The organism is Gemmatimonadaceae bacterium (genome assembly GCA_036273715.1).
Classification (GTDB): Bacteria; Gemmatimonadota; Gemmatimonadetes; order Gemmatimonadales; family Gemmatimonadaceae; genus JADGGM01.
Genome location: DASUHB010000064.1, coordinates 57,672 through 115,342 on the forward strand (window position 1 = coordinate 57,672; position 57,671 = coordinate 115,342).

Annotated in this window: 47 protein-coding genes (2 of these 47 cut by a window edge); 32 read left to right on the forward strand and 15 right to left on the reverse strand. The window is 67.9% G+C overall.

All coding sequences use genetic code 11. The features are described from left to right. Positions 1 to 1,315, reverse strand: partial view of a beta-L-arabinofuranosidase domain-containing protein gene (locus VFW04_13975; protein ID HEX5180439.1) — the 5' portion only. 623 nt of this gene lie to the left of the window's left edge; the window shows 1,315 of its 1,938 coding nt (coding positions 1–1,315); its start codon is at positions 1,313 to 1,315; its stop codon lies off the left edge, out of view. A 516-nt stretch (positions 1,316 to 1,831) separates the two neighbouring features. Between VFW04_13975 and bioF the strand changes: the two genes are divergently transcribed. Genes bioF through bioB form a run of 4 tightly spaced genes read left to right on the forward strand, consistent with a single transcriptional unit; the run spans position 1,832 to position 6,079 of the window. Continuing rightward, the gene (gene bioF, locus VFW04_13980; protein ID HEX5180440.1) at positions 1,832 to 3,040 is read left to right on the forward strand and encodes an 8-amino-7-oxononanoate synthase; all 1,209 of its coding nucleotides are present in this window, start codon (positions 1,832 to 1,834) and stop codon (positions 3,038 to 3,040) included. Further along, entirely contained in the window at positions 3,037 to 4,305 is a 1,269-nt protein-coding gene (locus VFW04_13985; protein ID HEX5180441.1) for an adenosylmethionine--8-amino-7-oxononanoate transaminase, read from the forward strand. The genes bioF and VFW04_13985 overlap by 4 nt, the downstream gene beginning before the upstream one ends. Next, positions 4,302 to 5,033 carry a dethiobiotin synthase gene (gene bioD, locus VFW04_13990; GenBank protein HEX5180442.1) on the forward strand — a complete coding sequence of 244 codons (732 nt, stop codon included), beginning with the start codon at positions 4,302 to 4,304 and terminating at the stop codon, positions 5,031 to 5,033. Before VFW04_13985 ends, bioD begins: the two co-directional genes overlap by 4 nt. Continuing rightward, entirely contained in the window at positions 5,030 to 6,079 is a 1,050-nt protein-coding gene (bioB, locus tag VFW04_13995) for a biotin synthase BioB (protein ID HEX5180443.1), read from the forward strand. The genes bioD and bioB overlap by 4 nt, the downstream gene beginning before the upstream one ends. On the opposite strand, the gene VFW04_14000 is transcribed toward bioB, so the two are convergent. Beyond that, a complete protein-coding gene (locus VFW04_14000) occupies positions 6,057 to 6,503 on the reverse strand; it encodes a copper resistance CopC family protein (protein HEX5180444.1) in 447 nt (148 codons plus the stop codon). The two genes, bioB and VFW04_14000, sit on opposite strands and share 23 nt — an antisense overlap. A gap of 126 nt (positions 6,504 to 6,629) precedes the next feature. On the opposite strand from VFW04_14000, the gene VFW04_14005 reads away from it, so the two are divergent. The 5 genes from VFW04_14005 to VFW04_14025 all read left to right on the forward strand — a co-directional run bounded on the left by VFW04_14005 (position 6,630) and on the right by VFW04_14025 (position 11,656). Then, on the forward strand, positions 6,630 to 7,118 hold the full coding sequence (locus VFW04_14005; protein ID HEX5180445.1) for a hypothetical protein: 489 nt from the start codon (positions 6,630 to 6,632) through the stop codon (positions 7,116 to 7,118). Positions 7,119 to 7,172: 54 nt separating this feature from the next. Further along, positions 7,173 to 7,562 (forward strand): hypothetical protein, encoded by a 390-nt coding sequence (locus VFW04_14010; GenBank protein ID HEX5180446.1) that lies wholly within the window; start codon positions 7,173 to 7,175, stop codon positions 7,560 to 7,562. Positions 7,563 to 7,798: 236 nt separating this feature from the next. Next, the gene (locus VFW04_14015) at positions 7,799 to 9,865 is read left to right on the forward strand and encodes a TonB-dependent receptor (GenBank protein ID HEX5180447.1); all 2,067 of its coding nucleotides are present in this window, start codon (positions 7,799 to 7,801) and stop codon (positions 9,863 to 9,865) included. Between the two features lie 130 nt (positions 9,866 to 9,995). After that, positions 9,996 to 10,133 (forward strand): hypothetical protein, encoded by a 138-nt coding sequence (locus VFW04_14020; protein ID HEX5180448.1) that lies wholly within the window; start codon positions 9,996 to 9,998, stop codon positions 10,131 to 10,133. A gap of 41 nt (positions 10,134 to 10,174) precedes the next feature. Beyond that, positions 10,175 to 11,656, forward strand: a complete 1,482-nt coding sequence (locus VFW04_14025) for a CHAD domain-containing protein (GenBank protein HEX5180449.1) — start codon at positions 10,175 to 10,177, stop codon at positions 11,654 to 11,656. Between the two features lie 6 nt (positions 11,657 to 11,662). Here the strand turns inward: VFW04_14025 and VFW04_14030 are convergent, their stop codons facing one another. From VFW04_14030 to egtB, 3 genes are read right to left on the reverse strand one after another with little or no spacing between them, the layout of a single operon-like run. Continuing rightward, entirely contained in the window at positions 11,663 to 12,925 is a 1,263-nt protein-coding gene (locus VFW04_14030) for a glutamate-cysteine ligase family protein (GenBank protein HEX5180450.1), read from the reverse strand. Further along, entirely contained in the window at positions 12,922 to 13,881 is a 960-nt protein-coding gene (gene egtD, locus VFW04_14035; protein ID HEX5180451.1) for an L-histidine N(alpha)-methyltransferase, read from the reverse strand. The genes VFW04_14030 and egtD overlap by 4 nt, the downstream gene beginning before the upstream one ends. Next, complete coding sequence (egtB, locus tag VFW04_14040; protein ID HEX5180452.1) at positions 13,878 to 15,206, reverse strand: ergothioneine biosynthesis protein EgtB; 1,329 nt, start codon at positions 15,204 to 15,206, stop codon at positions 13,878 to 13,880. Before egtB ends, egtD begins: the two co-directional genes overlap by 4 nt. 261 nt (positions 15,207 to 15,467) lie before the next feature. On the opposite strand from egtB, the gene VFW04_14045 reads away from it, so the two are divergent. From VFW04_14045 to VFW04_14060, 4 genes are all read left to right on the forward strand, one after another. Further along, complete coding sequence (locus VFW04_14045) at positions 15,468 to 16,856, forward strand: mercuric reductase (GenBank protein ID HEX5180453.1); 1,389 nt, start codon at positions 15,468 to 15,470, stop codon at positions 16,854 to 16,856. Positions 16,857 to 16,962: 106 nt separating this feature from the next. Then, a complete protein-coding gene (locus VFW04_14050) occupies positions 16,963 to 18,585 on the forward strand; it encodes an ATP-binding protein (GenBank protein ID HEX5180454.1) in 1,623 nt (540 codons plus the stop codon). A gap of 378 nt (positions 18,586 to 18,963) precedes the next feature. Continuing rightward, positions 18,964 to 19,494, forward strand: coding sequence for a hypothetical protein (locus VFW04_14055; GenBank protein HEX5180455.1), 531 nt, complete (start codon positions 18,964 to 18,966; stop codon positions 19,492 to 19,494). Between the two features lie 8 nt (positions 19,495 to 19,502). Next, a complete protein-coding gene (locus VFW04_14060) occupies positions 19,503 to 21,143 on the forward strand; it encodes an HD domain-containing phosphohydrolase (protein ID HEX5180456.1) in 1,641 nt (546 codons plus the stop codon). 120 nt (positions 21,144 to 21,263) lie between these two features. Here the strand turns inward: VFW04_14060 and VFW04_14065 are convergent, their stop codons facing one another. The 4 genes from VFW04_14065 to VFW04_14080 form a co-directional block, all read right to left on the reverse strand. After that, positions 21,264 to 21,695, reverse strand: a complete 432-nt coding sequence (locus VFW04_14065) for a peptidoglycan-binding domain-containing protein (protein HEX5180457.1) — start codon at positions 21,693 to 21,695, stop codon at positions 21,264 to 21,266. Between the two features lie 233 nt (positions 21,696 to 21,928). Next, complete coding sequence (locus VFW04_14070; protein HEX5180458.1) at positions 21,929 to 22,504, reverse strand: hypothetical protein; 576 nt, start codon at positions 22,502 to 22,504, stop codon at positions 21,929 to 21,931. Continuing rightward, positions 22,501 to 24,492 carry a S9 family peptidase gene (locus VFW04_14075; protein ID HEX5180459.1) on the reverse strand — a complete coding sequence of 664 codons (1,992 nt, stop codon included), beginning with the start codon at positions 24,490 to 24,492 and terminating at the stop codon, positions 22,501 to 22,503. The genes VFW04_14070 and VFW04_14075 overlap by 4 nt, the downstream gene beginning before the upstream one ends. 15 nt (positions 24,493 to 24,507) lie before the next feature. Beyond that, positions 24,508 to 25,071 (reverse strand): MarR family winged helix-turn-helix transcriptional regulator, encoded by a 564-nt coding sequence (locus VFW04_14080; protein ID HEX5180460.1) that lies wholly within the window; start codon positions 25,069 to 25,071, stop codon positions 24,508 to 24,510. A 212-nt stretch (positions 25,072 to 25,283) separates the two neighbouring features. Here VFW04_14080 and VFW04_14085 point away from each other — a divergent pair, with 212 nt between their 5' ends. The 7 genes from VFW04_14085 to VFW04_14115 all read left to right on the forward strand — a co-directional run bounded on the left by VFW04_14085 (position 25,284) and on the right by VFW04_14115 (position 35,437). Next, positions 25,284 to 25,562, forward strand: coding sequence for a hypothetical protein (locus VFW04_14085; GenBank protein ID HEX5180461.1), 279 nt, complete (start codon positions 25,284 to 25,286; stop codon positions 25,560 to 25,562). Between the two features lie 154 nt (positions 25,563 to 25,716). Then, the gene (locus VFW04_14090; GenBank protein ID HEX5180462.1) at positions 25,717 to 26,316 is read left to right on the forward strand and encodes a helix-turn-helix domain-containing protein; all 600 of its coding nucleotides are present in this window, start codon (positions 25,717 to 25,719) and stop codon (positions 26,314 to 26,316) included. Then, positions 26,313 to 27,941 (forward strand): TolC family protein, encoded by a 1,629-nt coding sequence (locus VFW04_14095; protein ID HEX5180463.1) that lies wholly within the window; start codon positions 26,313 to 26,315, stop codon positions 27,939 to 27,941. Before VFW04_14090 ends, VFW04_14095 begins: the two co-directional genes overlap by 4 nt. Next, entirely contained in the window at positions 27,938 to 29,074 is a 1,137-nt protein-coding gene (locus tag VFW04_14100; protein ID HEX5180464.1) for an efflux RND transporter periplasmic adaptor subunit, read from the forward strand. Before VFW04_14095 ends, VFW04_14100 begins: the two co-directional genes overlap by 4 nt. A gap of 15 nt (positions 29,075 to 29,089) precedes the next feature. Further along, a complete protein-coding gene (locus VFW04_14105) occupies positions 29,090 to 32,254 on the forward strand; it encodes an efflux RND transporter permease subunit (GenBank protein HEX5180465.1) in 3,165 nt (1,054 codons plus the stop codon). Positions 32,255 to 32,273: 19 nt separating this feature from the next. Then, positions 32,274 to 32,981 carry an SDR family oxidoreductase gene (locus tag VFW04_14110; protein ID HEX5180466.1) on the forward strand — a complete coding sequence of 236 codons (708 nt, stop codon included), beginning with the start codon at positions 32,274 to 32,276 and terminating at the stop codon, positions 32,979 to 32,981. After that, the gene (locus VFW04_14115) at positions 32,981 to 35,437 is read left to right on the forward strand and encodes an ABC transporter permease (protein HEX5180467.1); all 2,457 of its coding nucleotides are present in this window, start codon (positions 32,981 to 32,983) and stop codon (positions 35,435 to 35,437) included. The genes VFW04_14110 and VFW04_14115 overlap by 1 nt, the downstream gene beginning before the upstream one ends. A gap of 22 nt (positions 35,438 to 35,459) precedes the next feature. Here VFW04_14115 and VFW04_14120 read toward each other — a convergent pair whose 3' ends face one another. After that, positions 35,460 to 36,569: an ABC transporter permease gene (locus tag VFW04_14120; GenBank protein HEX5180468.1), complete on the reverse strand. Its 1,110-nt coding sequence runs from the start codon at positions 36,567 to 36,569 to the stop codon at positions 35,460 to 35,462. After that, entirely contained in the window at positions 36,562 to 37,482 is a 921-nt protein-coding gene (locus VFW04_14125; GenBank protein ID HEX5180469.1) for an ABC transporter ATP-binding protein, read from the reverse strand. The genes VFW04_14120 and VFW04_14125 overlap by 8 nt, the downstream gene beginning before the upstream one ends. 238 nt (positions 37,483 to 37,720) lie before the next feature. Here VFW04_14125 and VFW04_14130 point away from each other — a divergent pair, with 238 nt between their 5' ends. From VFW04_14130 to VFW04_14155, 6 genes are read left to right on the forward strand one after another with little or no spacing between them, the layout of a single operon-like run. After that, positions 37,721 to 38,464, forward strand: coding sequence for a GntR family transcriptional regulator (locus VFW04_14130; GenBank protein HEX5180470.1), 744 nt, complete (start codon positions 37,721 to 37,723; stop codon positions 38,462 to 38,464). Further along, entirely contained in the window at positions 38,464 to 39,909 is a 1,446-nt protein-coding gene (locus VFW04_14135; protein ID HEX5180471.1) for an aldehyde dehydrogenase family protein, read from the forward strand. The genes VFW04_14130 and VFW04_14135 overlap by 1 nt, the downstream gene beginning before the upstream one ends. Continuing rightward, positions 39,906 to 40,820, forward strand: a complete 915-nt coding sequence (locus VFW04_14140; protein ID HEX5180472.1) for a dihydrodipicolinate synthase family protein — start codon at positions 39,906 to 39,908, stop codon at positions 40,818 to 40,820. Before VFW04_14135 ends, VFW04_14140 begins: the two co-directional genes overlap by 4 nt. Further along, positions 40,817 to 41,785 (forward strand): proline racemase family protein, encoded by a 969-nt coding sequence (locus VFW04_14145; GenBank protein HEX5180473.1) that lies wholly within the window; start codon positions 40,817 to 40,819, stop codon positions 41,783 to 41,785. The genes VFW04_14140 and VFW04_14145 overlap by 4 nt, the downstream gene beginning before the upstream one ends. Then, positions 41,782 to 42,981: an FAD-dependent oxidoreductase gene (locus VFW04_14150; protein ID HEX5180474.1), complete on the forward strand. Its 1,200-nt coding sequence runs from the start codon at positions 41,782 to 41,784 to the stop codon at positions 42,979 to 42,981. The genes VFW04_14145 and VFW04_14150 overlap by 4 nt, the downstream gene beginning before the upstream one ends. Next, entirely contained in the window at positions 42,966 to 44,528 is a 1,563-nt protein-coding gene (locus VFW04_14155) for an FAD-dependent oxidoreductase (GenBank protein HEX5180475.1), read from the forward strand. The genes VFW04_14150 and VFW04_14155 overlap by 16 nt, the downstream gene beginning before the upstream one ends. A gap of 19 nt (positions 44,529 to 44,547) precedes the next feature. On the opposite strand, the gene VFW04_14160 is transcribed toward VFW04_14155, so the two are convergent. Then, the gene (locus VFW04_14160) at positions 44,548 to 45,960 is read right to left on the reverse strand and encodes a M20/M25/M40 family metallo-hydrolase (GenBank protein HEX5180476.1); all 1,413 of its coding nucleotides are present in this window, start codon (positions 45,958 to 45,960) and stop codon (positions 44,548 to 44,550) included. Here VFW04_14160 and VFW04_14165 point away from each other — a divergent pair. From VFW04_14165 to VFW04_14185, 5 genes are all read left to right on the forward strand, one after another. Beyond that, positions 45,959 to 48,358, forward strand: coding sequence for a hypothetical protein (locus VFW04_14165; protein HEX5180477.1), 2,400 nt, complete (start codon positions 45,959 to 45,961; stop codon positions 48,356 to 48,358). The genes VFW04_14160 and VFW04_14165 overlap by 2 nt on opposite strands. Positions 48,359 to 48,528: 170 nt before the next feature. Next, a complete protein-coding gene (gene panD, locus VFW04_14170; GenBank protein HEX5180478.1) occupies positions 48,529 to 48,900 on the forward strand; it encodes an aspartate 1-decarboxylase in 372 nt (123 codons plus the stop codon). A 204-nt stretch (positions 48,901 to 49,104) separates the two neighbouring features. Then, positions 49,105 to 50,361: a GGDEF domain-containing protein gene (locus VFW04_14175; protein ID HEX5180479.1), complete on the forward strand. Its 1,257-nt coding sequence runs from the start codon at positions 49,105 to 49,107 to the stop codon at positions 50,359 to 50,361. 78 nt (positions 50,362 to 50,439) lie between these two features. Further along, positions 50,440 to 50,790: a PadR family transcriptional regulator gene (locus tag VFW04_14180; protein HEX5180480.1), complete on the forward strand. Its 351-nt coding sequence runs from the start codon at positions 50,440 to 50,442 to the stop codon at positions 50,788 to 50,790. 19 nt (positions 50,791 to 50,809) lie between these two features. Beyond that, complete coding sequence (locus VFW04_14185; protein ID HEX5180481.1) at positions 50,810 to 53,494, forward strand: ABC transporter permease; 2,685 nt, start codon at positions 50,810 to 50,812, stop codon at positions 53,492 to 53,494. 113 nt (positions 53,495 to 53,607) lie between these two features. Here VFW04_14185 and VFW04_14190 read toward each other — a convergent pair whose 3' ends face one another. The 3 genes from VFW04_14190 to pruA are packed head-to-tail and all read right to left on the reverse strand — an operon-like array spanning position 53,608 to position 56,767. Next, positions 53,608 to 54,093: a hypothetical protein gene (locus tag VFW04_14190; GenBank protein HEX5180482.1), complete on the reverse strand. Its 486-nt coding sequence runs from the start codon at positions 54,091 to 54,093 to the stop codon at positions 53,608 to 53,610. A gap of 11 nt (positions 54,094 to 54,104) precedes the next feature. Further along, positions 54,105 to 55,019 (reverse strand): PhzF family phenazine biosynthesis protein, encoded by a 915-nt coding sequence (locus VFW04_14195; protein ID HEX5180483.1) that lies wholly within the window; start codon positions 55,017 to 55,019, stop codon positions 54,105 to 54,107. Continuing rightward, positions 55,019 to 56,767 carry an L-glutamate gamma-semialdehyde dehydrogenase gene (gene pruA / locus VFW04_14200; GenBank protein HEX5180484.1) on the reverse strand — a complete coding sequence of 583 codons (1,749 nt, stop codon included), beginning with the start codon at positions 56,765 to 56,767 and terminating at the stop codon, positions 55,019 to 55,021. Before pruA ends, VFW04_14195 begins: the two co-directional genes overlap by 1 nt. A 196-nt stretch (positions 56,768 to 56,963) precedes the next feature. Between pruA and VFW04_14205 the strand changes: the two genes are divergently transcribed. Then, positions 56,964 to 57,671 carry the 5' portion of an APC family permease gene (locus VFW04_14205; protein ID HEX5180485.1) on the forward strand. The gene runs 645 nt beyond the window's last position, so the window shows 708 of its 1,353 coding nt (coding positions 1–708); it begins with the start codon at positions 56,964 to 56,966; its stop codon lies off the right edge, out of view.

A 57,671-nucleotide genomic window follows, 5' to 3' on the forward strand; every position in this document is an offset into this window, starting at 1 on the left:
GATTCACGTACACGCCCGCGTCGTCGTGAAAATAGATGCTGTCGCCGAACTTCGAGTACGACTCGAGTCCCGTCCCGTTGCAGCACCAGAACGACTCGTTCGGATGACCGAACAACTTCCAGTAGCCCGATGCGAGCGGCACATAGTACAGCGTCATCCCGTCGGCCGGATGCTGCGTCCCCAGGATGCCGTTGAACAGCGCGCGTTCGTAAAAGTCCGCGCACCGCGGATCGGCAGTCCAACCGAATACATGGCGCGTCAGCTTGAGCATGTTGTACGTCGTGCAACATTCCTGCGTGTATCCGCTCAATTGCGTCGACAGCACATCGGGCTCCGCCTGCCATCCTTCGCCGTTGCTCGTCCCGCCGGTGCAGTACGCGCGATGCCCCGTGACCTCTCGCCAGAAGTAATCGGCGACTGCGTGGTACCGCGCATCGCCGACGACCTCGTACCGGCGCGCCGCGCCGATGATCTTGGGAATGGTCGTGTTGACGTGCAGTCCCTTGAGCTCGTCGCGCCCCATGGCCAGCGGCGCGAACACCCGCTCGTGGTCGAACCGGTGCGCCAGCTGCGCCCACTGCGCATCGCCGGTCACCGCCGAGAGATTGTACAGCACTTCGTTCATTCCGCCGTACTCGCGCTCGAGCACGCGCGCCATCGCCTCGTCGCCTAACGGAGAGACCCAGCCGCGCGTCCACGCGGCCAGACCCGTGAGCACCGTCATCGCCTGCGCGTTGCCGGTGTACGCGTACGTGTCCAACAGCCCGGCGATGATCTTGTGGATCGTGTAGAACGGCGCCCACACGTTCTTCCCTTCGCGCAATCGGTCGAAGAACTCTTCGGGAAACGCGCTGACGTACCCGTTGCCATGTGCTTGCTGGCACTGCGCCAGGACGCTCACCACGTACGCGCCGCGCTTCCGCAGTTCCGGATCGCGCATGCTCGTGCTCATGAGCGCGCACCCCGACATGAAGTGCCCGGTATAATGCCCGCGCAGCTCGTTCACCGGCGCTTCCCAACCGCCGAGAGGTTGGGCCGATGATGCAAGACCGGCTGTGATGCGGAACATGTGCAGCAGCCGGTCGGGATCGATGCTCAGCAGATGACGGCGCGCAATTTCAGTTTGATCGAGAAACGGACCGGGGCGCAGTTGGACGCGCGCGAGATCGAATGGTTGCACAATGCTGGGGTCGCTCGCAGCGCCCGAGAACCATCGCCGCCGTGCAGCCAGCGCGCGTCGCGGCCAGATGGTCGCGGCCGCCGCTGCGGCCGCCGTGCCAATCACGAACTCTCGGCGCGTCACGTCGCTACTCATTCGATCTCACTCCGCGCTCGTCGGCCAGATCGGGTCGCATCGCGAGCCCGCCGCGCGCGCCCCTCCATTTTGCGATGCTACGCCGAGGCACTCGCGGCGTCAATACAACGTCCCGCAAGGATAGAGGTACAGTTTGGATCGCTCGGCTGCTCCGCGCTGGATCCAGCTCGGCTCGTGAACATCATTCGTTGTTTGTTGGGCTCTTCGGGAATTCCCGGGAACGTGGTCGGGAAAAAAATCGAACGAATGGTAGAACATGGATCGTGAGGCGTGCCGGACGGTCAGAGTGCTACGCTCATGAAGACGCGGACAAAGCACGACACAACGGACACGACACGAGCAACACCAAGGCTTTGATTTTTGTCGGTGCTTTGTCCGTTGTGTCCTGCTGTGTCCGCGTCTTCATGAACGTAGATGCAAGCCATGAGGGAACAGCATCCCGGCCACTCGCTCAGGAGAAGAACCGGTACCGCAAGCGCTTGACCGCGCGTCATCAGCGCGCGTAGTCTCCGCACCATGCCAACTCGTGCGATCGCACAATCTTCCTCGGCGCTCGATACTCTGCTTCGCCGCGACCTCGCCGTGCTCGACCATGCGGACTTGCGCCGCGAGACGCATGCGGTGCGCGGCCGCCGGGGCGCCGCTGTGTCCGCCGACGGGCGCGCGGCCGTCGACTTCTCGTCTAACGACTACCTGGGCCTGGCCGGCGATCCGCGTATCGCCAGTGCGATAGCGGCCGCGCTCGCGCGTGAAGGCACGGGGGCGGCCGCCGCCCGACTCATTTCCGGAACGAACGAGCTCCACGAGCAGCTCGAGCGAGCGCTCGCCGTGTTCAAGGGGACCGAAGCCGCGCTGCTCTTTTCCAGCGGCTACGCCGCCAACACGGGTGCGATACCGGCGCTCGCCTCCCGGGGCGACATCATTTACGCCGACGCCCTCAACCATGCGTCACTCATCGATGGATGCCGGCTGTCGCGCGCCGAGGTCAGGATCTTTCCGCATCTCGACGTCGATCGGCTCGACGATCTGCTGCGCGATGACGCCGGCCACACGGGTCGTCGATGGATCGTCGTCGACGCCGTGTTTTCGATGGACGGCGACGTCTTCCCCCTCGACGCGCTGGTGGCGCTGGCGCGCGAGCACGGCGCGTACACCTACGTCGACGACGCCCACGGCACCGGTGTGTTAGGCGCAACCGGCCGCGGGTCGGCCGAGCACTACGATGTCGAGCGCGACGTCGACGTCGCCATGGGCACCCTTGGCAAGGCTATGGGAACCACCGGCGCGTTCATCGCCGGCTCGCACCCGCTGCGCGACTGGTTGCTCAATCGCGCCCGCGCGTTCGTGTTCACAACCGCCGCGCCGCCCGCGCTCGCGGCGGGCACGCTCGAAGCCCTGCGCATCGTCGAGACGGAACCCTGGCGCCGCGATGCCCTGCGCGCCAACGCGCGCTCGATCCGCGACGGCCTGCGCGCCCTCGGCTACGATGCCGCCGGCAGCGCCGACGGGCACATCATTCCCGTGATCATCCGCGACGCCGCCGAAACGGCTCGGCTGGGCGCCGCGCTGCGGGCGCGCGGCCTGCTCGTCGGCGCCGTGCGGCCGCCGACCGTCCCGTTAGGCAGCTCGCGGCTGCGCATCACCGCCAGCGCGGCCCACACGCTCGAACAGATCGCGCGCCTGCTCGAAGCCCTCGGCGACCTGCTGCCGCGGCGCGGCTCGTGACCGCCGCCGCGTGGGCCGCGCTCGACGCGCGATACGTCTGGCACCCGTATACCCAACACGGCACCGCACCACTGCCGGTCCCAATCGTCCGCGCCGAGGGCGCACGTCTGCATACCGCCGATGGTCGCGTCCTGCTCGACGCGATTTCCTCGTGGTGGGTCACGCTCCACGGGCACTGCAATCCGGCGATCGCCGCCGCAATCGCCGAGCAGGCGGCCACCCTCGAGCAGGTGATCTTCGCCGGGTGCACCCACGAACCCGCCGCGCGCCTCGCCGCCGAGCTCGTGAACGTGCTGCCGCCCGGCCTAACGCGCGTGTTCTTCTCCGACGACGGCTCGACCGCCGTCGAGGTCGCGGTCAAGACCGCGCTCCAGTTCTGGCGCAACAACGGCGAAAGCCGCCCGCTCATCGCCGCCCTCGAACACGCTTATCACGGCGACACCTTCGGCGCCATGAGCGTGAGCGCCCGCGGCACGTTCACTGATCCCTTTGCCGACCGCCTCTGGTCCGTCGAGCGGCTCCCCGATCCCGTCGATGGGGACACCGTCGCCGCCTTACGCACGCTCATCGACCGGCGCGGCTCCGAGCTCGCCGCCCTCATCGTCGAACCGCTGCTGCTCGGCGCCGGCGGCATGCGCGTCTGGTCCGAGCACACCTTGCGCGCGCTCGCCGAGTGCTGCGCCAAGGCGCACGTGCTCCTGATCGCCGACGAGGTGCTGACGGGGTTCGGACGCACGGGACCCCTCTTCGCCTGCGCGCGCGCCGGCGTCGCGCCCGACATCATGTGCCTGTCCAAGGGCCTAACGGGAGGCGCGCTCCCGCTCGGCGCCACGATCACGACGGAGCGCATCTTCGAGGGATTTCGGAGTCAGGATCGCCGGCGGACGCTGTTTCATGGACACTCGTATACGGCCAATCCCATCGCGTGCGCCGCCGGACGCGCCAGCCTCGCGCTCCTCGACGCCGACTCGGCGCGGAGCCGCGAGGCCATCGAGCGAGCGCATCGCGAGCACATGGCGCGGCTCGCGGCGCACCCGCGCGTGCGTCGAACGCGCGTGCTCGGCACCATTGCCGCATTCGACGTCGATGGCGAGGAGGGGTATCTCAGCTCCGTCGGCAGCGAACTTGGCGCATTCGCGCTCCGCAACGGCGTGCTGCTCCGCCCGCTCGGCAACGTCGTCTACGTGCTGCCGCCGTTCTGCACCACCGCCGACGATCTCGCCGTGATCTATCGCGTCATCGAGCGCTTTCTCGAGTCCAGATGATCCGGTTAGGCGTGACTGGAACCGACACCGGCGTCGGCAAAACCACCGTCAGCCGCGCGCTCCTCGGCCTCATGCGTGCCGACGGACTTCGCGTCGCCGCGATGAAACCGGTCGAGACCGGCGTCGCCGCCGATGACCCGGCATCCGACGCACGCGCGCTCGCGTCGGCTGCCGGCACCGCCGCGCCGATGCGCGATGTGTGTCCCATCGTGCTCGGCGAACCGCTCGCTCCGTGGATGGCCGCACGACGCGCCGGCCGCGCGATCTCGATGGACGTCCTCGACGGCGCGCAGCGCCGCCTTTCGACCGACGCCGATGCGGTGCTCGTCGAGGGCGCCGGCGGCGTCCTCGTTCCGATCACCGAACGCGACACCTATGTCACGCTCTTCCGGCGTTGGGCCCTCGATGCAATCGTCGTCGCGGCCAATCGACTCGGCGCCATCAACCACACGCTGCTCACGGTGTACGCACTACGAGATGCCGCCGTGCCGGTGCTCGGCGTCGTGTTGAATGAAATCGACGGCGCCCCGCCGGATGTTGCACGCGCCACGAACCTCGAATCGCTCCAGGCGTTGCTTCCGGATACGCCGGTGGTGAGCTTCCCTTGGCTCCCCGCGCCGGCCGACCATGCGTCGCTGGCGCGCACCGCCGCGGCAAGCAGACTGCGCGAGCTGATCGCCCGCGCCAGGCTCGGACACTCTGTCGACGAAGGACGTGTGAATCGATGACGTACGAGTACGAATTCCGCGATTGGGATGCGCTCGCCGGACAGTCGCTGGCCGGCGAAATCGTTAGGCGCGAAGATGCGCGCGCAGTGCTCGCGGCGCCGGACGAAGCGCTGCTCGCGCAGCTCGCCGCTGCCTACCGCGTGCGGCGCCACTATTGGCAGAACCGCGTGCGATTGCACTTCCTGCTCAACGCGCAGAGCGGCCTGTGTCCGGAGGACTGCCACTACTGCTCGCAGTCGGCGATCTCGACGGCGGAAATCGCCAAGTATCCGCTGCTCGCGCGCGAAAAGATCCTCGCCGCGGCCGAGCGCGCGGCAAGCGTCAAGGCCGGCACGTTCTGTCTCGTGATCTCCGGTCGCACGCCCGGCGAGCGGGTCTTTCAGAAAGTGTTGGACGCGGTACGCGCCATCCGCAGCACGTACGACCTGCGCGTCTGCGCGTGTCTCGGATTGCTGAGCGAAGAGCAGGCGCGCCGCCTGCGCGACGCGGGCGTCACGCAGGTCAATCACAATCTGAACACCTCGGAACGGTTCCACGCCGAAGTATGCAGCACGCACACCTTCGACGACCGCCGCCTAACGGTAGAGCACGTGCGGGCCGCCGGGCTCAAGACCTGCTCAGGCGGCATCGTCGGCATGGGCGAGTCCGACGATGACATCATCGACCTCGCGCTTTCCTTGCGCGCGCTCGAGGTGCGCAGCGTCCCGCTCAACTTCCTGATTCCGATTGCAGGCACGCCATTCGCCGATCGCGGCGCGCTCGACCCGCGCCGCTGTCTGCGCGTCTTGTGTCTCTTCCGGCTGCTGCTCCCATCGCAGGAGCTCCGTATTGCCGGCGGACGCGAAGTGCACTTGCGATCGATGCAGGTGATGGGACTCTATCCGGCAAACTCCATCTTCATCGGCGACTACCTGACCACGCCCGGCCAGGCGGCGCGCGACGACCTGGAGATGATTCGCGACGCCGGCTTCGTGCTCGAAGCCCCCGATGGATCGCCGCTCACTGGAGATCCACTCGAGGGCATCACCGAGACGGTGACAGCGTGAATGTCAGCTCGCCGCGTGCCGGATGGCCGTCGCGGGCCATCGTGCGCCACCGGATCAGGTAAGGCCCCGGTGCTAACGGACCACGCACGGCGGCCACGACTGCCGCGGTGTCGCTGCCATCGGACAACGAGAGCGGCGCCAATGGAACCGGCGCGCCGGCCGCCGTGCTGAGCGTGACGCTGGTCGCCGCCAGCTCCGGTTTCTCGGTGAACCAGAACTCGAGCGCTTTGGGCGGTACGCCTAACGTGGACCCGTTGCTCGGCGCCGAACGTTTGAGGTGGGTGTGGAACGCGGCGAATCCGCTCGCGCCCACGACGCATAGCGCCACCGATGCACACGCGATCGCTGCGCGTCTCGCGACGGCCGCCCGCGACACGCCGCGCGCGGCCGCGCGCCGCCCTCCTGTATCCTTCGATTGCCGCATCGAGTCTCCTCAGTCCCTTTCAGTGACCGCGGCGCAGCTCCGGTGCGCCGCTTCCTCATGAGCAAGATGACCGCCGTGCACGCCGGGTTGAAGAGGCGCTGCCTCTCGCATCGACTCGTTGGCGGCGTGTCGCTTACACTATTAGTAGTAGCCGTGGCCGCCGCGGCATCGTGCGACCATCCGGGCGCGCCCAACACTGCGCCCGCGGCGCGGCCACTGCCTCTCTTTCATCTCGCACTGCTGCGCCGCACGTCGGACTTTTTCTACGGCCTTACGGTCATGCGCTGCGGCGACGGAACGCCGTACTGGACCTTCGGTGATCGCGGCGCGAAGGGCGCCCCGCCCGACACCGTCACCTACGGCGTGCCTCCGCGCGGATACGAAACCCACATCGGTCCGCTCTCGCTCGACCCGGGCTGCTATCGCGTCGAGATCACCGGCGGCGCCAGCACGCGATTCAGTGTGGAACGCGATGGTCGCATTGTCGCGCTCGATGATTCCGCCATCGTCACAACGACCACGCTCGCGCCGGACTCGACTAAGCATCGATCCGACACCACGACGCATCCCTCCGATACTGCCAAGCATCCCCGGGACACGACCATTCATCTCTGAGCTGCGAGGCCGCACGGCCTAGCGTCAGAGACGTCGGGCGGTGACATTACGTCCATGCGTCGCCGCTGGTACACCCGCATCGGCTCCGCGCTCCTGGCGATCTGGTTCGTGCTGTGTGTGAGCGAACCGGTTGCCGCCATGCATCGGTGCCCGATGCACGACGGCGTTGCCGGCCTCATGGTCATGCCCAACGGGCAGACGATGGCCGGCGCGGCGCAGCTCCCGCACAACCCCGACCAGCAGCCCGGCCCGACGCACCACGACTGCACCTGCGTCGGCGATTGCGCCGGTGCGACGTTCGCCGGTATCCCGGCGGTGTCGGTGACGCTCGCCGGCGCCGGTGTTCGCGTGCTGCGCGTCGACACTCCCGCCGCGCCGGTGACGCATCCGGTGCCGGCGCCGCACGCCCGTCCCTTCGCCAACGGACCTCCCGCCATCGCGTGATGCACGCCCGAGGCGCGACGCGCCTCGCCGCTGTTCACTCACGCGCTCGCTCACGTCGGTGCCACCGCGGCCTAACGGTCCTCCGGTGGCGCGTGTCGCGCGCACTCTGAAGAGATTGACCGCGCCGGTTTCGATGGCCCCAGTGCCGTCCCACGCCGGATCCACGGTCGCGACATACGGGACGACACATGCTCTGCTGCCTAACCGAGAGCCGGAATCGCCGGTCGAGGACAAGCGTGGCCACCGCAGTCTTCGCGCTCGCCTGCGCCGCACCGGCCTTCGCCCAGACCACGCCGCGCGACACGGTCGCCCGCGACACCACGACCCGACGCGATACCACGACTCGACGCGACACCGTCGTGCGACGCGGCACTGTCGTACGACGCGACACCACCGCGAGGCGCCTCGCCACCGTGACCGTCACCGCGGCCCCGGTGCGACGCAACGAGCCGCAGTCCGCCATCACCGTCTCGCCATCGGTCATCGCGCTCACGCCGGCGACGTCTCCATGGGACCTCCTTCGACAGAGCGCCGGCATCGAAGTGCACCTCCAGGGCCAGGGCCCCGGCTTCGCATCGGATGCGTCGATTCGCGGCTTCAGCTCGGACCATTCGACGGATCTGGCCCTCTGGATCGATGGCGTGCCCATCAACGAGCCGATCAACGGACACGCTGAAGGCTACAACGACTGGGGACTCATCTTTCCCTCCGCCGTCCAAGCGATCGACGTGATCAAAGGCCCAACGAGCGCGCTGTTCGGGAACTTCGCGCTCGCCGGCATCGTGAACGTCCACACGCTCGAACGCATGCAGGGCAGCGAAGCGACGGTCGATGCCGGCACGGCAGGACACATCGATGCAACCGTCCTCACCGGCTTCGACCACGGCCCGGAAGGCGGCGGCGTATTCGGCGCCCGCTGGGACCACGAGGACGGCTGGCGGCCTAACAGTCGGTCCGATGTCGAACAGGGACACTTCCGCGTCGTACACGACCTCTCGTCCGCCTGGCGCATCGACGGCGGCATCGAGCTCTACGGCGCCCAATGGAAATCGCCCGGTTTCCTCAGCGAAGACGAGTTTGCCGCGCGCGACTACGACATCGTGTCCAATCCCACCGACGGCGGACGAAAATATCGCGCACAGGAACGTATCAGTCTCAGACTATTGTCTGGCCCCATGCTGTGGCGCACCACGCTGTACTCGACGCAAGGCAACTGGAAATTCTTTCTCACCATTCCGCCGGCGGGCGGACGCTTCGAGGGCAGCGGGAGCCAAACCGAAGAAGTCGATCACCGCACAGGACTCGGCGCCACCAGTGCGCTCACGTGGAGTCTTCCCCACACCGACCTCACGGTCGGCTTGGAGTCGCGCTGGGACGAGTCGCACTACCAGAACTGGTTCTCCACGGACCGCGTGCCGGACTCCGCTGCCACGCTGGTCCACGCGAAGCAGACGTCGGGCGCGATGTTCGTCCAATCGGACATCGACGCGACGTCGAGACTGCGGCTCAGCCTCGGCGCGCGCTATGATCTCGTCGACACGCATTCCACACCGGAGGGCGAATTCACGGCCGGCGACAGCCGCGGCATCGTGTCGCCGAAACTCGGCGCCCTCTTCCGCCTAACGGATGCGCTGGGCGTGTACGCGAACGTATCGCGCGGATTCCGCTCGACCGATGGCATCATCGATGACCCGTCGCTCCCGTTCATCACCGCGTGGGCGTACGAGAGCGGACTCAAGCTCGATCACAACGACGTGCACGGGTCCCTCGCGGTCTTCCGTATGGATGTCAGCAACGAGCAGACATTCAATCCGCTCAGCGGCGCGTCGAGCAACGGCGGCGCGAGCCGCCGCCAGGGCGTCGAGGTCGAGCTCGAGGCGCCGATCGCGCCCATGCTCTCGATGTCGACCGATTGGACGTTCAACGACGCCCGCTACAACCGGCTGATCACGCAGCAAGAAGATGATCCGTCCGTCATCGATACGCTGTCGGGCCTCCGCGTGTACAACACCGCCCAGTACGTGGGCATCGCATCCTTGCAGTTCACGCCGCGCGCGCAGCCCTGGCGGATTCGCGTTAGCACAAATGTCGTCGGCCCGTACTCTCCGTTCGACGAGCCGGGGGTCGTGCTTCCAGCGTACGGCCTGTTGCACGTCGGCGGCCTCATTCAGATCGGCGTTGCCCAGCTCGAGGTCGGCGTGCGAAACGTGCTCGACAAGGCGTACCCGGAGCTTGTGGCAGGGCACGTCGTGTCCCCGGGACAACCGCGCTCATTCTACGGGACGGTGCACTATGCTTTCTGATGGAAACAAATGCCGTCCCCGAAATCCGTTGTAACAGATATGCGGTCATGCTGTTAATATTTCCTGACTTGACGCGCCATCTGGTGCATCACATTGTTGCACTCCCGCGCGCATGCGACCGAGAGCGTTCATGTACGATTATCGCCGCCGTTCACGCTGGCTCCGATCGATCCCCGCACCGTCCAAGGCCGAGGCGGTGCTGCTCGCCTCCGTCGCGGCGTTCATTGTGGGAGAGCTCGCCTTTTTCTGGTTTCGTCAGCACCAGTAACCAACCAGACATAACCGCGGGCGAAAGCCCGTTGGCCCGCCGTGAACATCTCGCTTCCCGCTGACGCGCTGGATCGGCCCGCCGCCGAGACAGCGCGACGCATCGCGCTCGCGCATGTCGCCGCAGCGCGCGCCGCGTACGATGTCCGCGACGACGAACGCGCGCCCGATGCGCTTCACGACCTTCGTGTCGCGCTCCGCCGGCTCCGAAGCTGCGACCGCACCTTCCATGACGAGCTCGACGACAGCCTCTCCAAGAAACGCCGTCGGAAACTGCGGCGGTTGGCAAAGGCCACCGGCGCCGGGCGTGACGCCCAAGTCCACATCGAGTGGATCGAGCGCGAGCTGCCTTCGCTGACTCGCCGCCAGCGCGCTGGCGCTGCATGGCTGCTCGAACGGATGCGCGCTTCCAAGCAAGAGCAGGACGCCCGGATGCACGCGCGGCTCGCCGATCAGCTCGAGCCGCTTTGCGAGGGGCTCGAGCACGCGCTGTCCACCTGGCAGCTCACGGTGCACCTGGACGAGCCCGTGGTTCCACCGAACGCCGCGCACGTGCTCGGACTCCGACTCGCAGCACTCGTCGATGGGTTTGAGCGCAGACTCGCGCGCGTGCACGATGCGGTGGATCAGCGGTGCGCGCACCGCGCGCGGATCGCGTCAAAGCATCTGCGGTACGCGCTCGAGCCGTTCGCGGAGATTGTGCCCGATGCCGCTCCGTTAGTCGACCGGCTGCGCGTGCTGCAGGACACGCTGGGCGACTTGCACGACGCGCACCTCTTTGGAGGCATCGTCGCTGATGCAATGGAAGATGCGGCGCACGAAGCAGCGCAGCGTCTGGCCGCGATGGTGCGCGACGGCAGCTCGCTCGCTGGCGTCCGCTCGACTGCCTCAGGAAGCCGCGACCCGCGTGCGGGCCTGCTCGAATTGGCGCGGCGCCTCCACGCGCGCAAAGAATCGCTCTTCGGCGCGTTCACGGTCGAGTGGTCAGGCTCGGCGTCGCGGCCGTTCGTCGATCGCGTTCGCGAGCTCGCGGGACGGCTCGCGCAGCGCCGCGCCGCGGGAACCGAGATCGAGCGGAAGTACCTGCTCAGCGATCTTCCGTCTGGTCCGTTAGGCGATCCGGCCACCACGGTCCAGGACATCGCGCAGGGCTACCTGCCCGGCGGGCACGTCACTGAACGCGTTCGTGCGGTCGTCGCCGACGGCGTCACGCGGTGGTATCGCACGGTCAAGGGTGGAAATGGCCTGGTGCGCCTGGAGCTGGAGGACCAGATCGATCGGAACCTGTTCGATGCGCTGTGGCCGCTGACCGCCGGCCGGCGCGTGCACAAGCGCCGTTATCTGGTGCGCGAGGGCGACGTCGAATGGACGATCGACGAGTTTCTCGACCGACCATTGACATTGGCCGAGGTCGAGCTGGCCCAACCAGACGATGCGCCGCCGCCGCCGTCGTGGCTCGCGCCGCACGTCGATCGAGAGGTGACGGGAGATCCCACCTACGACAACGCCCGCCTCGCGATGTGACTTACGTTAGGCAGCCGACGAGGCGGCGGCGTCGCGGCAGTCGTCTGCCGGCGAGCGGCGCCGCAGCGTGTATCGATCGAAGAACGACCGCGCGAGCGCCAGATCCGGCTCGGCGATGAATCCCGGGCCGAGGCGCGCGCATCCCTGCAGGCCGATCTCCACCAATTGCACGGACACCGCCGCGATCGCCGGATCGCGCAGCGCCGCGTAGCCCGCGCACTCCAGTAGATCGCCGGGGGCGTGCAACGCGTCCAGCGCGTCGGCGAGCGCGGTTCGATCGTACGCCAGGCCGCCTAACAGGGCCAGCGGCGCGATGCACCATGCCGGGTCGATCGCATCGGCCCCGCGCACCTCGAAGTAGCCGCGCGGCCGCACCTCCGGAAACAGCGTCGAGAGATGGCGATGCCACTCGTCGAGCGTCGCGTCGCCCGCCTCCATCCAGTCACCGAACGAGCGGTACGTCCCATCGCGAGTACGCCGCATCATGTCGGGCGCCCCCAGGGCGAACCCGAGGTACGCTGCCACCGGATCGTCGCCGCCAATCACGCCGGTGCGCGAGGGATCGAGCCGCCGCCAGCACGCCGCACGGACGCTCTGGTGCCCGGTCAGAATACCGTCGTATCGCGGCGAATTCGCGAACATCGCGACGATGTACGGCGTGGCCGCGTTCAACATGCGCCAGCGCCGTCGTCCGGCATCCGAGTCCCCGATGTCGAGACACACCTGGAACGATGCCGTCTGACGCATCATCCGCGCGCCGCTCGGCCCGATGGCGGCGAAATACGTCTCCATGCGCTGATAGCGTTCGGCCTCGAGTTGCCGCGGCGTCGACCACACGTCGCGCTCGGACTCGATGCCGGCGGCCACGAGCTCCAATCCCTCCGCCGACGCGTAACGTCGCAGCGGCTCCAGTGCCGACCTGATGTCGCCGGCGAGGACGGATGCGCCGCTGGCCGGCGGTGCCGCGTATTCGAGCTGCCCGCCCGGTTCGAACGTCAACCGGCCGCCGTTAGGCAAATGGAACGACGGCGTGCCTTTCTCGGTCCGCGTCTCCGACCAGCAGCGCGACGCGCCGAACCGGCGCAGCACCGCGAGCACACCGCGCTCACCCTCGAGCGGCGCGATGCAGCGCGTGCTGCTGTCGATGGGCAGCAGCTCCACCTCGGCGCCGATCCGCCGCGTCGACGCCCGGTTGGGCGCGAAGCTCCGTCGCGCGAGGTCCGCCGCGAGGAGCGCGCGTCCGCGCGCGCCGCGAGGAATGCTCGTCACCGGCGCGGTCCGCGCGATGCGATCGCCAGCGCATAGGCTGGATCCTCGTTGGCAAGCCATGCATCGAGGACCAACTCCGCGTCGTCGAACATGCGCTGTACGCTCGCGCGGTCGTACTTGCAGCTGATCTCCGTTCGAATCGACTCGCCTGCCCTGAACGGCACGCGGCCGATGTGCGGGATGTGCACGTCGAGCGCGCGCCGAGCGACGAGGTGCATCTCGATGCGATGCGCCTCGCGGTTGTACCACGCGCGGTGAAAGAAATCGCGCACATCGAAATCGGCGCCGAGCTCGCGATTCAGTACGCGCAAGACGTTCGCGTTGAACGCGGCCGTCACGCCGCTCGAGTCGTTGTACGCCGCTTCGATCACCCGGCTGTCCTTTTGCAGGTCGACGCCGAGGAGGAAGTGGTCGCCCGGACACATGGCATCGCGCACGCGCCGCAACAGCGCGATCGCGTCCTGCTCCTCGAAATTGCCGATGGTGCTGCCGAGGAACGCGAACAGCACCGGCCGCGGCATCCCGCGCGGCAAGCCGAGGCCGGCGCTGATGTCTGCCACCACCGGCACCACGCGCAGCCCCGGGAGCTCACTGCCTAACTTTACCACCGACTCGCGTAAAAAATCCGCGCTGACGTCGACCGGCACGTACGCCGCGGCCTCGCCGCCGGCGCGCATGGCATCGAGCAGCAGGCGCGTCTTGGCCGCGCTGCCCGCGCCTAACTCCACCAACGTGCGCGGCGCCAGCCGCGCGATCACCGGCGGCATCCGCGTCGCCAGCAGCGCGCGCTCGGTGCGCGTGAGGTAATACTCGGGGAGCTGCGTGATCTCTTCGAACAACTCCGACCCGCGCCGGTCATAGAACAGCGTGGGCCAGAGCTCCTTTTGCGCGCGCGACAATCCGTCACGCACTTCCTCGATCAACGGAGACGGCGGACGCACCGCGGCTGCTGTCATGGCTCACTCCGCGCGCAGCGGAATCCGCTGAAGATCTGGCGCCGAATCGGATAGTCCCAATTGCGGAACGTGTTGCGGATCGCTCCCGGACGCGTGGCCCAGGAGCCGCCGCGCAGCACTTTGTACTCGTCGCCGAAAAACACCTCGGAGTACTCCGGATACGGATAGCTCTCGAATCCCGGGTATCCTGTGAAGTCGCTCGATGTCCACTCCCACACATCGCCGATCATTCCCTGACAGCCGATCGGCGAGATGTTGCGTGGATAGGCGCCTACACGCGCGGTGCCGAACGACAACTGGTCGACATTCGCGTGCTCGATGGTCGCCGGCTCCTCTCCCCAGGGATGTGAACGCGCGCAACCGGCGTCTGGATCCCAGGATGCGGCCGCTTCCCATTCGACTTCCGTCGGCAGGCGTTTTCCGGCCCAGCGCGCAAACGCATCCGCCTCATGGTAGCACACGTGGCAGACCGGCTTCGATGCATCCACGCGCTCGACGAGATCCATGCTGCGCGTGAACCACCCATCGTCGCGGCACTCCCAGTACTTCGGCGCGGACACGCGCGCTTCCTGGAGCCACTGCCACCCGGCGTCCGACCACCAGGCGCGGTTATCGTACCCGCCGGCGTCCATGAACGACAGGTACGCTCCGTTAGTCACCGGATACACGTCGATCCAGAATGGCGGGATGTCGACCTCGTGGCGCGGCCGCTCGTTGTCGTACGCACGGGTCCGGTCGTTGGTTCCCATCGGGACGCGCCCGCCGGGGAAGCACACCATCGGCGCATCGTTAGGCGCGAGCGCCGGCGCCGCCGGCAGACGCACGCGGCGCGGCGCGCGGTACGGTGCGCCCGTCTTGAGCTGCAGCGTCTGCAGTATCGTTTCGTCGTGCTGGTATTCGTGCTGCGCGACCATCGCGTACACGTAGCCATCCCGCAGCAGATCGCCGCCATCCTCGAAGTCCACGGCGCGCAAGCGCTCGAGCACGCGCCCACGAATCTCGTGCATCTCGGCGCGGCACTCGCGCAGGCTCGGCAGCGGGAGCGCGCCACGCACGCGACGAGGATGCTCGAACGGGTTGTACAGGCCCGGCATCTCGACGAACTCCACGGGCCCGTCCAGGTTGCGCGTCAACCACAGCTCCTCGAAGTGCGCGATGTGGCCGAGGTCCCAGATCACGGGACTCATCAGCGAATCGTGCTGCAGGTGCAGATCCTGCTCACTCAATGGCTCGATGAGCAGCAGCGTGCGTGCACGTGCTTCCTCGAGCATGGCAGCGATCCGATCGGCCGCGGGAGGGGCTGCATTCAACTGAGTCTGGGTCATCGGTCGAGCGGCTGGAGTGACTGCCGCTGAGTGCGCGGCAGTTCGGGCGCCGCGCATCGGTGCCCGAATCGAAGTAGATACCACTCATCAGCCCGATGGCAAGCCTCGATTGGCCGACCCAAGGGCGGACCAGCCTCTCAAGCAATTCGCGTTCTCGCCAGCGCGGTTCGAGTCCGGCAGATGGTGCCTTGATTCGCTGCTGCATGCTCGATGAGCGTTACTCGGCGGACCCTCGACTGCCTTCCCAACGGAGCACTGCGCATGACCGATGTACACGTCGATGCACTCGTCATTGGATCGGGCCAAGGTGGAGGTCCGCTCGCGGGCGCGCTCGCGCGAGCCGGTCGCCGCACCGTGTTGGTTGAGCGGCGTCATATCGGTGGCGCTTGTATCAACGAAGGCTGCACGCCCACCAAGACGATGATCGCGAGCGCGCGCGTCGCATATCTCGCGAAGCGCTCGGCGGATTTCGGGGTCCGGTGCGGCAACGTCACAGTCGACTTGCCTGCCGTCGTCGCGCGCAAGCGCGCCATCGTGTCCGAGTTCAGACAGAGCAGCGAACACTCGATCACTCGCGCCGGCGTGGAGATTCTCTTCGGCGATGCCCACTTCGTCGGAGAACGTCGCGTAGAAGTGCGCGCGTCAGACGGTTCGACGCGCAAGATGGCCGCCTCCACGATCATCATCAACGCCGGCGCTCGTCCTGCACGACCCGCCATTCCCGGGCTCGAGCAGGTGTCGACGTTGGATTCGACCTCCGTCATGGACCTGGAGGTGCTGCCGGCACATCTGCTCGTCCTCGGCGGCGGGTACGTAGGCGTCGAGTTCGCGCAGATGTTTCGCCGATTCGGCAGCCGTGTCACGATCGTCGAGCACGGCCCGCGGCTCCTCGGCCACGAAGACGAGGACGTCGCGCAGGCAGTCGCGTCGATTCTGCGCGAGGACGGCATCGACCTCGTCCTCGACGCGCGCGCCACCGGCGTCGAGCAGTCGCCTAACGGAATCAGTCTCGGCGCCGCAACGCGCGACGGCGACCGGCGCATCACGGCGACGCATCTCCTGGTGGCCACCGGGCGTGTGCCTAACACAGACACGCTCGCCGCCGAGCGTGCGGGCGTCGCGCTCGACGAACGAGGTCACATCCGCGTCGATGACCATCTCGCAACCACGGCTCCCGGCGTCTACGCCGTCGGCGACGTGAAAGGCGGCCCGGCTTTCACACACATCTCCTACGATGACTTCCGGATTCTGCGCACGAACCTGCTCGAGGGCGGCTCGGCGTCGATCGCCGGCCGGCTCGTGCCGTACACCGTGTTCATGGATCCCCAGCTGGGCCGGGTCGGGATGACGGAGCGCGAGGCGCGCGATCAACAACGCCGCATTGCCGTCGCGACGATGCCGATGTCGAAAGTGGCTAGGGCGCTCGAGACGGCGGAATCGCGCGGCTTCATGAAAGCCATCGTCGATCGAGACAGCCACCTGATCCTCGGCTGCGCCATCCTCGGCATCGAGGGCGGCGAGATCATGAGCATGCTTCAGCTCGCCATGATGGGCGGCCTGCCATACACCGCGCTGCGCGACGCGGTGCTCGCGCATCCAACGCTTGCCGAGTCCTTGAACAACCTCTTCCTGGAGCTGACTGCGGTGTAGTACCCGAACGCACGCAGCGCGCTCGGCGAACCGGGCTGCACCGTGTACATTCAGAAACGGGAGAGGTTGGCCACATGCTGCGGATCGATACGACGCCGGCCCTTCGATGACGATCGAATTCCAACCGTTCAGCCCGGACGCGCGCGCACGTTTGACGCGCGTGTGGCCCGTCGCACGACCATGGTTCATCTGGAGCGCCATTCTGACGGCCGCTACCGTGGCCATGTATTACGTGCGCACCGACATCAACGAAGGGCACGTCGCGCTCGCGTATCTGCTGATCGTGTTAGGCGGCAGCGTGAGCGGCGGACGCGCGCTCGGGTTGACCCTGGCGTGCTCCGGCTTCCTGCTCATCGATTACTACTTTCAGCCGCCATTCGACCAGTGGAACGTCGACAAACCACTCGACTGGGTCGCGCTGATCTCGTTCCTCGTCGTGGCCGCGGTGGCCACGCAGCTGCTCGTTCGCGCGCAGGAAGCCGCGAGCCGCGCGAGGCAACGCGCCGATGAAGTCGCATGGCTGTCGCGACTGGGCGCGGAAGCACTGAACGCCGGCCGTGCGTCCGATGCGCTGCACGCCATTGCAGAAATCGTCCATCGTACGCTGAACGCGGTCGGCTGCAGCATCTTTGCCTGGGACAATTCGCGGTTAGGCGACGAACCGATCGCCAGCGCCGGGCAGGACGCGGGCGCCCTCGATGCCGGCGACCGCGAGCTCGCCGCCTGGGTCGGTGAACGCGGATTTGCCGCCGCCATCGGGCCCGGCGGCGAGATCCAGCGAGGCGTCTCGGCGGTGGCCGATGATGGGCTGGGGGTCGACGCGGACGATGCGCGCACGCTCGTGCTGCCGCTGCTCGTGAATGCGCGCACCGTCGGCGTGCTGCACGTCGCGTCCTCCGAGCCGATCGCGCGCGGTCGCGCCCGGCGGCGCTTTCTCGGTGCATTGGCGTACTACGCAGCGTTAGGCGTCGAGCGCCTCCGCCTCGAGACGGAAGCCGACCATGCGACCGCCCTGCGCGAAGCCGATCGCATGAAGGACTTCGTGCTCGCATCGGTGTCGCACGATCTGCGCACGCCGCTCACGGCGATCAAGGCGCTCGCCCACGACGCCGCCGGCCGCGGCGAGCCGAGCGCTGCCGTCATCGAGGAGCAAGCCGATCGGCTGAGCCGAATGGTGGGCGACCTGCTCGACCTGTCGCGCATGAAAGCCGGTCCCTTCCCGGTGCGCGTGGAGCTCAACACCGCCGAAGACCTCATCGGCGCGGTGGTGCGTCAGTTAGGCCAATCGCTCGACGGGCGCTTGCAAACGCCGCGGCTAAACCTCGAACAGCCCGCGCTGCTCGGCCGGTTCGACTTCGTCCAATCGATGCGCATCCTCGTGAACCTCATCGAGAACGCGGATCGGTATGCACCGCCGGGTACGACCATCGATCTCGACGTGTGCCGCCGTGGCGACGCGATCTGGTTCGCGGTGTCCGATCGCGGCCCGGGGGTGCCACCCTCGGAAGCAGAGCGGATCTTCCATCCTTTTTATCAGCCCGACACTCGCGCTGGCGGCCGCAAAGGCGGCGCTGGCCTGGGCTTGGCGATCGCTCGAGGGCTCGCACAAGCGCAAGGCGGCGATTTACGCTATGAACCCCGCAAAGGCGGCGGCAGCGTGTTCAGCCTCTCGCTGCCGGCGATGGACGACGCCAACTCGACCAGTCCGACCCCAATAGCCGCCACATAGCAGGCCGCCTTCCGTTTCCCAGCCGCGGCAGGTGCTGTCGCAAAACAACCCCACCCTCGCAGTTAGCCCCGTCTAACGCACCCGTGCCCCCCGGGCGCGTTCTGTAACAACGGTGTCCAGCTCTTAGACACCGCTCCGGCGGACGGCGCGTGCAAACCAGCCAGCAGAACTGCTTTAGCCACTGATAGGTATCGTACCGCGCGCGGCGAATCGGTCATTCTGACTTTCCGGTACGGCGGTTGCCTTAGGTCTGGGCGCGATCCCAGGTGGGGTCACCGCGCCGGCGGCGCCAAGCCGGCGAATGGCCAAGTCACCCAGTGCACGTGCAACGGAGACCCTATGCTGCGAACCAGAATGCGCATGCTTGTCCTGTCGGCGGTGCTCATCGCCACGAGCGCCAGTTGCTTTTCCGACATGGGCCCGACCGGGATCTCCACGCCAGAGGTTCCGAAGACCAATCAGTCGCTGAACCTGCCGATCCTGACGCCGATCCTCAATACGGCGACCAGCCTGGTCGGTACGCTGTTTCAGTGCACGCCGCAGCCGTTCGCGGCAGACACCGAGGTCGTCGGCTCGGCCGGCGGTGTCATCACGATGGGCAAGCACAAGCTGGTGATCCCGGCCGGCGCGTTGTCGAGTCCGGTGCGGATCATTGGTTCGGCCCCGGTCGACAAGGTGGTGTCGGTGCAGTTCCAGCCTGAAGGGCTGCAGTTCAACCCCAATCATCTACCGCAGCTCACGCTGGACTACAGCGCATGTCCGATCGTTCCGGTGCTCCTGCCGAAACGCATCGCGTACACCGACAGCAAGCTGAACATCCTGTCGTACTTGCTGTCGGTCGACAACCTGCTGACACGCCGCGTGAGCGGGCAGGTGCATCACTTCTCGCGGTACGCAATCGCCTGGTGAGGACGTAAGTGTCACACACGATCCCGACGCGCTCCGGCGTCGGTCTCGCACAATCGCCGACGCGGTGGGGGAACGCGCAGTACCCCTACCGCGCCGGCGATCTGCTTGTCCGGGCGCGGGAGTGCGAGCGATCCGGCTGCATTCCCGAAGCAATGGATGCATACGACAGCGCCGTCGCAGCGGCGGAGACGAGTGGCGAGAAGACGGTGCTGGCGGAAGCGCTGCGCCGGTTGGCGGTCCTGCACCATCACCGCAACGACGCCACGCGCGCGCGAGCGCTGTGCGAGCGCAGCCGCGACGTGGCCATGGAGGCGCAGCACCTCCTGCTTGCTGCGGAAGCCCTGAACGTTCTCGCGGGCTTCGAGTTCGAGGCGGGCAAAATCGCGTCCGCCCGGGACACGTTCCACCAGGCGCTCGAGTTAGGCGGCGATGTACTCGAGCTGCGAGCGCGTGTGGAACAGAATCTCGGCGTCCTCGCCAACACGCAGGGCGACGTCGTCGCTGCGCTGGCGCACTATCAGCGCTCGCTCGATGCGTGCCGGACGCTCGGCGACGAGAAAGGCTGCGCCATCGCCTACCATAACCTCGGCATGCTCAGTGCGGACCGCGAGCAATGGGATGACGCGGATCGCTACTATGCGCAGAGCATCGCCATCGCCGAGTCGATCGGCGACGTCCACCTGCGCGGGTTGTGCCTGCTCAACAACGCGGAGGTGCATCTCGCCCGCCAGCGGTACGACACCGCGCGCCGGGGCGCCGAAGCTGCGTTAGGCATCTTCGATCAACTGGGCGCGCGGCTCGACAAGGCCGACGCGTACAAAGTGATCGGCGTCGTGTTCCGCGAGACGGGGCGCTACGCCCTTGCCGAGTCGCGCCTGCGGGCCGCCATCGATCACGCGGTGTCGACGGGCTCGGTCCTCAGCGAGGCGGAAAGCTCAAGGGAGCTCGCGCGTCTGTTCCAAGCGATGGGGCGGAATCAGGAAGCGCTCACCATGCTCAACTCGGCGCACCGGTTGTTCGGCCGCCTGGACGCGCGCCGGGATCTCGTCGATGTCGATGCCAAGCGCGCGAATCTCGAGGATACGTTCCTGGCGATCGTTCGCGACTGGGGTCAATCGATCGAATCGGCCGACAGCTACACGTTCGGCCACTGCGAACGCGTGGCGCAGTATGCGATCGAGGTGGCGCGCGCGCTGGGCCTGGACGAGACGCAGCAGACGACCGTTCGGTTAGGCGCGTATCTCCACGACCTCGGCAAGGTCCGCGTGCCGCACGAGATCCTGAACAAGGCCGGGCCGCTCACGGCGGATGAATTCGCGACCATGCAGATGCACCCGGTGTGGGGGATCGAGTTGCTCGCGACGGTGGAATTCCCGTGGGATCTCAAGCCGATCATCCGATGGCACCACGAGAAGTACGATGGCTCGGGGTATCCCGACCGGCTGCGCGGCGACGAGATTCCGTTGGCGGCGCAGATCATTTGCATCGTCGATGTGTTCGACGCACTCACCACGACCCGCAGCTACCGCGGCGCGTTGCCGTTCGAGGAAGCGCTGCGCCGCATGCGCGAGTCGCGCGGCTGGTGGCGCCCCGACGTGTACAACGCCTTCATGCAAACGGTCGCCCTCGGAAAACAGCCGGCCGCCTGATGCCAGAAACCCCCATGCCCAACGATCGGGCATGGGGGTTCTGACATCAGCGGACGCGCGGGGCGCCCCGGAGCGCCCCCCGGTGCCGCTGGTGCCGGACCGGGAAGGCGAATGGAGGCGTCAGTGGCTGGTCGTGTCGTGCGGCATGCTCGACGAGTCACTCTTCACTGTGAAACTGAGATTCAGGGCTTTCAGCACGTCGTTGATGTCGGTGCTCGTGATGTTCTTCTGCTGACGGATGCACTGGACGCCCTGCTCGGTCTTGGCGCTCCACACGCCATCAGCCGATCCAGCGTCGCATCCGTTCGAGTTGATGGCCTTCTGCAACTGCTTCACCTGGTCGCTCGTTAGGCCAGGATTCTTGGCCGTGGTCATCGGCGAACCGAGTTTCCCGTACGACGTGTCTTGCGTCACCTTGCTCGTCGTGTCCATGCGGGTCGTCGTGTCCATCCGCGTGGTCGTGTCGTGCGTCGGTGGTGTCGTTTGCTGCGCGAACGCCAGTGCGGGGACCAGCGCGAGCGTGCAAGCGAGCGCGGTGATCTTCCGGATCATAGTAAACCTCCTAAGCATCTGCGAAGACGATCGCCTTCCGTGGTGCTCGTCGCTGAAGTGCGCGAGTCCGGGGCGCACCTAGCACATGAGCAAGCAATGGACCGATGGATCGGTGCGACGCATGGACGACCACGTGTGCGGCGATGATTGTGCGACTTTAATTCCGCTCGACGCGACGGCTCGCTCTCAGAGTGAGAATCGTGTAATAAACCGCTCGATTCCCGCTGCGCAGGTCACTCGCGCAGGCCGATGTGTCTCCCCGTATGCGATGTGCTGTCCCGTTTGCCGGACGTCGTGTAATCGCTCGGATAGTAAAAGCGGAACGCGACGCGGTCGCACTGAATCACTGCAAACGGGTCGCCGCGCTCGATCAGCTTTTCGTAATCCTCGCGGCTGGGCTGGCAGCTGTACGCCTCGGGGCCGCCGGCAGTGCAGTACTGCGGATCGTCCGTCAGACAGGTTGCCGGCGTGTGCGTGTGCAGCTCGGGCGTCCCGGCGTGGCACTCGAACGAGACGTGGTTAGGCGACGCAGCCGTCACGTTCGCGGGTCGGACCTCGAGCACGTGGAAGATGCTGTCGACCTTGGTCGGCGAGATCATGCGGGCGACGATCCTCGCGCGGCGCACGCAATACGCGCGCTCCGGCTGCGCCGAGTCGTTTCGCCATGCGGCGCGCAACATGGTGCGCGCGCTGTCCTCCATCACACCGAAGCGCACGACCTGCGCGCGTGCGCTCGCCATGATGAGGCACACTGCGCCAAGTGCCCAACGGAAGGCGCGCGCATCCACAATCAGCGGCGACCGTCTCATCGCGATCGCTCCGGCGCCGCGCGCGCGAGTGCGCGCTCGAGAAACGCCGCGACGCGACGGTAGGCGAGCACCCGATTGGACGCCACCCGAAGGCCCCGCCCTCCGTCGGGAAAGCGCAGATACTCGACCGCTCCGCCATTCGCGCGGACGGCGCGAACGAACCGGTCGGCCGCGGCCACCGGGTCGTGTGGATCCTGCGTGTCGTGGATCACCATGAGCGGGGCGCGAATGCTGTCGACGTGCGAGATCGGTGAGATGTCGAGCAGAAATTGGCGGTTCGTACTGTCATCCACGGTTCCGTATTCGGCGCGATCGATGGCCGCGCGCATCGGCGGCGAAGCGGCCAGCGCGGCGACCCAGTTAGACACCCCCGAAATTGCGACGCCTGCCTTGAACCGGTCGGGGAGCAGGGCGAGCGCGGCCAACGCCATGAATCCGCCATATGACCTGCCGTACACCGCGGCGCGCGAGGTGTCTGCCAGGCGGGAATGTGCGAGCCAGTCCATTGCCGCACCCATGTCACGCACCGCATCGGCGCGATGACGGCCGTCGTCCAGTTGCGTGTATCGTCGGCCGTAGCCGGTCGAACCGCGGTAGTCGAGGTCGAGCACGGCGATGCCGCGGGTGACGAGATACTGAAACAGCGGGTGGAATGTCGCCGTCGCGTGGCTGGACGGCCCGTCATGCAGCGCGAGCAGCACCGGCGGTTTGTGTTTGCCCGCGTCGGACGGCAGGTAGAGCAATCCGTGGATCGTGTCGCCGCCCCAGCCGGCAAACGACACCGCGCGCGGTGCGACGAAGTCATCCGGATCGAGCCCCGCGGTCGTGGACCGCGTCGCTCGCGTTAGGCGGTGCCTGTCCACGTCGTAGAGATATACATCGCCCGGCACCTCGACACCGGCGGCGCGAATCACCAGGACGTCGGCGCGCGGCGCCCAGCCGATGTGGTACGTGCCGTCGGGAAGCGGAGGCTGTTGCTCGGTGCCTGCGCCGCGGAGATCGAGGAGGTGCAGCGCGCTCGTGCCGGCGACGTCCTCCGTCCACGCAAGCCATCGCCCGTCGCCGGACAACGACACGGCGTCGACCGGATGACGACTAACGCCGATCCACGTGAGCGCGCGCGCGGTGGTGTCGTAGTAGGCGAGGCCGGCGATGTCGCGGCCGTCGTCGGTGGACAGGTAGAAGCCGCGGCCGTCCTGGGACCACGCAGCGCTGCGAAAGGAGGCGGCGCTGTCGGGTGCGAACAGCGTATCCACGGCGCCGGTGGTCAGGTCGAGGAGGAAGAGGTCGTTCGTCGTCTCGCCTCGCGCGCGAGACAAGAGGAGGGCGTTGCCATCGGGCCGCCACGCCTCGACGGTCACGGCGCCCGACGCGTCGAACACGCGGCGCGGCGGCTCGGATTTCCCGTTAGGCGGAATGTCCTGGATGTAGACGTCGAAGTCCGCGCCATTGCGCGCCGTGGACGTGAACGCGATGCGCCGTCCGTCGGGCGACCATCCGCCGAAGACGCGAGATGAGGAATCGGGCGGCACGAGCTCGCGCTCCTCGAGCCCGTCGGGAGAAATCAGGTAATAGCCGTCGCGTTCATCGCCGCCGCGGTCGGATGCGTAGAAGATCCAGCCGCCGGCCGGCGACCAGGCTTGCGATGTGACGCCGGTTTCGGCGAACGTCAACTGGTGAGGCGCGGGCACTCCGGGAAAACCGCTCGCCACGCTAACGGCCCAGATCTGCGGCAGACCCGTGGTGCTCGTGATGAACGAAACCTGTTCGCCGTCGGGCGATGGCGATGGATCCGTTGCCGAGCGCACATCGAGATAGCGCGCGATGGCAGGTTTATCCGAGCCTGCGAGACCGATGTCACCGGGAACCGGGCGCGGGAGATCCGCGGTATCGGTTGTGTCGGCGGCCTGCGCCGCGAGCGGTGGCGTGATGGCGAGCAGCAAAAGTGCCGTCGCGCGCCGGGCGACCGTCGACCACGCAGCGCGCATGCCGTTCGCCCGGCGTCAGTGCGTCGGGGCCGTCGAGCGCCGACGCGTGTTCGACGCGCGGATGGGCTGCTGCATCGCGTCCTCGAAGAAGAGGGCGGGCGCATCCGTGACGCCCATTTCGCGCACGATGCGTCCCAGATGTCGCGCGAGCACGCGGCACTCCGAGCCCGAGAGATTGCGCAGCGCACCGATGAGGCGGATCTGGGCGACCTCTGGCGACGAGCGAAGCAGGGACCGTCCGGACGGCGTGAGTGCGAGCACGACGCGGCGGCCATCTTCGGCGGAGCGGGTGCGCGAGACGAGACGGCGCCGCACGAGGCGGTCGACGACGACCGACACCGAGCTCTGGTGCGTGAACGTTCGGGCGGCGAGCTCGTTGAGCGAGTGGGCCGGGGCTTCGGCGAGCGCGTGCAGCACGAACAGTTGGGCACCGCTCACGCCGAGGCGTCGTTCGGCGGCGCGAGCGGAGACGCGGAGCGATTGCACGATCCGGCGAATGGCATCGAGGGCGGCGGTGAGGTCAGCCGAGTCTTTGCGCGTGCGAGCCGGAGCGGGCCGGCGAATCGTATTGGTGGCCATTCGCGACTAATTCGAGAGGTTGCCTCGGGCGTGCCGCCGATGCCGACACAATATACGCCTCCCAACGAAGTCGGCTACGCGAGCGAGCGGACTCGGCGCATCTCGGCGGTGGGATGGACTGGCTAGCGAGGGTGGCGGATTGTTATCTTCACACCCGGCTCGCCGTTGCGAGCCGAGTCGAATGGCTCGGGTCAATCTCGTCGAGGACAAGAATGATCAACCGTCGCCGTCACGGTGTGGCGCTTGTGATCTGCTGGATTCTTTCAGCGGCGCTGTTCGTGTTTTTGTTCATCACGTACGACAACACGAAGCTGTCGTACTCGATGTATTTCCCGGGCATGCCGCTCTATGGCGCGATGACGTGGTGGTTTTTCTTCACCATCCCATTGATTGGCTGGACGTGGGGGTTCTTCAACGACCTCAAGGACTCGATCGAGCCGGAGCCAAGAAGGGGACCGACGCCGCTGCGTCCCAAGGACGAACATCGATAAGCGTGGTCGATGAGATCGAGCCCGGCGAAGGCCGGGCTCTTTTTTTGTGTGTGGCGTCGTTGGGCGGCCGGCGCGAGCAGGTCGGAAAGCCGGCAATAGTGTGTGTAAGTGGTTACTTGCTTTGCTCGTGAGGGCTGGATAGGCTTGGGCCCTTATGGATATACGCGAACGGCTGCTGGGCGCCGCGGCCCAGGTATACGCCGAGGCTGGATATCGAGGCGCGACGACGCGGCGCATCGCGCAGCAGGCGGGCGTGAGTGAAATCACGCTATTCCGCCAGTTCGGGTCGAAAGAAGCGCTGATGCTCGAGGCGTTGACAGCGGCGAGCCGCACGGCGGTGTTGGCGCTGCCGGACGTCCCGACGGATCCGGTGCGGGAGCTCGCCGAGTGGAGTCGCGGGCGATTCGAGACGCTGTTTCGAATTCGGTCGCTGCTGCGGAAGGTGATGTCCGAGGTGGAGGAGCATCCCGAGATCATCAATTGCGCCAAGAGCTATCCGCGTCATCCGGTGAACTTCCTCGAGCAATACGTGCGGCGGTTGCAGGAGCGCGGTTGGGCGGCCGGCGACATCGATCCGAGGGTCGCAGCGGCAATGCTGGTCGGCGCGATTTTCACGGAGGCAATGGTGCGGGACATGATACCGGAGGTTTACTCGTACGGGATCGAGGAGGCGCTCGACGGCTACGTGCGATTGTTCCTGCGCGCGATCGGCTGCGATGCGGGCGCGGCGGCCGTCGCGGTGCGGGAGACGTGAGCGCGCATCGGTGGCACGCGGTTGCGTGGGGTGCGGCGCTGGCGGCTGCCACGGCGGTGCCGTTAGGCGCGCAGGCGGCAGACTCGACGCGGCGCATGTCGCTCGATGACGCGCTCACGCTGGCCGAGTCGCGGAGCGAAGACGTTGCGATCGCGCAGGCTGGGGTAGAGCGCGCGCGCGGCCAGGAGACGAAGGCGCATAGCGGATACTGGCCGCAGATCTCGGGTTCGCTCTCGTACACGCGAACGCTCAAGTCGATCTTCCAGAACTTTGCGATCGATACGACGGGGGCGCCGCCGTCGTGCGACACGTTTCATCCGAATCCCTCGGCGCCGTTGGACCAGCGGGTTGCGTTGCTCGAGCAGGCGTTCGGGTGCGCGCCGTCGTCGGGCAATCTGTTCAGCGAATTCTCGAGCGTGGGGTTCGGATCGGCGAACCAGTACACGCTCGGGTTGTCGGTGACGCAGAACCTGTTCTCGGGCGGGCGCGTCGGCGCGCAGGTGAAGGAGGCGGGTGCGCAGCGGGAGACGGCCGCGATCGGCCTAACGGCGGCGCGGGCGCAGCTGATCCTGCAGGTGACGCAGGCCTACTACGACGCCGCGTTGAGCGACCGGCTGCTCGAGATTGCCGTGGCGACGCTCGCGCAGGCGGACACGACGCTCTCGCAGACGCGTCTGGCGAAGAACGTCGGCAATCAGCCGGAGTTCGATCTCTTGCGTGCGCAGGTGACGCGCGACAACCAGGTGCCGGTGGTGATTCAGCGCCGCTCGAGCCGGGATCTCGCGTACCTGCGGCTCAAGCAAGCGCTCAACCTGCCGCTCGACCAACCGGTGGCACTGACGACCGCGTTAGGCGACACGGGATCGGCCGTGTCGACGCGGTTGGCGTCGCTGCTCGCCGCGACGCCGGACACGACGTCGGCGCGTCGCGCGCCGGTGCGGGAAGCGGACGAGGCGGTGGTCGCGGATCGCGCGGCGCTCAGGGTGGCGAAGGCGCAGCGCATTCCGTCGCTGACGGTGTCGTCGCAGTTCGGGCGCGAGGCCTTTCCGAATTCCGGGTTTCCGGATTGGAGCCAGTTCCGGTCCAACTGGACGGTGACGGGCGGCATCCAGGTTCCGCTGTTCACGGGCGGCTCGATTCACGGCGATGAAATGATCGCCGAGGCGAATCTTCGGGAGTCGGAGGCGCGCGAGCGTCAGACGCGCCAGCTGGCGGCGCTCGACACGCGGGACGCGGTGTCGCAGCTCGAAGCGGCGCAGGCGCAGTTCGCGGCGAGCGAGGGCACGGTGGAGCAGGCGGTGCAGGCGTATCGAATCGCGGAAGTGCGGTATCGGGAGGGTATTTCGCCGCAGACCGAGCTTTCGGATTCGCGGATTTCGCTGCAGCAGGCGCAGGCGAACCGGGCGCAGGCGGCGCGCGACCTTCAGGTGGCGCGGGTGCGGTTTGCGTTGCTGCACGATCTGCCGATTTCGGCGAGCGTGGCGCCTAACGCCGGGACGATGACGGCGCCGCAGCAGCCGGCGCAGTCGCTGACCGTGCCGCCGGTGATGACGGTGATGCCGGCGCAGCCGGCGCCGGGCGTGCTGACCAACACGTCGCCTAACCCATCGGGAGGACCGCTATGACGCCGCTCGGGCGGCGGCGCTACGGATGGGCGGTGCGCGGTGGCGCGGTGGTGGCGTCGGCCGCGATCGTGGTCGCGTGCCGGGGCAACGGCGCCGCGCGCGCGTCGGCGCCGGCGGCCGTCGAGGTGGGGCGCGAGAACGTCGCGGTTGCGGCGGTGGAGCAGCTGCAGAGCGGGCCGGCGGTCTCGGGAACGCTGGAGGCGCGGCAAACTGCGACGCTGCGCGCGGAGGTGGCGGGACCGGTCCTGCAGACGTACGTGGACCGGGGCCAGTCCGTTAGGCGCGGCGCCTTGTTGGCGCGCATCGACGACACCGCGCTCCGCCAGGCGGCGTTGTCCGCGCAGTCTGCGGCGCGCTCGGCCAAGCTGTCGTTGGACAATGCGCAGCGGAACCTGGATCGGTCGGCTGCGTTGGAGAAGGCCGGTGCGATCGCGGAGCGCGATCTGGAATCCGCGCAAAGCGCGCTCGCGGCCGCGGCGGCGGCGAACGAGGACGCGCAGGCTCGGCTCACGCAGGCCCGGCAGACGCTGGACAAGACATTCGTTCGCGCGCCGTTCGACGGGCAGGTGAGCGACCGCCAGGTGAGCGCGGGCGACGTGGTGCAGCCCGGCACGGCGCTGATGACGGTGATCGATCCGGGGAGCATGCGCCTCGAGGCGTCGGTGCCGTCGGAGCAGATTGCCGCGATCAAGCGCGGCGCGCCGGTGCGGTTCACGGTGTCGGGATATCCGGGGCGGACGTTCGTTGGGCACATCGAGTTTGTGAGTCCGGCCGCCGATCCCGTGACGCGGCAGATCAAGATCGATGTGACGATTCCGAACGACCGGAGCGATCTGGTGGCGGGATTGTTCGCGCAGGGGCGCGTGGCGTCGGAGACGCGGACGGCGCTGGTGGCGCCGCTCACCGCCGTGGACCAGCGCGGCGTGACGCCGGCGGTGCTCCGCGTGAAAGGCGGCCGCACGGAGCGGGTGGCTGTACAGTTAGGCATGCGCGACGACGTGCGCGGCGTGTACGAGGTGACGGCGGGGCTGTCGGCGGGCGACACCCTGCTCATCGGGGCGGCCCAGGGCATCACGCCCGGCACGCCGGTCAAGATCCTGCTGTCGTCGGATTCGACGGCGGCCGGTCGTTAGGCACGCGGGGCGGTCATGTTCATTTCCGATTTTGCCATCAAGCGGCCCATCGTCACGATCACGGTGATCCTGGCGCTCGTCGCGTTCGGCGTCGCGTCGTTGTTCCGGCTGCAAACGGACGAGTTCCCCGATATCCAGCAGCCGATGATCGCGGTGAGCATCTCGTATCCCGGCGCGTCGCCCGACGTGGTCGAGCGCGAGGTCGTGGATCCGATCGAAGATGCGTTCTCGTCGATCACGGGCATCGATTGGCAGCGCACGACGTCGACGTCGACCGACGGGCTGGCGCAGTTCCTGGTCGTGTTCGACTACGACAAGGACATCCAGCAGGCGTCGCAGGACATACGCGACGCGATCTCGTCGAAGCGGGAAGATCTGCCCACCGAGATGAAAGAGCCGGTACTGAGCCGGCTCGATCCGAGCGAAATGCCGGTCGTGTCGCTCACGCTCACGTCGTTGACCATTCCGCCGGCGACACTGACGCGCATTGCCGATCCGGGCATCGTGCGCGACTTGCGCGCGGTGCCGGGCGTGGGCGAAGTGACGGTGGCGGGCGGCATCAAGCGCGAGATGACGGTGCAGGTCCACCCGAGCGATTTGCAGGCGAACGGCGTCAGCATCGCGGAGGTGGTGCAGGCGATCGGGCAGCAGAATCTGGCGGCTCCGGTCGGGCGGTTGAACAGCGCGCTGGAGGAGCAGTCGATCCGTCTCAAGGGGCGGCTCGAGGACGCGCAGGATTTCGCCAACCTGGTCGTCGCCGAGCGCAAGGGCGCGGTGATTCGGTTAGGCCAGGTGGCGTCGGTGTTCGACGGCACCGAGGAAGCGCGCACGAGCGCCATGTTCAACGGGCGCGAGGCCGTGGGTATCGACATCAAGAAGTCGAAAGGTTACAGCACGACGGCCGTCAGCAAAGCGGTGCTCGAGCACGTGGCGCGTTTGCAGCGGACGCTGCCGGCGGGCGCAAAGCTGGAGGTCGTGCAGAATGCCGGCGAACGCGTGCAGCACGCGGTGTCCAACGTCGAGGAGGCGCTGGTCGAGGGAGCCCTCCTCACCGTGCTGGTGGTGTTCTTCTTCCTGAATTCGTGGCGATCGACGGTGATCACCGGGCTGGCGTTGCCGGTGAGCGTGCTCGCGTCGTTCATTGCCGTGTGGGTGTTCGGCTTCACGCTGAACACCATGTCTCTGTTAGGCCTGTCGCTTGCGATCGGCATTCTGATCGACGATGCGATCGTGGTGCGGGAGAACATCGTGCGGCACATCGAGATGGGGAAGAACCATTACGAGGCGTCGCACGAGGGGACCAACGAGATCGGGCTGGCGGTGGCGGCCACGACGTTCTCGATCGTCGCGGTGTTCGTGCCGGTGGCGTTCATGTACGGTCTGGCCGGGCAGTGGTTCAAGCCATTCGCGCTCACGATCGCGTGCGCGGTGCTCGTCTCGCTGTTCGTCTCGTTCTCGCTCGACCCGATGCTGTCGGCGTACTGGGCGGATCCGCAGGTGGAAGCGCATCAGCACCGCGGGTTCGTCTCGCGGCACCTGGAGCGATTCAACGCATGGTTCGAGCGGATGGCCGACGGCTACAAGCACGTGATCGGGTGGGCGCTCGACCATCGCGCGGCGATGATCGGATTGGCGTTCGTGAGCTTCGCAGGCGCGATCGCGCTCGTGGCGAGTCAGAAGGTGGGCGCGGAGTTCGTCCCGGTGAGCGACCGGAGCGAGATCGACTTCATCATCCAAACGCCGCCGGGCTCGAACCTCGAGTACACGAAGCTCAAGGCGGAGGAGGCGGCGGGGATCGCGCGCGCGCATCGCGAGGTGGCATACACGTACACGACGGTCGGCACGGAGCTGATGGGCAGGGCGCCGGGCGTGGATCAGGCGCAGGTGTACGTGCGGCTCGTCCCCAAGGCGGGCCGGTCGCTGAGCCAGGATCAGTTAGGCGAGATCCTGCGGCGCGAGCTGCAGCGCATCGGCGGCGCCACGCCGTCGGTGTTCACGAGCGGCTTCGGCGGCTCGATAAAGCAGATTCAGATCCAGATCCGGGGCAGCGACCAGAGCGTGTTGCGGACGTTTGCCGAGCAGGCAGCGCGGGTGTCGGCGCGGGTACCGGGGGCGGTGGACGTCGGATTGTCGGTGCGCGGGCAGAAGCCGGAGCTCGAGGTGCAGGTGAATCGGCCGCTCGCCGGTTCGTTAGGCATAACGGTGGACCAGGTGGCGCAGTCGCTGCGGCCGGCGTTCGCGGGGCTCAAGGCCGGCGACTGGGTGGATCCGTCCGGCGAGACGCGCGACGTGACGGTGCGGCTGTCGCCGGAATCGCGGGAGCGGGCGGCGGACCTGTCGCGGCTGCCGCTGGTCGTGGGCGGTGGACCGGGCGCGGCGCCGGTCACCATTCCGTTAGGCCAAATCGCAACCGTGACCGAGGGCGTCGGGCCGGCCGAGATCCAGCACCTGAACCACGAGAAGGTGGTGAGCGTGGAGGCGAACGTACAGGGGCGGCCGCTCACCGAAGTGTCGAAGGAGATGAACGCGCGCATCGCCAAGCTCGAGCTGCCGGCGGGCGTCGACATCACGCAGGGCGCGCAGGCGCAAGACCAGGCGGAGGTCTATGGCCGCATGGCGATGGCGTTAGGCATCGCGATTCTGCTGATGTACCTCATCCTCGTCGTCCAGTTCGGCTCGTTCCTCGATCCGATCTCGATCCTCGTGTCGCTGCCGCTGTCGCTGATCGGCGTGGTCCTGGCGCTGCTCGTGACCGGCAGCACGATCAACATCATGAGCCTGATCGGCGTGATCCTGCTCATGGGGATTGTGGCGAAAAACGCGATTCTGCTCATCGATTTCGCGAAGTGGGCGCGCGCGCGGGGCCTTCCGCTGCGCGAGGCGTTGATCGAGGCGGGCCGGATCCGGCTGCGGCCCATCATCATGACGACGCTGGCGCTGATCGCGGGCATGCTGCCGGTGGCCATCGGGTTCGGCGAGGGCGCGGACTTCCGGGCGCCGTTGGGCCGGGCGGTGATCGGCGGCGTGATCACGTCGACACTGCTGACCTTGTTGGTCATCCCGACCGTGTACGAGATTCTCGAGGGGTGGAAGGGAGCGTTGGCGGAGCGCTTCTTCAAGCGGCGCGGCACGGGCGAGTTCGCGGTGCCGAACGCCGAGCCGGCGCACGGGGACGACTGATTTCGCTCGGGGGACGACGATGGAACTGAAGAACGCGAAGGTCCTGGTGACGGGTGGCAGCTCGGGGATCGGGTTGGCGACGGCGAAGCGCCTGGCGTCGGCTGGCGCGAAGGTGGCGATCTGCGGACGCAATGGCGAGCGGTTGCGCGCGGCGGCCAAGTCGGCAGGCGCCGTGGCGATCGAGGCCGACGTAAGCCGCGAGGCCGACGTCGCGCGGCTGGTCGAGACGGCGATCCGGGAGTTAGGCGGGTACGACACGCTGATCAACAACGCCGGATTCGGCCGGTTCGCACCGCTGATCGACATGACGGCGGCCGACGTCCGGAGCGTGTGGGAGACGAACGTGTTGGGCGCGATGCTGGTGGCGCGGGATTCGGCGCGCCACTTCGTGCGACAGCAAGGCGGCAACATCGTCAACGTGGTGTCCACGTCGGGACAGCGCGGTGGGGCGAACGGGACGGCCTACGCGTCGAGCAAGTTCGCGCTCGCCGGCCTAACGGACGTGTGGCGGACGGAGCTGCGGCAGTATGGCATTCGGGTGATGCAGATCAATCCCAGCGAGGTGCTCACCGAGTTTCGCTCGAACTCGGGGCGGCCCGGTGGCGGCGAGAATCCGACCAAGCTGCACGCCGAGGACATCGCGGACGTGATTGCGAGCATGTTGATGCTGGACGACCGCGTGTTGGTGAAAGACGTCACCGTATGGGCGACGAACCCGAAGGACTGATGAGCGGCCGCCCGGCCGACGTCCCGCGCGAAGCGCGTGCGGGGCGTGGGAGTGCCGCGGGTACGGATCTGACGTTCGCGCTGCGGCAACTTCGGCGGCACCCGGCGTTCGCGACTGTGGCGGTGTTGACATTGGCGTTAGGCATCGGCGTCACGACGGCAATGTTCAGCGTCGTGCACAACTTGCTGCTCGATCCGGCTCCGTTCCGGGATAGCGGCCGCATCGTCCGCCTCTATGAAACCACACCAGGATACGGTCTTGACCAGGGCTCCGGTCCACAAACCATTTTACTGATGCCATCGAGGCCGATCGCGGATGCGTGGCGTGATCGCGCTCGGACCCTCGAGAAGGTTGTGTGGCTGCAGCCGCGCGACGATGCCCTGCTTGTCGGCGGAGCCGAGCCCGAGCTCGTTCATGCCGAGGCGATGTCCGCCGATGTGCCGTCCTTTCTGGGCGTTAGGCCAGTGCTCGGTCGCAGCTTCACTCCGGACGAAACTACGCGGCGCGCTGCTCCGAGCGTTCTCTTGGGCTATGGCTTGTGGCGCAGTCGGTTTGGTGGTGCGCGAGACGTTGTCGGGCGTGGACTCGACGTGAACGGGACAGTGCACACCATCGTCGGTGTCATGCCGGCCGGGATCGACCTGCCGGGGGCGCCGCCGATCGGTGTTTGGCTTCCACTCGTGGACACCGGCGACAGCGGCATCGTGATACCATGGGCACGCCTGCGCCGCGGAGTTTCAGTCGTGATGGCAGAGCGGGAGCTCGCAGGCATTCTGGCCGCCACCGCGCGGCCTTGGACACCTGCGGGGCAGCAACCGGGTGTTCAAGTCGTTCCACTTCGCGAGTACCTCGGCTCCCATGTCGAGAAGACGATGGCGTTGGTCGCCGGGGCCGTGGGGCTAGTCTTGCTCATCGCCTGCGGGAACGTGGCCAATCTCTTCCTCGCGCGGGCAGCGAGCAGACAGCGCGAGCTCTCGATGCGTATTGCGTTAGGCGCTAGTCGAGGTCGCCTGCTGCGGCAATTCGCAGTAGAGAGTCTGTGCGTCACAATCATGGGCGGGGCGCTTGGTGTGCTGGTGGCGTGGCGTGGTATCGCCCTGGTTGACTCAACGCGGCCGGCTGTGCTGGATGCACTCGACTCGGCACGGCTAGACGGCACGTCGGTTCTCTGGACCGTCGGGATTTCGATTGCGACAGGATTGGCGTTCGGGATAGTGCCGTTGCTGATCGGCGCTCAGCGAAATCCCGCAGACGTGCTCAAGAGCACTTCGCGAACGGCTTCGGGCGGCCGCGACGTTGGCCGACTTCGCGCTGCGCTCATTGTCGGTGAGGTCGGCCTGTCCACGGCGCTGCTGGTTGCGGCGGCCTTGCTGATTCGGACGGTGCACAGTCTGCAGAAGGAAGATATCGGCTTTGACCCGCACAATCTCACCGCGCTGTATGTGTCGCTGCCGCGGACTCTTTATGCGGCACCTGCTCAGAAAAAGGCCGTGATGGATCGGCTCGTTCGGCACGTGCGCCTTCTTCAGGGAGTTGAGGACGTGACACTCGCGCACGGAGCACCTCCATACTCCGGCGTCGCGATTGGCGCGGCCATGGAAATCGCCGGCCGCCCAACAGGCGCAAACGACTCGGTAAAGATGATTGGCTACGACGTCGTGCAGCCGGACTACTTCAGGGTGCTTCGGCTGCCAGTCGTGGCCGGTCGGATTTTCGATGAGGACACGCTGACACACACTGCCATGGTCAGCACGGAAACGGCTCGCCACTTCTGGCCTGGGAGTAGTGCGTTAGGCAAGCGATTTCGTATCGACCCTAAGGGGCCATGGCACGTCGTCGTAGGCGTCGTGGCCCAGATGAAGGCACCTGGCTTCGCCGGGGCGCTCGCGGATCAGATCTACGAACCGTCCGGAGCAAACACGGGCACAACGATGATCCTTCGGACGCGTGGCGCTTCACCCGAGCTCCTCGCGTCGACGAGCCGATTGGCGGCAACGATCAATCCGCAGATCCGTATCAGTGGCAGGGCAATGGCGGCAGAGTTTGCGGCGCTCTTTGCAGGACGCCGTTTCACCATGTTCCTCTTGTCCGTGTTCGCGGGTATTGCGTTAGCCCTGTCGACTGTTGGACTTTATGGTGTGGTCGCGTACTCGGTCGTGCAGCGACGGCGAGAGATGGGAATCCGCTTGGCACTCGGCGCGCTCCCGTCCGCAATTACGCAGCTTGTCGTGATGGAGGCGGCGAGGTTGGTCGGCACTGGACTATTGCTCGGCGCCATCTTGACCTTCGCCCTGAGTCGCGTGTTGCGGTCATTGCTGGCGGAAATAGGGCGGGTGGATCCGGCCACTTGCACGATTGTGGCGTTGCTCTTGGCGGCCGCTGCGCTACTTGCCGCGTACGTGCCCGCGCATCGAGCGTCTCGTGTCGATCCGGTGATCGCACTGCGCGCGGAGTAATAGGGTGCGCGCAGGCGAGCGGCTACTTCCAGCGGAATAACTTCAACGCGACGAGGAAGCTGACCACCAGCCAGGCCAGGGTTATGCCTAACTCGCCGGCCACGTGGCCGAGCCCCGCACCCTGAAGCATGTTCGCGCGCAGGGCGTTGTTCACCGCGGTGAGCGGCAGCGCCTGGATGAAGGGCTGCATCGTCTTCGGGAAGTTCGAGGCCGAGAAGAAGACGCCCGAGAACACCCACATCGGCAGCATCACTAAATTCATCAGGCCCGACGCGCCTTCCACCGTGCGCGCGCGCGAGGCGACCAGAAGTCCCATCGCGCCGAAGGTGAGCGACGCGATGAGGCAGATGAACGCCAGCTCGAGGTACGAGCCGCGCAGCGGAACGCCGAAAATCAGCGCGCCGAAGCCCAACAGCGTCACCACCTCGAAGAAGAGCATCGTCAGGCGCGACAGCAGGAACGATGCGAGGTATTCGGGCTTGCGCATCGGCGTCGCGATGAGCCGCTTGAGCAGCTTCTTCTTGCGCGCGTCGACGATGGCGAAGCCGATGCCCCAGATGCCGCTGCCCATCAGGTTCATGCCTAACAGGCCCGGAATCACGAAGTCGATGTAGCGCGATCCGCGCTCGTGGATGTGCTGGTCGCCCGCGGCCACCGGGTCGCGCCGCCCCGCCGCGCGCTGGACTGCAGCATCGGCGACGAGCCGTGCGGCGCGCGCTTCGGGCCGCGTGTCGTCATAGCGGTAGGACACGGCGCCGGCGCCCTGCGGCACCACGACGAGTGCTACCTCGCCGGTGCGCAATGCCTGCGCGGCGGCGCTGTCGTCGAGCAGATCGACATTGAGCGACGAATCGCTGCGTAAGGCTGCCGCGAGCGGCGCCGCACCCGGCGCGGTGGACAACACCGCGACGTGCTGCTTTTCCGCGGGCCGATTCCGGAACGCGATGCCGAGTCCGGCTGCGAGCAGCACCGGGAAGACGAAGACCCAGAAAACCGCCTCCGGCTCGCGCAAGAACTCGCGGTAGCGCACGAGCGTGAGCTGCACCAACGAGCTGTCGCGAACGCCGCGCGGCTTTCGCGGCGCTCGGGCCTGGCTCTCCCGTGCGGGCGGGGCGAGCGTCGTCTCAGTCATCGCGCAAATGCCGTCCGGTGAGCGACACGAACACATCCTCCAGCGTGGCCGAGTGCGTCTGCAACTCGTTCATCTCGATGCCGCGCTGGGTAAGCGCAGCGAGCAAGGCCGGCACGACGCGGTGCAGCTCCGAGACATCCAGTTGGAAGCCGCCATTCTCGGCGCGCGCATCGAGGACGCCGTCGATGGCGCGCAACGCCGAGAGATCGATTCGGGCGGCCTGCGATGCCGAGAACGTCACCACATGCTCTGCGCGCCGGGCGCGGATCAACTCGCGCGGCGTGCCGAGCGCGATCACCTTGCCGTGGTCCATGATCGCGACGCGATCGCAGAGGCGTTCGGCCTCATCCATATAGTGGGTGGTGAGGACGATTGTTCGGCCGGCAGCGCGGAACTGCTCGATGAGATCCCAGAGCTGTCGCCGCGCCTGCGGATCGAGTCCCGTGGTTGGTTCATCGAGGAAAAGCAGATCAGGGTCGCCGACCAGCGCGCAGGCAAGGGCGAGCCGCTGCTTCTGACCACCGGACAGACCGCCGACGCGCGAGTGCTGCTTCTCCTCGAGCTGCACGAGCGCGATGACATCGGACACCTCTCGTCCTTCGCGAAAGAAGGACCGAAAGAGTCGCACCGTTTCCTCGACGGTGAGTTTTTCGGAGAGCTGCGTCTCCTGCAGCTGGATTCCGAGGCGCTCGCGGAGCTCGCGCGGCTGTTCGGTCCACCGGCGGCCCAGGACGATGACATCGCCGCTGTCGGGACTAGTGAGGCCTTCGCAGATCTCGATGGTGGTGGTTTTGCCGGCGCCGTTGGGTCCGAGGAGGCCGAAGCACTCACCCGCGCGCACGTCGAGGTCGAGGCCATCGACGGCCACGACATCCGGATACGACTTGCGGAGGGATCGGATCGTGAGGGACATGGGCGCGGCCAAAGGGACGCGAAATATAGCGGGGGCAAGGAGAGAGGAAGTGGGAGCGGGCGCGGCCAGCGGCCGGCGGCGAGCGCGCGTCTCGCGCGGGGCGCGACCCGGGCGCCAGATTGCGTGAGAGGCTATCGACCGGACTTGTGAGGGAGCGCGGATTGGATACTTTATCCCGGAGCTGCCAATTGAAGCAGCGTGGCTGCGACGACCGTTCACCGTTAGGCAGCGAGCGCACATGATCAACCCACCGGCACCCAGGTCCGGCATCCGCACCGATGGCGCGGCGGGCACGCTTGCGCCTCGGGCCCCGGCGGGCGCGCCGATCGAACGATTCACCCTGGCCGGCGCGACTCTCCAGGCGATCCGGGAGCGCATTCTTTCCGGTGCCTATGCGGAGGGCGATCCGCTTCGGCAGGATGCGATTGCCGCTGAGCTGGGTGTGAGCCGCATACCGGTGCGCGAGGCGCTGCGGCAGCTAGAAGTCGAGGGACTGGTTACATTCAGTCCCCATCGTGGCGCTGTAGTGTCAACATTTTCGCTCGCGGAAATCGAAGAACTATTCGAGCTGCGGGCGCAGATCGAAGCGGATCTGGTGCGCCGAGCGGTGCCGAGGATGACGCCGCCAGACTTCGCGCGGGCGGAGGAAGTACTGGACGCATACGATTCCGCATTTCGGCGGCGAGACATCGCCGCTTGGGGTGAGCTCAACTGGCATCTGCACTCGACTGTGCTGGCGCCGGCGCAGCGACCGCTTACGCTTGGGATTGCGGAGCGGTTGCATCGACACGCCGAACGGTATGCTCGGATGCAGCTCGCGTTGACGCATGGCGAGTCCCGGGCGAGTGAGGAGCATCGCGCTATCGTGACGGCGGCGCGGCGTCACAACGCGGATCGCGCGGCGCAGCTCATGGGGACGCACATCACGGGGGCGGGTCGTTCGCTCATCCGCTTCCTCCGCGAACGGCGGGGCGAGGGCTGATGACGTCGGCGGTTCTGGCTGACCTGGTGGGGGGAGCCTTTCGACCGGCGGCGGGCGGGGCGACGGTTGCGTCGGTGAATCCGTCTGACGAGTCCGACATCGTCGCGATGGTGCCCGAGGGCTCTGCGGCGTCGGCGCGGGCGGCGGCGGATGCGGCGGCAGAAGCGTTAGGCGGCTGGCGATCACTGACCGGGCCGGCACGGGCCGAGCATCTGTACAACTGGGCCGAGGTCATCCGGCAGCGCGCGGACGAGCTGGCGCGGGCGATGACGCGCGAGGTGGGGAAGCCGATCGCCGAGTCGCGCGGCGAGGTGGCGCGGGCGGTGGTGATCCTGCGGTACTATGCGGGCGAGGCGGTGCGCGCGGTGGGCGAGGTGATTCCATCGCAGGCGCCGGGCGCGCTGCAGTTCACGCTGCAGGAGCCGTTAGGCGTGGTGGCGCTCGTCACGCCGTGGAATTTTCCGCTGGCGATTCCGCTTTGGAAGGCGGCGCCGGCGCTGGCGTTCGGCAACACGGTGGTGCTCAAGCCGTCGGAGATGTCGGCGCAGGTCGCGTCGCTCCTGGCCGAGACGGCCGTCGCGGCCAAGCTGCCGCCGGGCGTGTTCAACGTCGTGCACGGGATCGGGCCTAACGTCGGCACGCCGCTGCTCGAGCATTCCGCGGTGCGGGGCATCTCGTTCACGGGCTCGAGCGCCGTGGGCGCGCAGGTCGCCGCGCTCGCCGCGCGGCGGAACGTGCGCTTCCAGACCGAGATGGGCGGCAAGAACGTGCTGATTGTGGCGCAGGACGCCGACCTCGATGCCGCCGCGTCGCTGGCGGCATCGGGCGCGATGCGCTACGCGGGCCAGAAGTGTACGGCGACGAGCCGCGTCGTGGTGGTGCGCGATGTCGCGGCCGACTTTCTGGCCCGGCTGCGGGCGCAGATCGAGCGGCTTCCGTTAGGCCCGGTGGACGACCCGGCCGCGGCCGTCGGTCCGGTGATCAGCGCGCGTTCGCGCGCTTCGATCGCGACGGCGTTGCGCGACGCGCGGCCGGAGCGCCTGTTCGGCGGCGAGCTGCCCAACGACGCGCGGTTCGCCCGCGGATATTTCGTGGCCCCGCTGGTCATCCGGCTGGCCGATCCGGATGCGCCGCTCGCCCAACGCGAGCTGTTCGGCCCGGTGCTCGGTGTGTTCGAGGCGGAGGATCTCGATCACGCGATCCATCTGGCGAACCGCACGCCGTTCGGGCTGAGCGCGTCGCTGTTCACGCGCGACATCCGGTCGGCGCTCAAGTACGTGCGCAGGATCGAGGTCGGGCTGGTGCGTGTGAACGGCGACACGACCGGCGTCGACCCGCACGCGCCGTTCGGCGGCATGAAGGGCTCGAGCTCGGGCAGTCGCGAGCAGGGGCCGGCGGCGCGCGAGTTCTACACCGAGACCAAGACGGTCCAGATCAACCCGTGACGACATCCATGCGCACCGACGATTGGCGCGGCGTGTTTCCCGCGATTACGACGCCGTTTCGCGACGACCTGAGCGTCGACCACGAGTTCCTGTGCGAGCACGCGGCGTGGATGGTGGCCCAGGGCGCCACCGGCCTGGTGCCGCTCGGCTCGTTAGGCGAAGCGCCGGCGCTGTCGTTCGACGAGAAAGTGCGTATCCTCGAGACGTGCCGGAGCGCGCTCCGCGCCGGCACGCCGCTCATCGCCGGCATCTCGGCGTCCAGCACGGCGGAAGCGGTGGCGCTGGCGAAGGAGGCGCATCGCGCCGGGTGCGACGGGCTGATGGTGCTGCCGCCATACGTCTATCGGGGCGATTGGCGGGAAACGAAGGCGCACGTGACGGCGGTGCTTCGCGCGACGCCGCTGTCGTGCATGCTGTACAACAATCCGATCGCGTACGGCACCGACTTCGTGCCGGAGCAGATCCGCGAGCTGGCGCAACACGACAACCTGCACGCGGTCAAGGAATCGAGCGGCGACGTGCGGCGCATCACGGCGATCAGGCAGTTGTTAGGCGACCGGTTGACGATCCTGGTGGGCCTGGATGATCTGGCCGTGGAGGGCGTCGCGGCCGGTGCGCAGGGGTGGATTGCGGGATTGGTGAACGCGCTGCCGGCGCAGACGATGCGGCTGTGGGAGCACGCGACGGCCGGCCGGTGGCGTGAGGCGCGCGCGCTGTACGACTGGTTCCTGCCGCTGTTGCGGCTCGACACGACTCCGAAGTTCGTCCAGCTGATCAAGCTCGTGCAGCGCGAGGTAGGGAAGGGAAGCGCGCGGGTGCGGCCGCCGCGGCTCGAACTGGATGGCGACGAGCTCGACGCCGCGCTGGCGGGCATCCGCGCGACGCTCGCGTCGGCGGAGGCGCGCGGGTGAGCACGGCGGCCGGTACGATCGACGCCATCGAGGTGGTCGACTCGCACACCGAGGGCGAGCCGACGCGGGTGGTGATCGCCGGATGGCCGTTGCCTAACGGTACGACGATGGCCGAGCGCCGCGAGTCGATGCGCCGCGATCAGGATCGGCTGCGCCAGGCCGTGATTCTCGAGCCGCGCGGGCACGACGCCGTCGTCGGCGCGCTGCTCACCCCGGCGGTGAGTCCGGGCGCGGCGACGGGCGTGGTGTTCTTCAACGACGTCGGCTATCTCGGGATGTGCGGGCACGGGCTCATCGGCGTGGTGCGCACGCTGGAGCATCTGGGGCGCATCGGCCCGGGGGCGGTCTGCGTGGATACGCCGGTCGGACTCGTGCGTGCGGAGCTCGCGCGAGACGGGTCGGTGTCGCTCGAGAACGTGCCGTCGTTCGTGCATCGGGAAGAGGTGGCGCTCGAGGTGCCGGGTGTGGGCGCGGTGTGCGGCGACGTGGCCTGGGGCGGCAACTGGTTCTTCCTAACGGAGCTCGACGGCGCCGAGCTGGGGTTGTCGCGGGTGCGCGAGCTGACGCAGGCGACGATGGCGATTCGCGATGCGCTGGCGCGCGCCGGCGTGAGGGGCGAGCATGGCGCGCCGGTGGATCACATCGAGCTGTTCGGGCCGCCGGCGCGGGAGGACGCAGACAGCCGGAACTTCGTGTTGTGTCCGGGCGCCGCGTACGACCGCTCGCCGTGCGGCACCGGCACATCGGCGAAGATGGCGACGCTGCACACGCGCGGCAAACTCCGAGCGGGCGAGCGGTGGCGCCAGGAGAGCATCACGGGCAGCCTGTTCACCGGGTGGGTGGAGGAGCGCGCGGGGATGCGCGGGGTGATCCCGCACATCGAGGGGCGCGCGTTCGTGACGGGGCGTGCGACGCTGCTCTTCGACCCGCGCGACCCGTTCCGGTTAGGCATCGCGGCCGCGTGACGGACGGCGCCCGGTTCGGCGCGCGGCGAACGGCGCGGCCGGATGTGGTGATCGTCGGCGCCGGCATCGTCGGCGCGGCGTGCGCCCTGGCGCTGGCGCGGGAACAGCTCGACGTGCAGATCGTCGATGCGTCGTTTGCCGGCAGCGGCTCGACCGCGGCGGCGATGGGCCATCTCGTCGTCATGGACGACACGCCCGCCCAACTGGCGTTGACGAGCTTCTCGCGCGGTCTCTGGGACCGCATGGCGGATGAGCTGCCGGCCGGCTGCGAATACGAGATGCGCGGCACGGTGTGGGTGGCCGGCAACGACGAGGAGATGGAGGCAGCGCGGGCGAAGCAGGCCGTGTACGCCGCGCACGGCGTTGCCTCGTCGCTCGTGGATGCGGCGGAGTTGGCACGGATGGAGCCGGCGCTGCGGCCGGGCCTGGCCGGGGCGCTGTCGGTGCCGGGGGACGGCGTGCTGTACCCGCCTAACGCAGCGCGCTGGTGCATCGAGCGGGCGGTGGCGCTGGGCGCCGTGGTGCGCGAGCGGTGCGAGGCCGTTGCGCTTTCGCGCGGCGCCGTGCGCGTTCGCGCAGCGGGTGGCGTCGAGGAATCGATTTCGGCCGGCGCGATCGTCATCGCCGCGGGCATCGATGCGCCGCGACTGGTGCCGGAGCTGCCGATCGTGCCGCGCAAGGGACATCTCGTGATCACCGACCGGTATCCGGGGCTGTGTCACGCGCAGCTTGTGGAACTGGGGTACCTGCGGAGCGCGCACGGATTGAGCGGTGAATCGGTGGCGTTCAACGTGCAGCCGCGCGCGACCGGACAGCTGCTCATCGGATCGTCGCGCCAACTGGCCGGGCGCGATGGCGCGATCGACGATGTTGTGTTAGGCGCGATGGTGCGGCGTGCGACGTCGTTCCTGCCGGCGTTGGCGCGGTGCGACGTCGTGCGGGTGTGGACCGGCTTTCGTCCGGCGACGCCCGACGGGCTGCCGTTGATCGGGCGGTGGCACGCGGAGCCGGGCGTGTGGATCGCCGCCGGGCATGAAGGGTTAGGCATCACGACGGCGCCCGGGACGGCGGCATTGATCGCAGCCGACCTCGTCGGCCGCGCGCCGCCGATCGACCCTGCGCCCTACGATCCCGGACGCCCGATGCGTCCAGCGAGCGACGCGACGCCGGAGGAGCACGCGTGCCGCGCGACGTGACGGTCACCGTCGACGGGCGGCGGATCAGCGCGCCGGAGGGCTCGACCTTGGCGTCGGCGATGCTGGGCGCCGAGGTCACGCATTTTCGCACGTCGGTGACGGGCGCGCCGCGGGCGCCGGTCTGCGGGATGGGCGTGTGCTTCGAGTGCCGCGTGACGGTGGACGGGCGACCGCACCAGCGATCGTGTCTCATCCCGTGCACCGACGGCATGCGCGTGGAGACGTCGCCTAACGAAATCGGCGCATGGGCGCCGCCGCCGGACGCGGTCCACGAGAGCCGCTCGTGTGATGTGGCGGTTGTGGGCGGCGGGCCGGCGGGCATCGCCGCGGCCGTCGCGGCGTCGGCGGCGGGTGCGCGCGTGATCGTGATCGATCAGGGGATGCGTCCGGGTGGACAGATCTGGCGGCACCGCGACCCGGCGGCGCTGCCGAAGGCCGCCCGGAACTGGTTGGCGCGACTCGGCGAGAAGGGGGGCGGCGCGCCACCGGAATGGCTCGCCCGGTCGACTGTGTTCGATGCGAGGGTGGGCGAGGACATCGTCTTGCGCCTAACTGGTGAGGGCGCGCGCGGGTGCGGCGCGGTGCGCGCGCGGCGCGTTGTGCTCGCGACCGGCGCGCGCGAGCTGCTGCTGCCGTTCGATGGATGGACGCTGCCGGGCGTCCTGGCGTTGGGTGGCGCGCAGGCCCTGCTCAAAGGCGGCATGGTGGTGCGCGGCAAACGCGCGGTGGTTGCGGGGTCCGGTCCGTTGCTCCTGCCGGTTGCCGCGGCGTTGTCGCGCGCCGGGGCCCGCGTCATGTTCGTGGCCGAGCAGGCGCCGATCGCGCAGGCGGCCGCGTTCGCGGCCGGCCTGTGGTCGCATCCGGCGAAGCTCTGGCAGGCGGCGGCGTACGGCGCGTCCCTGCGTGGCGCGACGGTCCGGTTCGGCACGTGGGTGCGCTCGGCCGAGGGCGACCAGGGCCGGGTCGCTCGGGTGCGCCTAACGAACGGACGGCGGGCCTGGACGGTGCCGTGCGATCTGCTCTGCGCGAGCTACGGATTCGTGCCGGCCGTCGAGCTGGCGCGCCTGATGGGGTGCGACGTCGAGCGCGGGCGGGTGGCCGTGGATGCGCTGCAGCGCACGACCGTGCCCAACGTGTGGTGCGCGGGCGAGCCTACGGGCGTCGCCGGCGAGGCGGCGGCGCTAGTCGAAGGCCGCATCGCCGGGCTGGATGCGGCGGGCGACGAGGCGCGCGCGCGATCGGCGCGGCTCCAGCGCGCGCGCGACGGCTGGCGTCGCTTCGGTGAGCGCCTCACGGACGCGTTTCGTCCGCGGGATGAGGTCCGGCGGCTGGCGAGCGACAGCACGGTGGTGTGCCGGTGCGAGGACGTGCGGCGCGAATCGCTCGATCCGTCGTGGTCGGTGCGCCAGGCGAAGCTGTACACGCGCATCACAATGGGCCCGTGCCAGGGCATGGTGTGCGGCGCCGCCTGTACGAGCTTGTTCGGCTGGTCGCCGGGAACGGTGCGGCCGCCCGTCGGCGGGACGGAGGTCGCTCGTCTCGGTTAGGCCAGGACGCCGGCGGCCATCACTGCGCGTAGCGGAGTACGTCGTACAGGTACCGGATGCCGGCGCGGACGTTGGCCGTCGAGATCCGCTCGTCGTTGCCGTGGACGCCCCGCTGGGCATCGCTGCTCTCCACCTGGAACGGGTCGAAGCCGTAGGTCACGATGCCTAACGCTCGATAGTACGGGCGATCGGTGGCGCCCGTGAGCATCGGGGTGGTCACGATGGCGCCGGGCACGCGGTCGCGCGCGGCACGCTCGATTGCCCGGAACAGATCGGTGTCGATCGGGCTTTCGAGCGGCGCGTTCACCGGCGCGAAGGGCGTCCAGTGCACGGCCGTGTCGTTCACCACGGCCTGGAGCCGCGCCAACACGGCAGCCGGATCGGCGTCGGGCAACAATCGGATGTCGAGCTCCGCGGTCGCTTCGGATGGGATGACGTTCGTCTTGTTCGATGCCGAGAGGACGGTCTCGGAAATCGTGTTTCGCAGGATCGCATTCCAGTAGATGTTGCTCGTGATCCATGCGCGCGCGCGCGGATCGCGTAGGGCGGTGCGCACGTCGGAGAGCCACGCACGCTCTTCGCCGGAGTACGTCGGGGCGATGTCGTGCAGGAATTTTGCGACGCCCGGTGTGACGTGCAGCGGTGTCTCGTAGTGCGCGAGCTTGTCGAGCGCCGCCACAAGGCGCGGCACCGGGTTGTTCTTCGTTGGGCGCGATCCGTGCGAGGCGATCCCGTGCACGGTGAGATGCTGCCAGAACGTCCGCTTCTCCGAGACGCTGACGCCGACGTACTCGAGCGTGCCGTCGTGGACGAGGTTGTCGCCGCCCTCGGTGAGCAGGTACTCGATGCCATGGAGCAGATTCGCGTGCCGCGATGCGAAGATGCGCGCGCCGCTGCTGCCGAGCTCTTCGTCGGAATTACCGATGAACACGATGTCGCGCGTACGATGGATTCCGGAGCGTTCGAGGGCGATCATCGCCATGAGCTGCACGATGCCCTCGCTCTTCATGTCTAACGCGCCGCGACCGTAGATGTAGCCGTCCTTGATGACGCCGCCGAACGGATCGACGCTCCAGAATTTGGGCGTCGCCGGCACCACGTCCATGTGGTGCACCAGCGCGATGCCTTTCTTGGCGCCGTCGCCCGTGAGGCGCACGTACAGGTTTCCCCGCGACGGACCGAGCGCCGTCGATTCTGTGTCGAGCACTTGCACCGTGAACCCTTCGCGCTCGAGGACGGGTATCAGGAACTTGATGGCCGCCATCTCGTTGCCCGGCGGGTTTGTCGTGTTGACGCGGATGTAGTCGGCGAGCAGCTGCACCGCCGTGTCGCCCAACGCGTTCCAGTCGAGCGCGGCCGATCGTTGGGCATGAGCCGCGGTCACCGGCGCCGCGAGCATGGCGAGCGTCGCCGCTAGAGCAGAGAATCGCATGGCAGGAATCGGCGATCGTGCGCATGAAATCGCAATGGGGCCGGCCGACGAAACCGGACTGCGCAGGCGCTCGTACGGCGCACACGACACCCACGTGACCGGCGGCATGATGCTTTGGCTTGGAGTTGTGTTCGCATTGCAGGCTCACGCTGCGCGAGACACCGCGCAGACGTCGACGCGCGCCGACACTCCTCTGGTCGCGACGCCGGCGCAAATCGCCAACGCGTACGAGGATTCGAGCGCGCGCACGCTCGTGGCTCGTGCGCGGGCGGCGCGCGTCAGCCAGGATTCGTCGCTCAAAGCATACGACGCGACGGCAAAGCGCCGCTTCACCGTCAACTTCGGGCTGGGTGCGCACGGTCCCGAGCGGCTCCTCATCCGCAGCGAAGGTGCATCGCGCGTGCGTTGGACGCGCGGCGTTGGTGCGCACATCGACATTCTCGCGGCGCGCACGGCGATCCCGCTCGCGTATCCGGGTGCGCGCGTGCTGTCGGAGATGTTGGATGACAATCCGGTGCCGTATTTCCCGGGTCGCGAGGGCCTGGTTGGCTTCTCGGAAGTGGTGCGATCGCGCCAGCGGCACGACTCGCCGATGATTCATCCGCTCGAGGACGGCGCGGAGTCGATGTATCGATTCGCGACCGGCGACTCGGTGTCGCTGGCGTTTCCGGACGGCCGGCGGATTCGGCTACGCGAGATTCGGGTGATTCCGCGCTCGCCGCGGTACGACTTGATCGTCGGCTCGCTGTGGATCGATGAATCATCCGGGCAGCTCGTGCGCGCCGTGTACCGCCCCGCGGCGGACATGGACATCGCCGACATGGCCCGTCGCGACGACCCGCACTCGTTCGACGACGTTCCAGCGTTAGTCAAGCCGTTGATCTTCCCGATGAGCGCGACGATCTCCGCGTTCATCGTCGAGTACGGCCTGGTGGACGAGCGCTGGTGGATGCCGCGCGTACAGACCATCGAGGGTCGCGCGCGCATGGGCCCGACGCACGCGACGTTCTCGGTCGAACAGAATTTCCGGTACGCGAGTGTGAACGTGGCGGATTCGCTGCCGCCGATCGCGATGGCCGCGGTGACGGATTCGGCGCGTGAAGCGCGGCGTGATTCGATCCGCACGGCTCGTCGCCGCGACCGCCGGCACGGCGACGACGACGAGGATCCGGACATGCAGTCGATCAGATGCCCGCGCGCCGACACGCTCGTGCGATATCAGATGCGCCACGACGGCGCGCTGCCGATCGAGATCCGGATTCCGTGCGACACGGCGGCGTTGGCGCATTCGCCGGAGCTGCCGCCGTCGATCTTCGACTCGGGCGCGGAGACCTTCGGCGTTCCGGACCGCGATGCGGTGCTCAAGTCGCTTGGGTTAGGCGTGCAGCCGGGCTGGAGTCCGGGTGCGCCGTCTCTGCACTACGGCCTCGAGGATGGGCTGACCCGTTACAACCGGGTGGAAGGGTTGTCGCTCGGCGCGCGCCTGGACGAGCAGTTCGGCGCCGGGCTGTCGGGAAGCGTCACCGGCCGCATCGGCGTCGCGGATCTGCAGCCGGGGTTCGACGCGCAGGTGCAGCGGTCGGACGGCGTACGAACGTTATCGTTAGGCACCTACCGGAGATTGGTGCCGGCGAGTCCGTGGGGCGACCCGTTCTCGCTTGGCAGCTCGATCGGGGCGCTGATGCTGGGCAACGACGATGCATTCTATTATCGGGCGTGGGGTGTGGAGCTCGGCGGCCGGCGTGACGGACGAGCCACCATCCAGTGGCGCGCGTTCGCCGAGGACCAACGGAATGCCGACGTCAACACGCCGTTTTCGCTGTATCATGCGTTAGGCGCGCGCGATGGCGCGCCGCCCAACATTCGCGCCGCGCGCGCCGGCGAGGCCGGCGGCGTGGTGTCGGCGCACGAAGACTTCGGACTCGACCCGGCCGGCTGGCGCGTCGGCCTCGGCGCCTCGCTCGAGGGAGCGGGCGGCACGTTCGATTACGGGCGCGGATCGCTCGACGCATCGGTGTCGCGCGGCATCTGGTCCGGGCTCAGCGCATCGCTGGGCGCGAGTGCGGGCACGAGCGTCGGGACCGTCGCCCCGCAACGTCTGTGGTACCTCGGCGGCGCGCAGACCGTGCGCGGCCAGATCATGGGTGCGGAGGCGGGCGACGCGTACTGGTTCGGCCGCGCGGAGCTCGGGTACGGGCTCCTGGCTCTTCGCCCAACGGTGTTCTTCGACATCGGCTGGGCGGGGTCTCGGAGCGAGTGGTGGTCGCCCGGCCGGCCGATCAGCGGCGCGGGCGTCGGGTTGTCGTTACTGGACGGTTTGCTACATGTGGATGTCGCGCACGGCATCCAGCCGTCGAGGTCCTGGCGGGGCGCGCTGTATTTGGAGACCCGCCCGTAAAGGCGGACCGGACGGACAAGGACGGACACGGACGGACAGGGATTTTTTGGCGGAAAGGATCTGTCGTGATCGGCCTACCGGGTCGGCTATCTTTCAAGAGAGAAAACAGCGTTCGGGGCGGAGAGGTCCGGGCGCGGAATCTGGCATCTACGAGTGAGAGCGCGGACACTATGCGTCGCAGGATGTGCAAGTCGAAGATCCATCGCGCAACGATTACCGGCGCGGATCTGCAGTATGAGGGGAGCTTGACTCTGGACCGCGACCTGATGGACGCGGCCGATCTGGAGCCCTACGAGCAAGTGCAAGTGGTGAATGTGAATACGGGCTCGCGACTCGAGACCTACGTGATCGAGGGTGAACGCGGGAGCGGCGTCATCCAGCTGAATGGGGCGGCGGCAAGGATGGGCGCGCCGGGCGATCCGGTGATCGTCATGAGCTACGCTGACTACGACGAGAGCGAGCTTGCGCTGTTCGCGCCGAGGGTGGTGTTCGTGGACGAGCGGAATCGGATCGTCAAAGGGCGGATTCGGCGCGCGAAGTAAGTCAGCGGGTCGTCTGGCGGCAGCGGGCGACGCGTCGTCGACTGGTTACATCGTGCTTGGGCGCGTCGTCGAAAGAGCACGCCAGCACGCTGTGCAGCAATCGCCAGGTTGCCGAACGTCGCACGCGCTTTCGTCGCTTTTCCTAAGGGACGTGCGCCGGCGTCTGCGCTCCCCATCGTGGCGCTCACCACGCAGTCATAGCGGATGCCAGACGCACTCTCGACTACGACGCCGTCACACGCCCACGAGCAGACCAACGCCGAGGTGCTGTTGTGGCAGGGCAAGGTTCGCGCGGGATTCGCGGCCTTGGCCGGCGCAGTCGGGCTGATCCTGCACCTCACGGCGACCGTCACGCGGTCGCCGCGCGTTGGGCTGTTGACGTTGCTCAGCTATCTGGTGGTCAACTTGTGGCTGAGCCGCAGCGCCCGCCGGCGCGGCGCGGCGCGCGATTGGATGGTGGCGGTGACGATGGCGTCCGACGTGTTGTTCATGCTGGCCATCGCGTACCTGTTGATCCCGCCGCAGCATTACGACCGCGTGTTGTTAGGCGGTTTCGCGATTCTGCACCTCACCGAATTCTATTTCGGACGGCGGCTGTCCTGGATGGTCTTGGGCGGCCTCGTGGCCGGGTACCTCGGCCTGGTGTCGAACGCGATCGCGAACGGCGCCGTGCTGTCCTGGACGTCCGAGTTAGGCACGGCGGCGGTGTTCACGGTGGCGGCCGCGACGTTCATCGTCCACTACAGCAATTTCAACTGGCGGCTCAACGAGATCGTCTCGCTGTTCGATCGGGCGGAAGGCGGCGACTTCTCCGGCGAGTACGACGCCGCGGCCGACAAGCGGCCGGACAGCGTGACGCTGGTGGGCCGCGCGTACAACCGCGTGCGCCCGCAGCTCGCGAATCTCGTGATGACCGACGCCTTGAGCGGATGCCAGAACCGGCGCGGGTTGGAGCAGCAGCTGGCGCGCGAAGTGTCGCGGGCAGCGCGGACCGGGCGCGAGCTGGCGCTGATTGCGATCGACGTCGATCACTTCAAGACCATCAACGACACCTTCGGGCATTTGGCAGGCGACGCCGTGATCCAGGAAGTGGGCGAGCTCTTGCGGTCGGTGGCGCGCACGGGCGACGTGGTGGCCCGCACCGGGGGCGACGAGTTCATGCTGCTTTTGCCGGAGACGAACGCCGCCGGCGCATTCCGCCTGGCGACGCGCACACGGGAAGAAGTCTCGAAGCGCCGTTTCCAGGGGATTTCGGGCAAGGTCCCGGTGACGGTGAGCATCGGACTCGTGGCCGACCGCGTGACGGACGAGAACGTGGTGCACGATCTGCATTCGCGCGCCGACGAGGCGTTGTACGCGGCGAAAGACGGCGGACGCAACCGCGTGAGCATCTGGACGCCGAACTTGCGCGCGATCGCGGTGCAGCGGGCCGGGCAGGCGCTCATGCGCACCGGCACGTAGCCGGTCCCGCGCCGGCCGGTTGACAGGCCGCGTCGCTTGTCCTAGACTCTCAGGTGAGATTATTCACTGAGAGTCTCAATGGCGGCCGAGGCGTTGCCCCTGGTCAAGGGGACGTTGGATGTGCTGGTCCTCAAGGGATTGTCGTGGGGGGCCATGCATGGCTTCGAGATCACGTCGTGGCTCGAGGCACACTCGAGCGGCCGGCTCGACGTCGATGACAGCGCGCTCTACCAGGCGCTGCATCGCATGGAAGAGCGCGGTCTGGTCGAAGCCGAGTGGGGAGTAACCGAGAACAATCGTCGGGCGCGGTACTACCGGATCACGCCGGCCGGCCGTGCGCATCTGCGCGCTGAAAGCGCGCGGTGGGTGCGCTACGCGGAGACGGTGACGAGCATCCTCACCGCGCGCCAGCGCGCCGCGCCGGCGTGATGCGCGCGCGGGGTGCGCGATGAGCGAGCGGCGCGTTAGGCGGCTGCTGCGGCTGTCGGAGGGCCGCGATCGCGTGGGCGCGGAGATGGACGAAGAGGTGGCGTTCCATCTGCAGCAGCGCGTGGAGCAGCTCGTGGCGCGCGGCCTGTCGCCGGAGGATGCGCGGGCCGAAGCGCTCGCGCGATTCGGACCCATCGAGCTGGCGACGCAGCGGCTCCGCGAGTCCGCCGTGCAGCGCGAGCGGCGCCGCGAAGGGCGCGAACGCGCCGGCATGCTCCGGCGAGACCTCGCATACAGCATTCGCTCGCTGCGCCGCAGCCCGGTGTTTGCCGCGGCGGCGATCGTGACTCTTGCGTTGGGCATCGGCGCCAACAGCGCCGTGGCGGGGTTGATCCGCGCGGTGCTGCTCCGGACGCCGCCCTACACGGCGCCCTCGCGGCTGGTGATGGTGTGGGAGCGCTTGCCGGCGTTAGGCGGAAGCGGCGACCGGTTGGGCGCGTCGCTGCCGGAATTCGTGGACTATCGAGACCGGAACCGGGTCTTCTCGGCGATGGCGGGCTTCGAGAACAATGAGCTCGACCTGACTGGCGACGGGCCGCCCGAGCGTCTCGCCGCGGCGGAAGTGACCAGCAATCTCTTTGCGACGCTTGGCGTCCGGCCGGTCCTCGGCCGGGATTTCACCGCGGCGGACGGGCAGGAAGGTGCCGGCAAGGTCGCGATCCTGAGCTACCCGTTGTGGCAGAGTCGCTTCGGCGGCGATGCATCCGTCGTTGGGCGCGTGGTTCGTTTGAACGAGGAATCGTTCACGGTGGTTGGCGTGATGCCGCGCGGGTTCGAGTTTCCGTGGCCGGGCATGCCGCTCTCCGACAAGGCGGACCTCTGGACGCCTCTCGTGTTCACGCGCGCCGCGCTCGCCGCTCGCGCGGAGAGCTACGATGTGCGGATGGTCGCGCGCCTCGCGCCGGGTGTGACGCTCGACCATGCCCGCGCCGACCTCACGAGAATCGTCGACGGGTTCCGCGAGGAGTATCCGCAGATTTACGCCGGGAACGTGCAGACGCAGACCATGGTCGACGGACTGGTGGCGGACGCGCGGGCGGATGCGCGCCCGCTGCTGCTGGCGCTCGCCGGCGCGGTGGTGGTGGTGCTGCTCATCGCCTGCGCCAACGCGGCGCATCTGCTGCTGGCGCGCGCCGTGTCGCGGCGGCCGGAAGTGGCGCTGCGGCGCGCGTTAGGCGCGGGCGCCGGCCACGTGGTCGGGCAGGCGCTGATCGAGGCGCTGGTGCTGGCCGCGGTCGGCGCGGGTGTAGGGATCGGGCTGGCCGCGGCGCTGGTGGGCATCATCAGGCGATTCGGACCGGACAACATCGCGGGACTGGCACAGGCGCGCATCGATGGACACGTACTGGCGTTCACCGCGGTGCTGGCGTTAGTCACAGCGCTCGTGTGCGGCGTCGTGCCGGCGCTCCGCTCGGCGAAGAGCGATGCGGGCGAGACGCTCAGATCGGGGCGACGTGATGTGGGGGGCGGACGCGGGCGGCAGAAGCTGCGAAGCGCGCTCGTGGTGTTCGAGGCGGCGAGCGCGATGGTGCTGGTGGTGAGCGCGAGCCTGCTCGTGCGCAGTTTGATTCACGTGCTCGAGGTGCCGCCCGGATTCGATCCGGACGGCGTGGTCGTGGCGCGGACCACATTCGACTATCATCGCTACGCGAGCGACGACAAGCGTCGGACCGCCGAGCGAACGATCCTCGAGCGACTGCGTGCGCTGCCCGGCGCGCAGGCGGTTGGCTTGACGACGCATCTCCCGATTGCGGACGAGCGCGAGATCGGGTTCACGGTGGACGGCCGCGATCCGAACGAGTTTCACTGGGCTGCCAACGCGCTCGTCGGCGACGACTATTTCCGCGTGATGCGGATTCCGTTGTTGCGCGGCCGCACGTTCGGCGCGGCCGACGTCCCGAGCGCGCCCTGGTCGGCGGTGATCAACGAGAGCATGGCGCGGCACTACTGGCCTAACGGAGACGCGGTGGGCCGGGTGGTGCGGTGGGGCGGTCGGCCGCTCACGATCGTGGGGGTGGTCGGCGACGTGCGGGTGGGCGGCCTGGACGCGCCGGTGCAGCCGACGATTTACGGGTCGGTGTTCCAGCTCGAGAGCGGCGCGACGCAGTTCGCGGTGTTCATCGTGCGGACGGCGTCCGATCCGCAGAGTCTGCTCGATGCGATGCGGCGGACGATCTGGTCGGTGGATGGCGGGCTCCCCGTGTACGGCAGGACGACGCTGGGCGACGTGGTCTCGCGGTCGGTTGCGACCCGGCGCTTCCTGGTGTGGCTGCTGACGGGCTTCGCGATCGCGGCGCTGGCGCTGGCCGTGGTCGGACTGTACGGCGTGCTCTCCTATGCCGTCGTCCAACGAACCCCGGAGCTCGGCGTGCGGGTTGCGTTAGGCGCGAGACCGGGCGATGTGTCGCGGCTCGTGGTGCGGGACGGGCTGCGGCTGGCGGGCGGCGGCATCGCGATCGGCGCCATCGCCGCTGCGGGCGCCGGCGCTGCGCTGGCGCGGCTGTTGTTCGGCGTGGGGCCGTTCGATGTCGTCGCGTATGCCGTGGCGGCCGGGGTGCTGGCCGGTGCGTCGTTGCTCGCGTGTTGGATTCCGGCGAGGCGGGCGGCGCGTCTCGATCCGCTGACGGCGTTGCGCGCCGAGTAGACCGCCGGGCATTGATGCTCGGCCCTGTACCCCGTGCGAGCGCACCGGGCGGATTAGGCGGCGCCTCGCCCGGGCCAGCACCACCTTCGGTTCGACAGCACGAGGCCAGCCGCTCAGCCGCCGAACCGTCGCACCGACAATGCAATCGGCACGCCCACGAAGAACCAGTGCTCGACGAACTCCGCGCTCTTGAGCGCGAACGACAGGTGGCTCGGGCCGGCGGCCGAGAGTGGAACGATTACGACGTGCATTACCACGTACACGCACGCGCCGAAGAGCATGCCGCTCAACACCGGCCGGTGGACGAGAAATCGCCAGGTCCGGCTCGCTGCGTAGAACACGGCGGCCGCGCCTAACGCGATCGTGAAGTGGCAGATCACGCCGAGTACCGCCGACGGCGCGCCGTCCGAGAACGATGCGCGGCCGAGCAGCCCGGAGGCGATCGCCTGCGGGATGAGGATCGGATGCTTCGGGCTGTACACGATGATCGCGTACGCCAGATCGAGGATGCCCACGATCACACCACCGACGACGATCGCGGCAATCGGGCGGCCGGCGGCACGCGGAGAAGCGGCGATTTCCCCGGCGGTCGTTGTCACAGTCGGAGCCGTCAGTCGCCTGTCTCGATCTGTCCTTCCGAGACCATCACGGTTTCGCCGCCCACCTTTACGCTCTGGATGTCGCCGCCCGTCTTCTCGACGACGATCTCGAGGAGGCTGGGCCGCCCCATCTCGATACCCTGTTCAACGACCCAGCGCAGCGTGCCGTCGGCGCGCGTGTCGCGCGCGGCGAGATAGGCGCCGAGAGCCGTCGCGGCGGATCCGGTGGCGGGATCTTCGGGGACGCTCAGCCCGGGGACGAACACGCGCGCGTGCACATCGGCGTCCTCGCGCTCGGCGTCGCGCGAGAACACGAGGATCTGCGGCGCCCAGTACGACTTGATGGACGATTCCCAGTGGTCCATGCGCACGTGTGCGCGCCTAACGGCGTCGCGGTCCTTGAGCGGCACGATGAGAAACGGCAAGCCGCAGGAGACGCCTTGCGGCGCCGTCATGCCGCCCTGGATGTCGGCCGCCTCCAGGGCCAGCACGTCGGCGAGCACCGAGCGGCCGGGCGTCGGCGGTCCGATTTCCGGCGCCTGCGCGGCGGTGAGCTGCGCGAACGTCGGCTTGCCATCCGTGGCGCGGATGAGCACCGGTACCGGTCCCACCTTCTCCTCGAACACGATCTTCGTCTCGGCGCCGCGGAGCGGCACTTTGCCTAACGTCGCCAGCGCGTGCGCGGCGCCGACCGTCGGGTGGCCGGCGAAGGGCAGCTCGGCGGCCGGCGTGAAAATGCGCAGGCGCTTGGTGTGTTCGGGGCGCTCGGGCGGATAGACGAATACCGTCTCGGAGAGATTGAACTCGCGTGCGATGCGCTGCAGCGAGCCTTCCGGGATGCCGGTCGCATCGGGGAAGACCGCGAGCGGATTGCCGCCGAACAGTTGATTCGTGAAGACGTCGCAGGTGTAGAACCGTGCCCGCATCAGGCTTCGCCCATGAACGGATACGTGTAGTCCGTGGGTGGATTGAAATTCTCCTTGATCGCGCGCGCACTCACCCAGCGGGTGAGGTTGAGCTTGGAGCCCGCCTTGTCGTTGGTGCCTGACGCGCGGGCGCCGCCGAACGGCTGCTGCCCAACGACGGCGCCGGTCGGCTTGTCGTTGATGTAAAAATTGCCGGCCGCGTCGCGCAGCACCGAGGCGGCCAGTCGCGCGGCGGCGCGATCCGTCGCGAACACGGCGCCGGTGAGCGCGTACGGCGACGTGCGGTCGATGACCGAAAGAGTTTCCTCGAATTTCGCGTCGGGGTACACGTACGCGGTGACGACGGGCCCGAAAATCTCCTCGCACAGGAGGCGGAATCCCGGGTCGCGTGTCTCGACGAGCGTCGGTTCGATGAAGTAGCCTTCGCCTCCGTTAGTCCCGCCGCCGGCGATGATGCGCGCGTTGCGCTTCGCCTCGCCGATGTACTCGCTGATTTTCGTGAACGCTTTCTTGTCGATCACGGCGCCCATGAAGTTGCGGAAATCGGCCACGTCGCCCACGGCGATCTCGTCGATCATCGCCGCGATGCGGTCGCGCACGTCCGGCCACAGCGAGTGCGGCACGTAAATCCGGCTTGCAGCCGAGCACTTCTGTCCCTGGTATTCGAATGCGCCGCGCGTCACCGCGACTGCTAACGCAGCCGGATCGGCCGACGCATGCGCGACGATGAAGTCCTTGCCGCCGGTCTCGCCGACGATCCGGGGATAGGACCGATAAGTGGAAACGCTGTCGCCGATCTGCTTCCAGATACCGTTGAACACACCGGTGCTGCCCGTGAAATGGACGCCCGCGAAGTCGCGGTGGCCGATGAGCTGCGAGGAAATCGACGCGGCATCGCCCGACACGAGATTGATGACGCCCGGGGGAAGGCCCGCTGCCTCGAGGATCTTCATGATGTAGTGCGCCGACAGCATGGCGGTGCTCGCGGGCTTCCATACGACGGTGTTGCCCATGAGGGCGGGCGCCGTGGGCAGGTTGCCGCCGATCGACGTGAAGTTGAACGGCGTCACGGCGTAGACGAACCCTTCCAGCGGGCGGTACTCGAGTGCATTCCACTGCGAGTGATCGGAGCGCGGCTGTTCGTCGTACAGCTCCTGCGCGAACCACGGGTTGTAGCGCCAGAAATCGATCAGCTCGCACGCGGCATCGATCTCGGCCTGGAACGCGGTCTTCGACTGGCCGAGCATCGTGGCGGCATTGAGCGTCGCGCGCCAGGTCGTGGCGAGCAGCTCGGCGGCGCGGAGAAAGACGGCGGCGCGATCGTCGAGCGACCAGCGCGACCATTCGCGATGCGCCGTGCGCGCCGCATCGATTGCGTTAGTCACATGCTTCGCGTCGGCCAGGTGATAGTCGGCGAGCACGTGGCGGTGGTCGTGCGGCATTGCCGTGGGCGCCGTGTTGCCGGTGCGCACGTCGCGGCCGCCGATCACGAGCGGGATGTCGATACGCTCGCTGCTCATCGTGCGGAGTCGTGCCTTGAGCTCTTTCCGTTCCGCCGAGCCGGGCGCGTACGAGCGTATCGGCTCGTTGATCGGCGTCGGAATGGCGCGTCCGCCGTTGAAGGCGGCCACGACGGCGGGGCCGTGCTGCGGCGCGGGTGCGCTCGCCGGCGGTGCGACGGTATCGGTCTTGGCGCGCGGGCGTTGGGCGGGGGCGCGCTTGCGTGTGCGGGCAGCTGGTGCGGACATGGGTACCTCCGTCGAGCCAACGGCGGACGCGGTGTGTCCGGCCGGGCGCTAAAGATACCGCGGGTCAACCGGTGCGGCCAACGCCCGCGCTCTCTGGCCGGCGCGCAGGCGGCATCGCATCATATGCTCGTGTCGTCCCCCTCGCGCGACCAGTCGGTCACGGTCGCGTTGTCCGCCCATCCGTCACCCACGAGCAATGACTGCGTCCAAGGTCGAGAGCGGCGGACGACTTCTGCGTGTCTTCGGCATCGTGTTCGGACTCGCGGTGATCATCGGGAACACGATCGGCGCCGGCATTCTCGCTGCGCCGGGTGAGATCGCGGGGCGGCTGCCCACTCCGGCACTGTTCTTCGGCGTGTGGATCGCGGGCGGCGTGTACGCACTCCTCGGCGCGCTCAACCTCGCCGAGCTCGGTGCGATGCTGCCGCGGTCGGGTGGGCAGTACGTGTTCGCGCGGCATGCGTTCGGCCCGTACACGGGTTTCGTGATCGGGTGGAGCGACTGGTTGTCGACGTGCGCGAGCACGGCGGCCGTGTCGATCGTGATCGGCACGTCGGTGGGCGAGCTGGTCCCGGCGATGGCGCCGTTTGGGAAATGGGTGGCAACGGCGACGGTCGTGGTGTTCACGGCCATTCTGTGGCGCGGTCAGCGCACGAGCGGCACGTCGCAAGCGGTGACGAGCGTGCTCAAAGGGCTGGCGTTGATCGCGCTCATTCTCGCGTGTTTCTTGCTGCGGCGGTCGGCGCCTAACGTCGCCGCGCCGGCGGCGGTACCGGTCGGCGGAGCGCTGTTCGCGGCGATCGTGCTGTCGATGCAATCGATCATTTACACGTACGATGGGTGGAACGGCGTCGTATACTTTTCCGAGGAAGTGCACGATCCCGGCCGGGACATTCCGCGCTCG

Bases quoted from the DNA above. Each gene is read 5' to 3' on its own strand.
- VFW04_14110 (HEX5180466.1), top strand. From the start codon at position 32,274: ATGGAACTGAAGAACGCGAAGGTCCTGGTGACGGGTGGCAGCTCGGGG.
- VFW04_14175 (HEX5180479.1), top strand. From the start codon at position 49,105: ATGCCAGACGCACTCTCGACTACGACGCCGTCACACGCCCACGAGCAG.
- VFW04_14180 (HEX5180480.1), top strand. From the start codon at position 50,440: ATGGCGGCCGAGGCGTTGCCCCTGGTCAAGGGGACGTTGGATGTGCTG.
- VFW04_14125 (HEX5180469.1), bottom strand. From the start codon at position 37,482: ATGTCCCTCACGATCCGATCCCTCCGCAAGTCGTATCCGGATGTCGTG.
- VFW04_14160 (HEX5180476.1), bottom strand. From the start codon at position 45,960: ATGCGATTCTCTGCTCTAGCGGCGACGCTCGCCATGCTCGCGGCGCCG.
- VFW04_14050 (HEX5180454.1), top strand. From the start codon at position 16,963: ATGACGATCGAATTCCAACCGTTCAGCCCGGACGCGCGCGCACGTTTG.
- VFW04_14075 (HEX5180459.1), bottom strand. From the start codon at position 24,492: ATGCGCGCTGCGTGGTCGACGGTCGCCCGGCGCGCGACGGCACTTTTG.
- bioF (HEX5180440.1), top strand. From the start codon at position 1,832: ATGCCAACTCGTGCGATCGCACAATCTTCCTCGGCGCTCGATACTCTG.
- VFW04_14080 (HEX5180460.1), bottom strand. From the start codon at position 25,071: ATGGCCACCAATACGATTCGCCGGCCCGCTCCGGCTCGCACGCGCAAA.
- egtB (HEX5180452.1), bottom strand. From the start codon at position 15,206: ATGACCCAGACTCAGTTGAATGCAGCCCCTCCCGCGGCCGATCGGATC.
- VFW04_14115 (HEX5180467.1), top strand. From the start codon at position 32,981: ATGAGCGGCCGCCCGGCCGACGTCCCGCGCGAAGCGCGTGCGGGGCGT.
- VFW04_14010 (HEX5180446.1), top strand. From the start codon at position 7,173: ATGCGTCGCCGCTGGTACACCCGCATCGGCTCCGCGCTCCTGGCGATC.
- VFW04_14065 (HEX5180457.1), bottom strand. From the start codon at position 21,695: ATGATCCGGAAGATCACCGCGCTCGCTTGCACGCTCGCGCTGGTCCCC.
- VFW04_14165 (HEX5180477.1), top strand. From the start codon at position 45,959: ATGGCAGGAATCGGCGATCGTGCGCATGAAATCGCAATGGGGCCGGCC.
- VFW04_14045 (HEX5180453.1), top strand. From the start codon at position 15,468: ATGACCGATGTACACGTCGATGCACTCGTCATTGGATCGGGCCAAGGT.
- VFW04_14120 (HEX5180468.1), bottom strand. From the start codon at position 36,569: ATGACTGAGACGACGCTCGCCCCGCCCGCACGGGAGAGCCAGGCCCGA.
- VFW04_14085 (HEX5180461.1), top strand. From the start codon at position 25,284: ATGATCAACCGTCGCCGTCACGGTGTGGCGCTTGTGATCTGCTGGATT.
- VFW04_14195 (HEX5180483.1), bottom strand. From the start codon at position 55,019: ATGCGGGCACGGTTCTACACCTGCGACGTCTTCACGAATCAACTGTTC.
- pruA (HEX5180484.1), bottom strand. From the start codon at position 56,767: ATGTCCGCACCAGCTGCCCGCACACGCAAGCGCGCCCCCGCCCAACGC.
- VFW04_14185 (HEX5180481.1), top strand. From the start codon at position 50,810: ATGAGCGAGCGGCGCGTTAGGCGGCTGCTGCGGCTGTCGGAGGGCCGC.
- VFW04_14105 (HEX5180465.1), top strand. From the start codon at position 29,090: ATGTTCATTTCCGATTTTGCCATCAAGCGGCCCATCGTCACGATCACG.
- panD (HEX5180478.1), top strand. From the start codon at position 48,529: ATGCGTCGCAGGATGTGCAAGTCGAAGATCCATCGCGCAACGATTACC.
- VFW04_14070 (HEX5180458.1), bottom strand. From the start codon at position 22,504: ATGAGACGGTCGCCGCTGATTGTGGATGCGCGCGCCTTCCGTTGGGCA.
- VFW04_14090 (HEX5180462.1), top strand. From the start codon at position 25,717: ATGGATATACGCGAACGGCTGCTGGGCGCCGCGGCCCAGGTATACGCC.
- VFW04_14020 (HEX5180448.1), top strand. From the start codon at position 9,996: ATGTACGATTATCGCCGCCGTTCACGCTGGCTCCGATCGATCCCCGCA.
- egtD (HEX5180451.1), bottom strand. From the start codon at position 13,881: ATGACAGCAGCCGCGGTGCGTCCGCCGTCTCCGTTGATCGAGGAAGTG.
- VFW04_14130 (HEX5180470.1), top strand. From the start codon at position 37,721: ATGATCAACCCACCGGCACCCAGGTCCGGCATCCGCACCGATGGCGCG.
- bioB (HEX5180443.1), top strand. From the start codon at position 5,030: ATGACGTACGAGTACGAATTCCGCGATTGGGATGCGCTCGCCGGACAG.
- bioD (HEX5180442.1), top strand. From the start codon at position 4,302: ATGATCCGGTTAGGCGTGACTGGAACCGACACCGGCGTCGGCAAAACC.
- VFW04_14000 (HEX5180444.1), bottom strand. From the start codon at position 6,503: ATGCGGCAATCGAAGGATACAGGAGGGCGGCGCGCGGCCGCGCGCGGC.
- VFW04_14135 (HEX5180471.1), top strand. From the start codon at position 38,464: ATGACGTCGGCGGTTCTGGCTGACCTGGTGGGGGGAGCCTTTCGACCG.
- VFW04_14100 (HEX5180464.1), top strand. From the start codon at position 27,938: ATGACGCCGCTCGGGCGGCGGCGCTACGGATGGGCGGTGCGCGGTGGC.